We start from the raw sequence: 57,671 nt of genomic DNA on the forward strand, positions 1-57,671 counted from the left end.
AAGCGAACAAGCCCCACAAGGTTTCCGATGTTGTCTAGGCCCACCGTCAAGCATCAGCTGAGACCAGAACGTCAAACATCACCTGAGACTCGACACGGCCCTGAGGGCTTCGGCCGGTCTCACGATTCACCCAACTCCGCTGAGCACGTTGCACGAAAGGGAAGCAATGCACGAAGCGCACGTCCACGGCATAGGCCGGGCAGGCGGCACTCAGCCCGAGTGCAGCCCCGGAGGGTCGGAGACAGGGGGAGCCTGGGTGCTGAACGAGTCGGAACACGCGCTTCTGGTGGAGATCGCTTCGATGACCCGGCGTCTCTGCGAAGAGGTGGAGTACGTGCGCGCGGAGATCGCAGACCTCAGCGAATCTTGTGCCCCCGCCCCCGCTCCTCCTTCATCTCTGCGACGTCCTGCTTAAGTGCCTGGACTTCGGCGTTCAGCGTTCGCAACTGGTCGCGAATGGCGATCAGTGTTTCGGCATAGGGGCCGGTGGCTTCGGAGGGGTCTGGAGCCGCTGGCCCTTCGGTTTCCTTGGCTGCTTCGGGCCGCTTGGGGCTCTTGGCTTCAATGACCGCCACCACTCCCCCGTCCTGGGTGACGACGGCGTCGGCTACGTAGCTGCCGCGCCCTTGAACGGTGTAGATCAGCCCCTCGTCGCGCAAGACACGCAGCGCACTGCGGGCGGTCATGTTGGCGACGCCGAATCGCTCCTGTAGCTCCCGGTGCGAGGGGAGCTGTTCCCCCGGCTTGAGCCTGCCCGACTTGATCTCTTTCCGGATCTCGTCGGCGGCCTGCTGGTACGGCGGGCGCGTGTCGTGGGGCGGCGGCGTCATGGCTCAAGGGTAGCCCGGGTTAGCCCACCTATCACAGACAACCAGCAACCTCCCTCACTCCAGATAGCTAGTTCGCTTGACATAGCTAGATGAGAGTGGGTGTTCCGCCGGGCGATCCACCCCGGTGAACCAGAAGGGAAGTTGAGACATGGCGCGCATTCGCGTGGGGCTGCTGCCGTCCACGATGTTCCTGGTCGGCACGCTGCCGGTGCCGAAGATCGCGGACCAGGAGACGGGCAAGATCGCTACTGACCGTGACACGGGTGAGGACCTGTTCACGATGACGGTCTTCCTCATGGAAGACGGCCGCGCGGAGCAGATGAAGATCACTGTTCCGAAGTCGGGCCTGCCCGACGGGCTGAACCTGGGCGTCCCGGTCCGGCCGGTGGACCTGTTCGCCATCCCGTGGGCCCGAATCTTCAACGGACAGCTTTCCGACGGGATCGCCTACCGGGCTAGCTCGCTTGAGCTGGCCGGGGCTCCGCAGTTCGGGGAGGCGGGCCAGTGAGGGCGGTTGATCTGGTCGGGGTGGTCCTGGCCCTGAGTGTCATATGGGCGTTGTGGTGGGTGGTGCGCTATGTGCGGGCCGACCGGATGATGCGGGCGAGTATCCGTCAGGCGGTCCGGGTCCGGTTCGGCTGGCGGCGGCTGGCTCCGATGGCGGGCCTGTCGGTGCAGGACAAGACACCCCCGGCTGTGGTGATCTCACAGGGCGGGAAGGTGCCCAAGCCTCGGGTGATCATCCCCAAGGTCAAGGTCCGGCCGGACCGGTACGGGGTCGTGGTCCGGGCGACGTGTGTGCCGAAGGTGAGTCTGGCGGAGTTCCAGAAAGCGGCCCCGTACCTGGCGGACGCCTGGCGGTGTACTCGCGTTTCGGTGCTGCCCGACAAGCCGGGACAGCTCGTCGTGCGTGGTGTGCGCGTGGACCCGCTCATCGTGCCCACTGAGCACGTCCCGACGGGGGAAGTGCCGGAAGAGCTGGCCCGGTGGCACCTGGGGCTTGATGAGTATGCGCAGCCGATGAGCGTGGACCTGTCGGACGTTCCCGGCGTCACCGTCGCTGGTCTGCCCGGCTATGGGAAGACCTCGCTGGTCAACCGGTTCATCTGCGATACGGCGCCCTCGGCGGCGGTGCAGTTCGCCTTCGCCGACGGCAAGGTGACCTCGTCCCACGAGGGTGACTACGCGGATCTGGCTCAGCGGACGTTCGCCTTCGTCGGTGACGACCTGGCCGACGCCAACGCCCTGTTCAAGCGGCTGGTGGAGCTGCGGCGGGCTCGCTCGGCGTCCATCCGGGCTGTGCTCGGCGTCAAGAACATGTGGCACGTCGGGCCCTCGGACGCCTGGCCTCTGGTGGTGCTGGTGGTGGACGAAGCACACACGTACTTCCGCGATTACAAGGGCTCCGACCCGCAGACGAAGAAGCTCGCCGCGCTGGCTGCCGAGAACGCCCGGCTGGTTGAGGACCTGGTGAAGAAGGGCCGCAGCGTCGGCATGCTGGTGCTCATCGCCACGCAGAAGGCGACCGGGGACGCCATCCCCACCTTCATCCGGGATGTGTGTCCGGTGGGTCTGTCCTTCGCGCAGAAGACCGCTGAGGCTGCGGTGGTGGCCCTGGGTGAGGACATCCGCAACTGGCCGGACGCCAACCCGACCGCCCTCCAGGACCCGGCCTACGTCGGCGTGGCCTCCATGGCACACCAGGGCCGTCCGGGCTTCGCCCGCATCCGCACTCCGTACGTCGCCGATCGGGATACGGCGCGCATCGCCGCCGACACCGCGCACCTGACCCGTGACCCGGCCGAACTCCTCGAAGCGCTGACCGGTCCGAACGTCCTGCTGCGGGACCGACTCAGCAAGGACGACGGCGCGGAAGCGGCCTGACCCCTCGTCCTCGACCCGACGACCCGTCGAAAGGAGGTGACTTCCCTATGGCAGAGGATCGGATCACGCAGCGCACGGTGATCGTGGTCATGGGCGTCATCGCCTGCCTGGCGTTCGTGTTCTCGTTCGGCAACGTCTGGGCGCTGGCGCTGCGTCTCGGCGTCCCCGGGCCCATCGCTCCGTTGATCGCCCCGATGGTCGACCTGTCGGTGACCGGTCTCCTGGTGGCTCTCTGGTACCTGTCCCTGCGCGGTGTTCCCGCCGCTCAGCTCAAGGGCGCCACGCGCCTGATGCACCTGTCCGGGCTGCTGACGCTGGCCCTCAACATCGCCGAACCCCTCGCCGCCGGGCACTACGGGCGCGCTGCCGTGGACACCGTGGCGCCCGTGCTCCTCCTCGGCTGGGGAGCGGTCGGCCCGCAACTCCTGCGCCACCTCCACGCCGCAACTCGGCCGGCGCCGGTCGTCGAACCGGCTGCGGAGCCCACATCGACCGCGGCCCCGGCTCCTGCTCCTGCTCCTGCTCCTGCTCCGCCAGAAGCACCCACCCAGCCGAAGGAAACCGGCGTCGCGGTGCCCGAGCCGCTGATGGACGCGGCCCGCTCCATCGCCGCCGCCTACCTGTCCGAACACGGCCGACCGATCACGGCCGGACAGTTGCGCACCCGGCTCGGCGTCGCGCTGCCGCTGGCCACTGCCGCACACGCACAACTCACCGCCTGACAAACCTTCCGGCGCTCCCTCTCCTCCCCTGCCCCGACCGGGCGCGGTCCGTCATGCCCCGGGCCGCGCCCCGGTCCTCCCCTGGGCCGCCCAGGGCCCGTGAAAGGACACACCTTCTCCGTGAACGACCGTCCGTCCCTGCGCCACCTGGCGAGCCTGGCCCTTCGAGATCTGATCGACCTTGCCCAGCGGCCGGACTTCGACCGCGTGGAAGAACAGATTCGCCGAGTCCGCGGCTGCACCCACCCGGTCAACCTCGTCGGCCAAACAGCCACCCTCGACGCCGACACCCACACCATCCTGCGCTCGTACTCGACGGCCGACGAACCGACCGGACGCCTGCTGACCGCCTGCGGTAACCGCCGTGCCTCGCGCTGCCCGTCCTGCTCACGCCTCTACGCGGCCGACACCTACCACCTGGTCAAGGCCGGACTGTCCGGCGGCAAGACCGTGCCCGAGACCGTCCGCGAACACCCCCGCGTCTTCGCCACCCTCACCGCCCCCTCGTTCGGACCGGTGCACAACCGCTGCACCACCGACGCGGGCAAGGCCCTGCCCTGCCGCTGCGGTACCGTCCACACCACCGACGCCCCAGAGCTGGGCACACCGCTGATCCCGGCCACCTACGACTACTCCGGCGCCGTGCTGTGGAACGCCCATGCCGGAGCCCTGTGGGCTCGCTTCACCACCTACCTGCGCCGCGAGCTGGCCGCCCACCTGGGCATGACGCAAAAGGCGCTGAACGCAGCGCTCAAGGTTTCCTTCGCCAAGGTCGCCGAGTACCAGAAGCGCGGCCTGGTCCACTTCCACGCCGTGATCCGCCTCGACGGTCCCGACGGCCACACCGACGCACCACCGACCTGGGCCACCACCGACGCACTCACCCACGCGATCGCCAACGCAGCCCAACGCTGCGTACTCACGATCTCCTCCGACGCCATCGGAGAACGCGAACTGCGCTGGGGTACCCAGCTCGACATCCGGGAGATCGCCGCCCTCGGCGACGGCGAACTCACCGATCAGAAAGTCGCCGCCTACGTCGCCAAGTACGCCACCAAGAGCGCTGAAGCCTCCGGCACCGTCGACCGGCCGTTGCGCTGCCGCCACTGCACCGGACACGGCTACGTCACCGGCCCGGACGGCTTCCACGACCTGTGCGACACCTGCGACGGCACCGGCCAGTCCGAACCCATCGCCCTGCTGCCCGTGCACCGCCACGCACGCCAGATGATCCGCACCGCCTGGGCCCTCGGCCACCTGCCGGAATTCGCAGACCTCAAGCTCTGGCGCTGGGCCCACATGCTCGGCTTCCGAGGCCACTTCTCCAGCAAATCCCGCCGCTACTCCACCACCCTCGGCGCCCTCCGCGACACCCGCCGCACCTGGCGGGCGGCACAGGCACAACCGGCCGGCGCACCCCCGGAAACCGAGGACGACGAAACCACCCTCGTCATCTCCCACTGGAAGTACCTGGCCTCCGGCTACAGCCCCGGCGAAGAACTCATCGCCGCCCAAGCCCGCCACGACATCGCCCAAGCCCGCGACGAAGACCAACGCCGCAAAACGGAAGGAGACCCGTGGCTGTGACTACCGGACTGCTCAACGTCGACCAAGTCGCCGCCCGACTCCAAGTGAGCCGCTGGACGGTCTACAACCTGATCCGCTCCCGCGAACTGGCCTCCTTCACCATCGGCCGCTGCCGCCGCATCGCCGAGTCAGCACTGCACGACTACATCGCACGACAGACCGAACGAGAGGCTGCCTGATGGCCAAGGCCAAGAGGAACGTCAACGGGGAAGGCACCATCGTCCAGCGCAGAGACGGCCGTTGGCAGGGAGCCGCCTACGTCCTGACCGCCGACGGCACGTACAAGCGGCGCTTCGTCTACGGGAAGACCTGGGACGACGCGCACGACAAGCTGACCAGGCTCAAGGCCGACTCGCACAGCGGGATGCCCGTAGCGACCTCCACACTCAGCGTCGGCGAGTACATGACCTACTGGCTCACCCAGGTCGCCCGCCTCAAGGTCCGGGCGACTACGTACGTCACGTACGAACTGCTTGTGCGCAACTACATCCTTCCGGGGCTGGGGAAGAAGAAACTGATCCGTCTCACCGCGCGCGACATTCGTTCGTTCCTTGCCTCGACAGCGCGTACCTGCCAGTGCTGTGCCCAGGGCAAGGACAAGGCCCGGCCGGAGCACAAGCGCCGTTGCTGCGCTCTGCGGAAGTGCTGCAAGAAGCTCCCGTCAGACAGAACGGTGCGTTTCCTCCTGGTGCTCCTCCGGAGCGCTCTTCAGCACGCCGTGCGCGAGGACGAGATCCCCCGGAACGTCGCCAAGAATGTGGAGCTGGGCATGGGAACGAAGCGCGAAATTGAGCCGCTGACAGTGCAGGAAGGGCGACAGCTCTTGGCAGCGGCCCGGGGCTCCCGGCTGTGGGCGGTATACGAACTCGCAGTGCGCGTCGGCCTGCGGCGCGGGGAAATACTCGGGCTGCGCTGGCGGGATGTGGACCTGCACGAGGGTGTGATCACGGTCCGGCAGACACTTCAGCGTGTCAGCGGAGAACTGCTCTTCAGCGCCCCGAAGACTCAGCGCTCGGCGCGGCGGGTGGCGTTGCCTGCCGAGTGCGTTGCGGCTCTCCGCGCACGCCGTGCCGAACAGCAGGGCGACCGGCGCGCGGCCGGTGAGCAGTGGCTGGGAGCTGGAAGTGACCTCGTCTTCACGACGAAGAAGGGGACCCCGATCGAGCCACGCAACCTGAACCGGTCCTTCACCGCGCTGTGCGACCGGGCCAAGGTGCGTCACGTCCGCTTCCACGATCTCCGGCACACCTGCGCGTCACTCCTCCACGAGCAGGGCGCAGACGCGCGGATGATCATGGAAGTTCTGGGGCACAGCTCGATCCGCGTGACGATGGACGTCTACACGTTCGTGCGGCTCGACTCCCAGCGGTCCGCCTTCGACCGTGTGGGCGACGCCCTGCGCGACATCAACGAGGGTGACGACGACGACGGAACCAGCAGCGTTCCCGTCGTGATCTGATCGCCCGCTCGGCGGTTGATGTCAACGTTGATGTCAACGCCAACGCCAGAGGCCCCTTCCAATGCTTGGAAGGGGCCTCTCACCTGCTGCGCGCTCGGCAGGATTCGAACCTGCAACCTTCTGATCCGTAGTCAGATGCTCTATCCGTTAAGCTACGAGCGCTTGCTGTCCGGCGGTTTTTCTTGCCGGTCGGCGTTGCGGGAACAACATTACATGACCTGCGGTCCCAGGCGAAATCCATTGTCCGAACCCGCACTGACCTGCGGAAACGTATCCACGAGGGGTTTTGGGACGGAGTGGGTCCACGGTGGTCCCGATCGGACGCCACAGAGGCTCGGGGCCGCGAAGGCGCCGGGAGACTGCCCCGGAACGAGTGAAGCCCCGGACGGGCCGGGGCTTCGGTGATCTTGAGATCCGTATGCAAGGACGGATCCGTAGACCTCAAGCGGAGGCTGAGGGATTTGAACCCTCGATCAGGGGGTTACCCCGAAACCGCATTAGCAGTGCGGCGCCATAGACCAGACTAGGCGAAGCCTCCAGACACACTCCGAGCGCCCGCAGGCGCGACAAAGTGTGTGCTGATGATGGCACAACCCTGGGGGCTGTCTCCAATCGGCTCCCACCGTACTCGGTCCGCGGACCCCTGGGCAAAGCACTTCGGCGGCCGCCGGGACTGAGGGCGCGGACGGCCCTGCCGCGCGCCCCGTGCCCGCGGTGCGCCCATCCGGGCCGGGTGGTGCGCCCATCCGGGGTGCGGCCGGGGTCCGGACGGGTCCGTCCGCGCAACGGCGCGCCGGAAGCGACGTTGAACACGGCGGGGGCGTACTCGCGGCGCCCCCGTCCCCTCGCCCTCGCGGAGCCGCCCCGTCCGGCCGGGCGGGAGCGCTCCCGACCTCTGGAGCCAACCATGCCGCGCCGCACCGCCCCCGTACTCCTGCGCATCCGCCCCCTTCTCACCCTCACCGCGGTCACCTCGGCGACAGCCGGACTGCTCGCCCTGCTCGGGGCGCCCGAGGCGTCCGCTGCGGGTCGGGCAGCCGTCCCCGCGGCCGCTCCCGGCGAAGCCGCGGCAACTGTGTCTCCCGCGGAACAGCGGCCGGCCGACAAACTGACCTTCACCGTGACCCGCAGCGGGCGGGCCGCGCGGGACGGGTCGTACACCCTGCGCTGCCGTCCCGCGGGCGGCGGGCACCCCACGCCGGGCCGGGCCTGCGCCGCGCTGGACCGGGTGGCTTCGGGGGGCAGCGACCCGTTCGCTCCCGTGCCGGGGGACGCGGTCTGCACGATGATCTACGGCGGTCCCGCGCAGGCCCGTGTGACGGGCACCTGGCACGGGCGGAAGGTCGACGCCCGGTTCCGTCGGACCAACGGCTGCGAGGTGGCCCGGTGGAACCGCCTCGTTCCGGCACTGCCCCGGACCTCCTTCTGACCCTCTCCTGATCTTCTTCGGATCTCCTCCTGTCCTTCTCTCTTCCTTCCTCTCCTTCCTCTCCTTCCTCTCGCACCCCCGGTCTTCGTCTGCCGATCCGGCCTCGGCCCTGTCCATCCCGCCGCCCGCCCCCGCACCTTCGAGCGCAAAGGGTCCAGGTACGGACAAACACCCCTCCACCCGGATGCCGAGCGGAACATGTAATTCCGCACCACCGAAGGGGGCTCGGACACGCCCCGCCCGAAGCCACGGGCAGCAGCCGCGAAGCAGCCACGGGCAGCGGCCGGAAGGCGCCCCGGGCTGCGGCCGGAAGCGGCCTTGACGGAGGCCCGACAGGAGCCCTCGACGGAAGTCCGGAAGCGCGTTCCGGTGGTGTTCGGCGTACTCACCTCCGTGCCCCGCCTGTTGGGCACGGACCGCCCGGAGGGCGGCCGCCCAGGCCCCCGTACCAGGTGGCCTCTCCCCCATCCGGCGCCGCGCCCGAAAGGGTGGCCCGTAGACTCCCCCTAGTGACACGCCCGGGGTGAACGGCAGACTGGCAGCCGTGACCTGATCGGACCAACTGGGAAGAAACGGGCGGAAGGTCACGCGCACCTGAGGTCAGCAGGAGGGAATTGTCGCCGTGAGCAGCAGGCCATCCCGAGGCGCTGCTCGCCTCGCCGCCATACTCGACGCACTGCCCGACGCGCTGCTCCTGGTGAACTGCAACGGCACGGTGGTGAACGCCAACGCCATCGCACTGGAGACCCTGGAGACGCCCGGCACGGCGCTCGTGGGGCGCGGGCTGCTGGATCTGCTGCCCGAGTTCGACTCGAAGCGCATCCCGGGTTCGATGCGGCGCCCGGACGAGGCCGAACAGGGCCAGGGGCCGCAGAAGCCGACCCGGATGGTGGCGCGGCGTACCGACGGCAGCGAGTTCCCCGTCGAGGTGACCAGCGCGAACCTGGAGGACGGCCGGACGCCCTACGCCTCCGCGATCGAAGCCGCCTTCGCCGACAATCCGGGCGGCGGGTACACCGGCGACGAACTGCTGATGCTCGTCGTACGCGACCTCACCGGCACCCTCGACACCGAGGCCGAACTGGCGCGCCAGCAGCGTCAGACGGAGATGATCCTGCGTGCCGCCTCGGAGGGCGTCGTGGGGGTGGACTCCGAGGGCCGGGTGGTGCTCGTCAACCCGTCGGCGGCGCAGATCCTCGGCTACCGCGCCAGCGACCTGGGCGGCCAGGAACTGCACCCCCTCGTGCACCACTCGCGCCCCGACGGCAGCCCGCTGCCGTTCGAGGAGACCCCGTTGGCGGACAGCCTGCGCTCGGGGCGCAAGCACCGGGTGCGGGCCGGGCAGGTGCTGTGGGCGAAGGACGGTCGCGCGGTGCCGGTCGACATGACGACGGCGCCGGTGCGGGACGGCGAGCAGTTGGTCGGCGCGGTGCTGACGTTCACCGACCGCCGCCCCTACGACGCGGTCGCGGGGCGGCAGGCGCAGTTGCGGGCCGTGCTGGAGGAGTCGCTGCGCGGACCGCTGGAACAGCTCCGCCAGGAGCTGTCGGGGCTGTCGTCCGACCCGGCGGCGCAGCTGTGGCCGGAGGCGAACCAGATCCTCCACCATCTGTCGGCGGGCTATGCCCGGATGACGACGCTGGTCGACAACGTGCTCGGCTACCAGCGGCTGGATTCCGGCCAGGAGCAGCTGCGGACCGAGCCGGTGCCGATGGACGCAGTGGTCTCGGCCGGCGTCGAGGGCGCCACGGAACTCATCGGTCCGGGGCGCGCGCAGTTCGCCGTGCACGCCCCGCCGATCGAGGCCGAGGTCGACCCCGAACGGCTCGCGGTGGCACTGGCGCACCTGATCGCGGACGTGGCGGGCGTGGACGCGACAGGTCGTGCGCAGGTCGCGCCGCCGCCCGGCGCCGACCCGACGATCGTGGTCGCGGCGGCGCAGCGGGGCGAGGTGGTCCGCATCGAGGTGCGCGGCCCGTACAGCGGTGGCAGTCCGGTGCACGAACCGCTGGTGCGCGGCATCGTCACCCGGCACGGCGGCGTCCTGCAGACCCACGAGGTACCAGGTGCGGCGGGCGGCAGCGCGTACGTGCTGGAGGTCCCGGTCAAGGCGGTCGGCAACACGGCCAGGCAGTCCGGCAGCCGCGCCCGCAGGGGCGGCCTGACCGACACGGACGGGACCGGCACAGGCGACAGCCAGAGCGGCACATCCGGTGCGGGCCGCGCGGCAGGCGGCGGTTACACGGGGGTCGACGACTCGACCGGCGGCGGTGACCGCAGCCATGCACGTACGGGCAGCCACGCGCGGGGCGGCGGCCGTGCCCACGGGGGCGCCTCGCAGAGCGGCGAGGCCGGCGCCTTCGGAGTGCCCAGTGTGCTGCCCGGTGCGGAGCACGGCGAGACGACGGTCATGCCGGTACCGGCGGCCCCGGCGCGGGGTGTCGTGGAGCAGGCGCCGGGGGGCACAGCCCGAAGCAGCCCCCCGACCGCCCTCCCGGCACCGGTCGAGCGCCCCGAGGCGGAGGGCCAGGGCCAGGGCCAGGGCCAGGGCCAGGGCCAGGGCGACGGTACGTCGGCGGCGGCGCTGGAGCCGGTGTCCGATCCGCGGCAGGCGCGAATCGGGCTCGCCCAGGTGCCGGACCCGCGACAGAGCACGGAACTCACCGTCGGCCCGGGTCCGTCCGCGCCCGGCGGGGACCCGGGCGACCCTTCCGGGGCCGTGCCGCCCGCGCTGGGCCCCGCACCCTCCCCCGGGGGCGCCCGGCCGGACGGCGGGAGCGCACCACCGGGCGCCGGGGGCGCGCTGTCCGATGCCGGGGGCACTTCCGGAGCCGGGCCCGTGGAGGGCCCGTCGGCGGTGCCCGGCCGTCCGGTCGCGCCGGTGCCCGCGCAGCGCCCGCACCAGGAGGACCCCCACGACGACGGCTCCGGCACGACCCCTGACATGCCCCGGCCCACCGGGCGGCGGCGGGGACGCCCGAGTCCGGCGGAGGAACAGCTCGCACAGGCGCCCTACGAGGGCGAGGCGGGCCCCGGCGGCGGATCCGGAGCGCTCGAACTGCCCGCGGGCGCCCCGAGCGGCAGCGCGCCCGTGCCGGTGGCAGCGCAGGGGACCGGTCGGCGCGCCCGGCGTGCGCTGGGTGAGCGCCCGGAGACCGCTCACGGCCCGCAAGGTGTTGCAGGGGCGCAGGTCGCGGCAGAGGCTGGTGCCGCGGTGCCCGAACTGCCGGGACAGCCCGGCCCGCAGGACACGGGCGGCGCCGGAGCCGAAGAGACGGCGGGCGGTCCGGGGCTCGCACCGGCCGACGGCGGGCGCAGGGCACGGCGCATCGCGGCGGCCCGCGCGCGGGCGGAGGCGGCGGAGGCCGAGGCCCAGCAGGCTCCGCGCCACGCGCCGTTCGCACTCCCTCCGGCCGCCTCGGAGGAGGGCCCCGCGTCCCCGGTCCAGGGTCCAGGTGCCGAACCCGGAGCCGGTTCCGAACCCGGAGCCGGTTCCGGCGCCGACGCGGGCGCTGGCGACGGTTCCGGCGCCGGTCAGTCGCCCTCGGGAGCCCCGGCGGAAGCCGCGGGCGGCGGCGCCACTCCCCCTCCCGGCTCGCTCCCGGGTCTCTCCGGCACGGCCCCGGGGCCGCCGGTCCCGGGGCCGCTCCCGGTGCCCGGTGCAGAGCAGGAGGCTGCGGCGGACGATCCGGCGTACGCCCCGTATCCGGCGCCCCCCACGCCCAACGGCGCCGGTCCGGGCGCGCCGCCCCCGGCGGCCGCACCCGGCATGTGGACGGCTCCGGGAACCGGCGCCCCGCAAGCCGCGGGCCCGAATACCGCAGGCCCGCAAGCCGCGGGTCTGGAAGCCGCAGGCCGCGACGGAAGCGTGCCCCCTTCCGGAGACATGCCCGCGGACGGAAACGTGCCCTCCGGCGGAACGCCGGACAGGGGTGAAGCAGCACACACCCCGGACCCGCGCGAGGAGAGCGGTGAACCGCGGCGCGGGGACTCCTCGGTGGTCGCCGCCAGCCCGATCCTGGGCGGCGGGGCGCTCCCGGACCAGCAGCAGACGCGGGCGCAGCAGGCGCACGCGCCCTTTGCCCCGCCGGAGCAGGGACAGCCGGGCGAGACGGGCTCCTACGAGACCGGCCCGGGCCCCCGCGTGCGGACGCTGGGGCAGGGGGTCCCGTTCGCCGAGCGGATGGCGGAGCAGTCCGCGGCCCAGGCCCAGCAGTGGCCATCGGCGCAGCATTCGACGCCGTCGGCCATGTCGGCCATACCGTCCACCCCGTCGACCCCCGCACCGCCGGCCGGGTCCGGCCGCCGCCGGAAGCTGGCCACTCCGGAGGAACGCACCCAGGGCAACACCTCGCCCGGTCCCCAGGGGGGCGCTCCGACGGGCGCGCCCCAGACCGGCGGCCCGACCGGCGCACCGCAGGGCGGTGCCGGCCCGTCGACGGAGGCCCCGCACGGGCTGCCCCGTCCGGATGCGGCTCCCGGTCAGGGCCGGTCCTTGCCGGGGCTGCCGGGACAGGCGCCGGGACAGGGACAGCCGCAGGCCCAGGCACCGGGACAGGCGCACGCGCAGCCGCACGGGCAAGCACCGCAGGGACAGCCCGGCGCGATGCCGGGGCCGATGCCGCTGCCGCAGCCCGAGGAAGGTCCTCCGGGAGCCGCCGGTGCCCCGGCGTCCGCTCGGCCCGGCCCGGGCCGGATCCATGGGCAGAGCCAGGGCGGACAGGCGCAGGGCAGGCACGGCGGTCCCCAGGAGTTCGCGGTCGGCGGCCCCGACGGCGGGTCCGGCGCGGAACTGGCGGAGGGGCCGGAACCGCTGGACGGCCCGGACAGCCCTGTCGAGGTGACGGACGGGCGGGGCTTCGGCGTACCGCCGCACGCCCTGGACGACGAACTGCCGCCCGAGCCGCTCGACAACCCGCGGCGGCTGCTGGTCTGGCCGGAGCCGGACGTCTCCACCCAGCAGGCGCTCTCGGACCGCGGCTACCGTCCCGTCCTGGTGCACTCGCGCGAGGAGGTGGACGCGCAGATCGCCGCCTATCCGGCCGCACTGTTCGTCGACCCGCTGACCGGACCGATCACCAGGACTGCGCTGCAGTCGCTGCGTACGGCGGCAGTGGCTGCCGAGGTGCCGGTACTGGTGACGGCCGGGCTGGGCCAGGCCACCCGGGAGGCAGCCTACGGCGCCGACCCCGCGGTGCTGTTGAAGGCGCTCGCGCCGCGCGACAGCGAGCAGCATCCGCCCCGGGTGCTGCTGGTGGAGGAGGAGCAGGCGATCGCGGCGGCCTTCGCGGCGACCCTGGAGCGGCGCGGCATGCAGGTCGCGCACGCGCCGACGGACGCGGAAGCGGTGCAGGTCGCCGCCCAGGTCCGGCCGAACCTCGTGGTGATGGATCTGATGCAGGTGCGGCGTCGGCGGGCCGGCATCATCGACTGGCTCCGGGTGAACGGGATACTCAACCGGACTCCGTTCGTCGTCTACACCTCGGCCGGTCTGGACCCCGACGAACTGCCGCGGCTGGCCTCGGGCGAGACGGTGCTGTTCCTGGCCGAGCGCTCGACCAGCGCGGAGGTGCAGGCGCGGATCGTCGACCTGCTGACGAAGATCGGCGCGAACTGACCCACGGGGTCGGCCCGAACCGACCCACCGGGGGCGCCCGGAGGCCGGCCCCGGGGACCTCGGCACCGCCCCGGACGCCATACGTCGGCGCGCCCTCGGCGGGCGCGCCGACGGGGCTCGGCGCGGATGGCTGCTCCGCGCTCAGCGCAGTCTGGTCACCTTCAGCTCGCCCGCCGCGTACTGGCGGCGCAGCACCTTCTTGTCGAACTTGCCCACGCTCGTCTTGGGTACGGCGTCGAGCGTGACCCAGCGTTCGGGAAGCTGCCAGCGGGCGATGGTCGTGCCGAGGAAGGTGCACAGCTCCTCGTAGGGCAGCGGTTCGCAGCCCTCTCTGAAGACGACGCCGGCCAGCGGGCGTTCGCCCCACTTCTCGTCGGTGACGGCGACGACGGCGGCCTCGGCGACCGCCTCGTGCGCCATCAGCGCGTTCTCCAGCTCGACGGAGGAGATCCACTCGCCGCCGGACTTGATCACGTCCTTGGCGCGGTCGGTGAGCGTCAGATAGCCGTCCGGGCTGATGACGCCGACGTCGCCGGTGCGCAGCCAGCCGTCCGGGCTGAACTTCTCCTCGGGGCGCAGCGGCGGCTCTCCCACGCCGCCGAAGTAGGCGTCGGCGATCCAGGGGCCGCGTACCTCCAGCTCGCCGGGCGAGGAGCCGTCCCAGGGGGCGAAGCCGCCGCCCGGAGCGGCCAGGCGGGCCTCCACTCCGGCGGGGAAGCGGCCCTGGGTGACCCGGTAGGGCCACTCCTCCTCGGGGGTGAGGCCGCCCGGCGGGTGGGCGAGGCTGCCCAGCGGGGAGGTCTCGGTCATCCCCCAGGCGTGGCAGACCCGGACGCCGTGCAGGTCCTCGAAGGCCCGCATCATGCTCCGCGGGCAGGCGGAGCCGCCGATGGTGACGGTCTTCAGGCTGGAGATGTCGCGCGGGGTGGCGGCGAGCTCGTCCAGCAGTCCCTGCCAGATGACGGGGACGGCTGCGGCGTGGGTGGGCCGCTCCGCGGCGATCATCTCGGCGATCGGTCCGGGCTGCAGGAAACGGTCGGGCATGAGCATGCTGACGCCGGTCATGAAGACCGCGTGCGGCAGCCCCCAGGCGTTGACGTGGAACATCGGCACTACCGGGAGCGTGGTGTCGGCAGTGGTGAGTCCCATCGACTCGGCCATGTTGACCTGCATGGAGTGCAGGTAGACGGAGCGGTGCGAGTAGACGACGCCTTTGGGGTCGCCGGTGGTGCCGGAGGTGTAGCACATGGCCGCCGCCGTGCGCTCGTCCAGCTCGGGCCAGTCGTAGACGGTCGGACGCCCGGCGAGCAGTTCCTCGTAGTCGTGCACCTGGGCGGCGCAGTCGGCCAGCACCGAGGTGTCGCCCGGACCCACGACCACTATGTGCTCGACGGTCTCCAGCCGGGGCAGCAGCGGCGCCAGCAGCGGAAGCAGGGTTCCGTTGACCAGGATGACGCGGTCGGCCGCGTGGTTGACGATGAAGACGAGCTGCTCGGCGGGCAGCCGCAGGTTGAGCGTGTGGAGCACGCCTCCCATGGAGGGAATCGCGAAGTACGCCTCCACATGGTGCGAATTGTTCCACATGAGAGTTGCGACCCGGTCCTCCGGTCGCACCCCCAGTGCGTCCCGCAGGGCGTGGGCGAGCTGCGCGGCGCGCTCCCCGGTGGCCCGGAAGGTCGTGCGGTGCGGCTCGGCCTCGCCGGTCCACGTGGTGATCCGCGCGTCCCCGTGGACGGTCATTCCGTGGCGCAGGATGCGCGAGATGGTCAGCGGTACGTCGTCCTGCATCGTGCTCAGCACCGGGGCCTCCCCATGGGCGGTGGATACGCGGAGCGGACACATGCCGTGCGGTGCACGCCCAAGTGCGCTCACGCAGGGAAGCGGTTACGCACGGGTGTGGACTTACGCACGGGTAATGCGTCGGTTTCGCGGAAGCCTGCCACCGACCGCTCGGTATGTCACGGGGTCCTGTGCGGATCCGTCGCCGATTCCCGGATCGCGGACCCGCCGCCGGCTCCGGTTGCGGGCCCGTCTCCCGGGCCCGTGGCGCCGCCCCCGGGCCCGTGGCGCCGCCCCCGGGCCCGTGGCGCCGCCCCCGGGCCCGTGGCGCCGCCTCCGGGCCCGTCCGGTGCCGTCTCCCAGCCCGTCGGTGCCCGTTCAGCCCGTCGGTGCCCATTCAACCCGTCTTCGCCCGTTCCGGGTCCGACTCCCGGCTCGTCCCCCGGATCCGTCCCCGTCGTCCCCCTGTCCCCCCGTCCCCCTCCCCCGAACACCGTCCAGGAGCTTCCTTCCGGCTGCCCGGCGAGCGCCCCCGGCCGGCTGCCGGCTCACCCCCGGTTCAGGCCGCGACAGCCTCCTGAGCCGGGGACTCGGCCGCGGATCCGGCCACGGGAGCGTCCGCGCGGACATCGGCCGCGAGCTGCGGATCCTCCCGCAGCTTGGCCAGGGCACGGGAGACGGCGCTCTTGACCGTGCCGACGGAGACGCCGAGAACTTCGGCCGTCTGTATCTCGCTCAGGTCCTCGTAGTAGCGCAGCACCACCATGGCGCGCTGCCGGGCGGGCAGCTTGAGCACCGCGCGCCACATGGCGTCGCGTACGGCCTGCTGCTCGGCCGGGTCGGGCGCGGGCAGCGGGTCGGGCTCGGGCAGCTCCTCGCAGGAGAACTCGTCCACCTTGCGGCGGCGCCACTGCGACGTGCGGGTGTTGACCAGCGCCCGGCGGACGTAACCGTCCAGCGCGCGGTGGTCCTCTATCCGCTCCCAGGCCAGATAGGTCTTCGTCAGTGCCGTCTGGAGCAGGTCCTCGGCGTCACTGGGATTGGCGGTCAGGGAGCGGGCGGTGCGCAGCAGCACCGGGCCGCGCGCTTGGACGTAGGAGGTGAACGTCAGTGGCTGTCCCCCGGAGCCTGGCTGCACCGCAAGGGACCGCGCGTGCTTCGCATTGAAGGTCCGGGGAGTCCGAACTGTCCCAGGCGTGGTCATGGCACCCACGCTATGAGTCGACCGGCCTCCCCGGATCGCCCGAAGGTCCCGATGCCGCGTCCGCCTCAGGGTGTAGTGGTGGTGCTTCCTACACCTCCTGAAGGTGGAGAGAATCCACCAGGCGGATCAGGGTGTGCCGGGGCCGGTCATCCGACGACCGCCACCGGGGCGTCCACGAGGTTCTGGTCGATGTGCACCGTGTGGCCGCCGTAGGTGCGCTTGACGTTGCCCGTGTGCTGGTGGATGCGTCGGTGCGGCTGCCACGCCTCCCGATTGAGGTTGCGCTCCCCGTCGAGCGACGGCTCGGTGCGCCAACGGGCGAACCACATCGCCGACGGCAGCCCCCGGGCGCCCGCGGCCCGGGCCTTCTCCAGGTGTGCGACGCCGGAGTCCGCGCTGCTGTAGAAGCCGGCGACGTACCCCTCGGCGCGTACCGCGCTGTTCCATCCCTGGATGAAGCGCAGCGTGGTGTCGGCACACTTCTGCTGCTTGTACCGGTACGCCTCCATGTCGAGGTAGACGGCGCTGCTCCTGCCCATCCCGAGCTTCTCCGCCTGGCGTACCGCGTCCAGTCCCTCGCGCTTCCCCTGCCCGTAGGGGTCCTTGTCGGACATCCGGAACCTGCGCTTGTTCTTGGCGATGACGCAGGGCGCCTGCGAGCCCACGTAGACCGGCATCAGCTTCCAGCCCTGCTGGTCGACCGTCCGCACCCAGTCCGGGCTCAGATGCTTCTGCTTCGGGCACGCTCTGCCGCGGCCGCCGATGTAGACGCCGACGGCACCGAACGGCGAGGTGCCGTGCCAGGCCCGCATGGTGTCCGCCGAGGGAGCCTGGCAGGTGTCGAAGGCGTTGCCGCGGAAGATCTGCGCCCCGAACTCGCGGGGGTCGCCCCGCACCAGCGAGGGCTGGTCGCCCGCGTCGGTGCCGGGTGCCCCCGGGTCGGCGGGCGCGTCCGGCGCGGCCGGGTCGGTCAGCCTCCGGGAGTCGCCGGGTTCACCCCCTGGTCCTTCCGGTTCGCGCGGTTCCTCCGGCGCGCCCGGCTCCCCGGAGGTCGGCGCACCGCCACCGGGTGCGGGGTCGGAGGGGGCGTCGTCCGGGGCGGGAGCGGCGGCGCGGTAGGCGGCGGAGTCGGGGGGCGCGGGTTCGGCACCGGAGGCGGGGACAGCACCTCCGGTGAGCACAGTGGCGAGCGCGGCCGACAGCAGGGCGGCCCGTCGCATCATCTGATTTTTGGTCGCCATGGGCCGAGTGAACGAGCCGGAACCCGCGGAACCGGTCAGGCACGCCCGCCGCGGGCCACGATTCAGCCATCTGCCGCGCGGCCCCGGGGCTTCCCGCCCCCGCGGAACACCAGTGGAGCGCCAGGAGTCCGGAGAGGACCGGGAGCGTCCGAAGGAGCCGCCGTGAGCGTCCGGAGAAGCCGCCGTGAGCGTCCGGAGAAGCCGCCGTGAGCGTCCGGAGAGGACCGGGGCCGCCGGGCGGGAGTGCGCAGGGGTCACCTGGTCAGCACCAGTCCGGAGGTGGGCACCCCGGTACCCGCCGTGACGAGCACCCGCGCACATCCGTCTACCTGGTTGACGGATGTGCCGCGAAGCTGGCGCACCGCCTCCGCGATGCCGTTCATACCGTGCAGATACGCCTCCCCCAACTGGCCCCCGTGCGTGTTGAGCGGCAATGTCCCCTCGGCGACGAAGTCCGCTCCCGCACCCCGCTCGCAGAAGCCGAATTCCTCCAGCTGCATCAGCACGAACGGAGTGAAGTGGTCGTACAGCACGGCCACGTCGATGTCCGCGGGCCCCAGCCCGCTGGTGCGCCACAGTTGCCGTGCCACGACACCCGACTCGGGCAGTCCGGTGAGGCCGTCGCGGTAGAAGCTCGTCATCTGCTCCTGTCCGCGCCCCGCCCCCTGGGCAGCGGCCGTGATCAGCGCGGGCCGGTGCGACAGGTGGCGGGCCCGCTCGACCGAGGTGACGACCAGGGCCTGGCCGCCGTCCGTCTCCTGGCAGCAGTCGAACAGCCGCAGCGGCTCCACGATCCACCGGGAAGCCGCGTGCTCGGCCAGGGTGAGGGGCCGTCCGTAGAAGTGGGCGGCCGGATTGGTCGCCGCGTACTTCCTGTCGACCACCGCGACCTGCCCGAAGACCTCGGGAGACAGTCCGAAGGTGTGCAGATAGCGCTGCGCCGCCATGGCCACCCAGGACGCGGGGGTCAGCAGGCCGAAGGGCAGCGACCAGCCGAGCGCGGCACCCTCCGCCGACGGCTCGCGCTGCTGCACACCCGACCCGAAGCGCCGCCCCGAGCGCTCGTTGAACGCGCGGTAGCACACGACCGTCTCCGCGAGGCCGCAGGCGACCGCCAGCGCCGCCTGCTGCACCGTGGCACAGGCCGCACCGCCGCCGTAGTGCACCCGCGAGAAGAACGACAGCTCCCCGATCCCGGCCGCCTGCGCGACGGTGATCTCCGGGCTGGTGTCCATCGTGAAGGTGACCATGCCGTCCACGTCGCCCGGCACCAGCCCGGCGTCGTCCAGCGCCGCTGTGACGGCCTCCACCGCGAGCGCCAGTTCGCTGCGCCCGGAGTCCTTGGAGAACTCCGTCGCACCGATACCGACGACAGCGGCCCGGCCGCCCAGCACGTCCGCCCTCCGCAGGCTCATGCGGGGATGTCCTCTCCGCCCAGCGTGACGGTGACCGAGCCGGTGACGTGGTTGCCGAGCCGGTTCTCGCCCCGCACGGCGACCTCGACCGTGGCGCCTTCGGTCGCCGTCGCGCCGGGTGCGGGTGGTGTGACCGCGGTGACGCGTCCCGACAGCGCCAGGGTGTCCCCCGGGTGGTTGGGAGCGCCCAACCGGATGGCGACCTTGCGCAGTACCGCGTGCGGGCCCGCCCAGGCGGTGACGTAGCGGCCCACCAGACCGTTGGTCGTCAGGATATTCATGAACACATCAGGAGAACCCTTCTCCTTCGCCGCCTCGGCGTCGTGGTGGACGTCCTGGAAGTCGCGGGAGGCCAGGGCGCCCGAGACGATCAGGGTGCGGGTCACCGGGATGTCCAGCGGCGGCAACTCGTCCCCTCGGCGCAGTCGCAACGGGGCAGAGGTGTCGGGCCCGGCACCCGCCCCGGCACCGGCGCCCGCACCCGCCCCGGCACCGGCCCCGGCCCCGGCCCCGTCGGCGGCATCGGCGGCATCGGCAGTTCCGGCATCCACTGCGGCGGACTCGGCACCGGCTTCGGGGCGGGAATGCGGCTGCTGCGTCACAGGGCCTGCCTCCGTTCGGAATCGGGTGCCTGCGGACGGGGCTGCGCTCGGCGCGACCGCGCCCGGGGCCGGGTGCTCCCTGGGACCGACCGCTCCGGGGCCGGGTGCTCCCGCGGGCGGAGTGAGCGGAGTGGGCGGAGTGAGCGGCCCATCAGGCCGCTCCCCGGAAGACGGGAAGTTCCAGGTCGTCTTCGACACGCAGGAACTCCAACTCGACCGGCATCCCGATGCGCACCTCGTCGCAGCGCACGCCGGTGATGTTGCTGACGATCCGCACCCCCTCGTCGAGTTCGACCAGAACGACCGCATAGGGCGGATCGAAGGCGGGGAACGGCGGATGGTGCACGACAACGTGGGAGTGGACGGTGCCGCGCCCGGACGCCGCGACGGCCTGCCACGCGGCGGAGCCGCAGGCGTTGCAGCCGGGCAACCACGGGAACCGCGGGGTGGCGCACTCCGCGCAGCGCTGGAAGAGCAGTTCGTGCCGGGCGACGCCCGCCCAGAAGCCCTCGTTGTCCCGGTTGACGACGGGACGGGGACGCTGTGCGGCACGCGGACGGGGCGCGTGTTCGGCGGACGGTGTCCGGTCCGTCCGGCGCGCCGGACGGTATTTGAGGATGCGGAAGCGATGCGTTCCGACCAGTTCGTCACCGACACGCACATCCATGCGGGTCGTCACGAAGTACCCCGTCCCCAGCCTGGTCGTCTTGCGCGGGGAGACCGACTCGATCAGCGAGTCGAAGACGACCTCGTCCCCCGGGTGCAGCGGCCGCGGATACTCCTGCTCGCAGTCGGTCGCCACGACCGAGGTGCAGCCCGCGTCGTCCAGCACGCCCAGCAGTTCGCCGTACGGTCCCGCGCGGCGACCGGATCCCGCCGGCCCGGCCATCGTCCAGACCTGGAGCATCGTCGCGGGCGCCGAGCCGTCCGCCGGTACGGGATGCCCCAGCGCCTCGCACCAGTGCCGGATCATCGAGGCGGCGACCGGCTCCCGACCGCGTTCCGCTTCCGCAGCCGGACGTCCGACGTATGTCCGCAACCGCTCGTACAGGGGGTCCGATGCCGGCGCCGCACCGACTGCCTCCGGCGCGTCCGCCTCGCTTCGCGCCCTCGTGCTCTCCGCGTCCTGCGCCCCCTCCGCATCCACCGCCGCTCCTTCCGCATGCCGAGCCGTACAGCTCCGGCGGATCCCGCTCCCGCCTCCCGTTCATAACTGACTGTTCGTCAGATATGATGTGCTGTCAACTGCACGTGCAGGGTGCAGACCAACACGGCCCGGCGCAGCGACGCCGGCACCGGCGCACCGCCGCGGGGCAGGGAGAGGAATCGCGGAACGCAGCGAGAACGGCGACCGCGCGTCCGCGACAGCATCGCGAACGCGCGGCCTGAGCCCATCCCCACGAGCGACGGCCGCTCGGAGCGACCGGCCGTCAGCCCGTCACCACATGTTGCTGAAGACGACGGTGGCGGTCTCGTTGTGCGTCTCGTTGACCTGGTTCACGACGGCACCGTTGCCGTTGACGGTGGCGTTGTTGGCGTTGTTGGTGTTGTTCCCGTTGCCCACCGCGCCCTGCACCTGGGAGCTGGAGCTCGCGTTGGAGTTGGATCCGTCGTCCGCGAGGGAGCCGTTGTCCGCCTGGGCCACGCCGGACATGACGGCGAAAGCGAACGGAAGGGCGGCGGCCGCCGCGATGACGCGGGCGGTACGGATGCGTGCCATGTTCATTCCTCCAGGAACGGTCAGTGCGCCACGAGTGACGCTGCACCGGAAGTGCGTTGCTGCCGTGAACAGTTGGCCCACTGTCCGCGGCTTCGCTTGCGACGTCGCGGGTCCAGAGTTGCCCACGGCGCCGGGAGCGGATTCGCCTGGACGGCCTCATTCCCCCGCACGTATGACGAGCTGTCGATAAACCCCCTGTACGCCCCAAACCCGTGCTTTCCGCCCCCTGCTCCCCGCCCCGGTACAGCGGTTTCCGCACGTCGGAACGGAATCGGAGACAGCGGCCCGGCCGTCGGCGCAGACGGCTCCGCACGGTGTCACGTGCGCGTACCCGAACGACGTACTCGGGCATGAGGGGCAGGGCTGACCGATCCGAAGCTCGTTCGGCCGCACCTCACCACCCGCGGTGGGCGGGCGGAAATCCATGCGCCGACCCCGCCACCCGCCCACCGCGGCCCGGAGAGAACCCGCCGACCACCGCCCGCTGCCTCCACGGCTCGGACCCGGCGCTCGGACCCGGCGCTCGCCCCACCGCCGCGCGCCGCCGTCCGAACGCCGACCCCGGCCACCCCGGGCCACCCCGCCGGGACCTGCGCCGAAGGGCACCCACGTGCACCTCTCCGCACCCCACGGCGCCTCGCCGCACCCACCCGGAGAGCCGAGCCCGCACCGTCAGCGGGTCAGGTGCTTCGTCAGGCCTGCCGGCGCCAGCCCGGATCCCGCCCGGCGAGGCCCACGATCCTGTCGAGCAGCGGGGCGTCCGCAGCGACGTGCACGACCGGCCCGAAGATCCCCTGCCCCCCGTCCTCCGAGACCGCTCCGGCCAGGAAACTGTGGACGGCGCGCAGACTCTGCTCGTCCGGCTCGTACTCCTGCCCGGTGGCCCGTGCCAGGTCCCAGCCGTGCACCACGAGCTCGTCCAGCGTGACCAGTCCGCCCTCCGTCCCCGTCAGGGTGATGCCGCCCGCCTGCGTACTGCCCGTCCAGGCGTCGGGCGCCGACCACGCCACCGCCAGGTCCGCCAGCGCGTGCGGCAGGCTTTCGCGCCAGTCGCCGGGGAGCTGCTCTCCCGAGGATGCGCCCGGCGCCTCGGCCGGGCCCTCGCCCACCTCCTTGCGCGCCGTGCGCTGGAGGCCCACCGCCAGCCCGCCGATGTGCTGGAGCAGGTCCCGTACGGCGAACTCCGCGCAGGGCGTGGGGTCGCCGAGCTGGTCGTCCGCCACCCCGGTCACCACCGCCGCCGCGCGACGCGCCGTCGGACGCAGGTCGACAGGGACATCTTCACCGCCACCCGGCCCGACCCCCGCCCCGGACATCACGTCACCGACACCGTCCACCATGCCGCTCGCCTCCCGTTCCGCGGATACGTCGCTGCCGCCAGAGCGAGGTGCCCGCGCGACAGCCACCGCGCCCCGACGCCGCCACTGCGGAACGACGCCGGGGCCGTACAGCCGTGCGGACGTGAACACCCCGCGACAACAGCCTCCGCCCCTACAGACCATCCGGCACGGCGGATCTCATCGCTCCCGGCTCCGGCACCGCGCCGGTGCCGCCTGTTGCCCCGGCTCGCAGGCGCGTGCCGTACCGCTCCCGCGCGGGAAGAGCCCTTCGCGGGCGCTCCGCCGTACGGGTGGAACACCCGTCGGCACGCCCCGCTGAGCAGCGGAGCTGCGGCCCTGGGTTCGTCCGCACGCCCAGGTGGCCGCCCTTCGCGGCGCGCTCGCGCTCCGGAGCGGGGTCCCGTTTCGCGGCGGTCTGCTGGGGAATGATCGATCCCAAGGGGAATCTCGGAGCGTCGGGGGGCAGCTCATGAGGGATACGTCGCGGTCGCGTCACACCAGCACGGAGGCGGAGGACACAGGCGCCGCAGCGGACGCCGGAGCCGCGACGGAGCGCCGCATGGCGGAACGGGCCGCGAGCCGCCCCGGCGGGCGGGGACCGCTGCCCCGGCGCGACCCCGACCGGTTCGCCGACGGACCTCCCGACCCGCTCGCCTCGCTGCTGGCCAAGGTCACCAAGGGGGAGACGGTTCCGACTCCCGGGAGCAGACCCTCCGAAGACCGCCCGGACGGTGAGGAACGCGACCCCCGCGAGGAGGAGTGGCGGGAACACGACCGTCACGGCCCCTACGGGCAGGGCCGTCGCCGCAGAAACTGACGGGCGCTCCGTCCTTCCGCCCGTTCCCCGACGCACCCGGCCGCTGCCGGGGGGGCCGATGCGGCACGTCCGCCGGGCGGCGCAGAACGGCGCACTCTCCCGAGGCCGCCGCGGTGCCGCCGCGAGGCGCGGACGATGTGGAGCGCACCTGTCGCATGCCGAGCGCCAGGAGCGCGACGCCTTTCACGAACACACCCGTGGAGCACCTGCTACCGCGAAGGGCACGAGCACGACGAACACGACGAAGGGGCACCACCTCGGCAGCGGTGCCCCTTCGTGAGCCGGACCCGGCGGGGTCTTCATCCGGGCTGCGGAGGCGGTGGGATTTGAACCCACGGAGGTGTTGCCACCTCTACGGTTTTCAAGACCGCTCCCTTCGGCCGCTCGGGCACGCCTCCAGGTGTCGTCGGGCGTACGACACGGGAACAGCCTAGCGTGTGATCAGTCGTCGCCCTTCCGGGATCCGAGGGTCAGCTCGACGGTCTTCTCCTTGCCGTTCCGCTCGTAGGTGAGCTTGACCTGCTCGCCCGGCTGGTGGGTCCAGATGGTGCCGATGAGGGTGGGCCCGCTGTCGATCAACGTGTCGTCCAGCTTGGTGATGACATCGCCGGGCTCGAGGCCCGCCTTGTCCGCCGGTCCGCCCGGGGTGACCGGGTCGGCGCCGCCCTCGCCGGTGTCGGAGATGGTGGCGCCCTTGCCGTTGCCGCCCAGCTGGACGGTAGCGCCGATCACCGGGTAGACGGGCCGGCCGGTCTTGATGAGCTGCTTCGCCACTCGCTTGGCCTGGTTGGAGGGGATCGCGAAGCCGAGACCGACGCTGCCGGACTGACCACCCTCCATGCCGCCTCCGCCACCGCCCGGCTGGATGGCCGAGTTGACGCCGATGACCGCGCCCTGGGCGTTCAGCAGCGGGCCGCCGGAGTTCCCGGGGTTGATCGAGGCGTCGGTCTGGAGCGCGCTCATGTACGACGCCTTGCTCCCCTGGCCGTCGCTGGAGGCCACCGGACGGTTCTTCGCGCTGACGATGCCGGTGGTGACCGTGCCGGAGAGGCCGAACGGGGCGCCGATGGCGATGGTGGCGTCACCGACCGCCACGTTGTTGGAGTCGGCGATCGGCAGCGGGTCCAGCTTGCGGCCGCCGAGCCCGCTGAGCTTCAGCACGGCGATGTCGTAGCCCTGTGCCTTGCCGACCACCTGGGCGTCGTACTTCTTGCCGTCGGAGAACGTCGCGGTCAGCTTGCCGCCCCGCGCGCCGTTGGCCACCACGTGGTTGTTGGTGAGGAGGTGGCCTTCCTTGTCGAAGACGAACCCGGTTCCGGTGCCCTCTTCGCCGCCCCCGGAGGAGCGGATGGTCACGACGCTCGGCAGTGCCTTGGACGCTATGCCGGCGACGGACTTGGGCGAGCGGTTCAGCTTCTCGGGGTCGCCGGAGGAGTTGATCGTGGTGGCGCCGCCGTCGCTGCGGTCGGCGGCCCAGAAGCCGATTCCGCCGCCGATCCCGCCTGCCACGAGGGCGGCGACGAGGACACCGGCGAGCAGGCCGCCGCGGCGCTTTCTGCCACCCGGTTCCGGGCCGGGCGGGCCGGACGGCATCGCCCAGGGGTCGTGCGGGGGCATTCCGCCGGCGCCCGGACCGCCGGCGCCGGGACCACCCGGACCTGCCGGGCCGCCGGGTCCACCGGGGCCGCCGTAGGGCGGCGGTGGAGGCGGCATCGGGGTTCCCGTTCCGCCCTGACCCCAGCCGCCGGACTGGCCCGCATCGGACTGACCCGCGCCGGGCGGGCCGGAGCCGGGACCCGAGTCCGGTCCGGAACCGGCGCCCGGGGCGTCACCGGGCTGCTGCGGGCCGCCGGCCTCGGTGGCCACCGGGCCGGGCGCGGGGGAAGCGGGCGGCGTCCCGGGAGCGGCGGGGGCCGGGGCGGGGGCAACCGGTGCGTCGGCGGGCTGCTGCGGGGTGGGGACCCCCGGATCGTCCCCCGCGGACTGCTGGGCCGGAGGCGGCGCGTCGGTGTGCCCCTGCGGTGGCTGCACGAGCGTGTCGTCCATGGACTCCCTCTTCGATACGACCGTGTCCTGGACGTCCGGACCCTTCTGCGTACGGTCCGCGTCGGTGGCGGCGTCGGCGGAAGCGGGGGCGGAAGAGTCGGGGGAGGGCAGCGAGAAGTCGCCGTCCTCGCGGCTCGTCGGGGCGCCGGTCGACGGGGCCTGGGCCGGCGCCGGGGGCGTGGGACCCGGCCCCGCCGCAGGCGTCACGGCAGCGCCCTCGTTCTCGGTGCTCACAGCTCACTCCTCATCAGGTACACGACATCGCAGAGATGGGTGTGTTCACGTACGCGGGTATCCAGAGACAGCTTTTCCCATCACACATCAGGCGGGCGTAAACCGACGCTGAGCGTCCGTACCCCCTTCTTTACATCGGGCCAATACGGGGCAGAGCACCCTATTTTCTCCGCAGCTCTCGGATTTCCAGCCGCTGTGGGACGCGCGGGTCGACTCCGACGCGACATCACCCACACGCGTGATCACGGCACCCAGCCTAGGCGCGCCCGCGCCGAACCGCCCCTCGGCGGACCCGCACAGGGCCCCACTCGACCGGGCACCGGCCCGAAACCCCGCGAGCACAGCGAAGTGCTCCGCAGAACCCTGCACAGTGTGTTCATTCGGCCCGGTGGCACGATATCCCGGTGAGCAACGAGATCCGTGCCGGGTCACGCCAACGCCTCGACCACCTGCCGGCCGTCATCGCCCATCGCGGTGCCTCCAAGGCGGCACCCGAGCACACCCTGGCCGCCTATCGTCGGGCCATCGAAGAGGGCGCCGACGGGCTGGAATGCGACGTACGGCTCACCGCGGACGGCCATCTGGTCTGCGTCCACGACCGCAGAGTGAACCGCACCTCCAACGGGCGCGGCGCCGTCTCGGCCCTGGAGCTCGCGGACCTGGCCGCACTCGACTTCGGCTCCTGGATGGACCGGCACGCCGACCCGTACGAGGCGCCGGACAGCGCACTGGACACGGACGCCGCCGACACGCCCGGCGGGACGGCGGACCCGGTCGGCACCCCCGAGTCCCCCGAGTCCACCGAGGACCATGACCGCCGCTGCGCCAGGGCCCCGGTACGCCGCAGCACGGCCGGACGGTCCGGCCCTGCGGAACACCCCGGCACGGCGGAACCACTCGGCACCTCGGAACACCTCGGCGCGGCGGGACGGCTCGGCGCGGCGGGACGGCTCGGCGCGGCGGGACGGCTCGGGGTGGCGGCGGACCCGGAGAGCACCTCCGTCCTCACCCTCGACCGCCTGCTCACCCTGGTCGCCGAGGCGCCGCGCCCGGTCGAACTGGCCATCGAGACCAAGCACCCCACCCGCTGGGCGGGCCAGGTGGAGGAGCGACTGCTGGAGCTCCTGGACCGGCACCGGCTCCGCACACCGGTCCGCATCATGAGCTTCTCCGCGCGCTCCCTGCAGCGGGTCCGCGTTGCGGCGCCGGACATACCGACGGTGCTCCTGACCCAATTCCTGCTTCCCCGCCACCGGGACGGCAGGCTGCCGTACGGCGTGCGCACCGTCGGCCCGAGCATCCGCATACTGCGCACCCATCCGGAGTACGTGGCCCGGGCGCACCGCGCGGGCCACGAGGTGCACGTGTGGACGGTCGACGAACCCGAGGACGTCGAGCTGTGCATGCGGCTCGGTGTCGACGCCATCATCACCAACCGTCCCCGCCAGGTACGCGCCCAACTCCGGCGCGGGCTCGCCGGTTGAGGCCGCGGGCGCCGGTCGGACGGGGTGCACCGGCGCACTCGGCGCTTATTGGAGCCGCGCGGGTGCGTCAAGAGAAGGGGCGTGGCCGGTTTCCGCCGCACTCTGCTGGGGCATTCATCCCGATGGCGTGGGGCAAAGGAGGTCTCGGGGGTGGCGTTGGTGGTGGCACAGGAGGTGCCTACTTCGTCGACCATGGCCGTGCCCCATGGTCCGTCGGGAGTACGCGTCGCACGGCGCAGGATGCGCGAGGAACTCCTCGCGTGCGGAGCACCCGACTCGGTGGTCGATGATGCGATCTTGATTCTTTCCGAACTTCTCAGCAACGCCTGCCGTCACGCGCGGCCGCTGCACGAGGAGACGACCGGAGCAAGCAGCGCGAGCAGCGCGGTGGAGACCGTCAGGGCGTCGTGGCGCAGGGACGTACGAGGTGAGGTGACCATCGCGGTCACGGACGGGGGCGGTCCGACCCGTCCACTTCCGGCCAAGCCTTCCGTCACCGCCCGCGGCGGCCGAGGACTCGCCATCATCACGGCTCTCGCCCGCGACTGGGGGGTGCGCTCGGAACCCAGCACCCCTGCGGACGAGCCACCCGGGGTGACGGTCTGGGCTGTGCTGCGGCCCGACAGCTCGTTCAGCGGCCGAGTCGCCGCCAGCCTCGGAGGCGGGCTGAGCGGCGAGTTCGATCTGGCCTCCGTGGAGGAGCTCCATTAGCCGGGGCGGTCCTCGACCGCCCCGCCCGGCAGGGGCCGACCCTGTCGATCCGAGTCGGCCCGTGTCGGCCCCCTGTCCACTCGGCGCCAGGTGTCCACATTGCGCCACAGCTCGGCCCTGGTGCGCGCCGGGCCGCAGCGGACATCCCGAACGAGCCTGTCATCCACCGGACATCCCGAACAGATGTCCCCGCCGGACGCCCCCGCCGGACGTATCGGCAGGACGTATCGGCGGAACACGCGACCGGCCCGAGCGGGTGCCGACCGGCCTCGGCGGCACCCGCCCCGAGCGGCCCGGGTCCCAGCGGCGGACCCCCGAGCGGCAGAGCCCGTGCGGCGGACCCCGGACCGAGCGGCCCCGGCGCCACGCACGCACCCGGAGCCCCGTCCTCCCGCCCCGGAACCCGCGCACAGCCGCCCGGAGCCGCGCTCCACGCCCGCACGCTCCGCCCCCGCGCGGTCCGGCCGCGCCGAGTGCGGACGGCGGCGGGTGCCGTCGAGCTACTAGGATCGCGGACTCCACAATCGCCGCACACCTGGAGAACCGCTCGCATGGCAAAGAAGCGCCGACCCCAGACAGCCGCCGCGGCGCCCGCCGGAACGTCCGCGGGCGCGGCAGCAGCCGGAGACTACCCGGTGGTGGGAGCCCGGCAGCCCTGCCCGTGCGGTTCGGGCCGCCGCTACAAGGCGTGCCACGGCCGGGCGGCAGCGCAGGCGGCCACCGAGCTGGTGCGTCGCCCGTTCGAGGGACTTCCGCACGAGAGCGACTGGGTCGCGATGCGCGAGCTGGTCCCGGCTGCCACGGCACGCCTCACGCTCAGGGACGGCCTGCCGGAGGGGGTTCCCGCAGTGACCCTGGCGACGGTGCTGCCGATGGCGTGGCCCGCGCTGCGCCGCGACAGCGGCGAGGTCCTGCTGGGCCTGCAGAACGACACGGCCTCCGGTGACATCAGCCGGGACCTGGCGGACACCTTGACCCGGGCGCTGGCCGCCGAGCCGGGCACCCCGGTGGACGCGGGCCGGCCGGCGCCGGACGGGCCGCGGCTGCAGGACCTGCTGGACCTGGAGGCGCCGTTCGTACCGGAGGTGCACTCGGGGTTCGAGTTCTGGCTGGAGGGCGGGGACCAGGCGGCCGGTCAGGTGGCGGCCTCTCTGGAGAGTGCCAACGAGGCCGTCATCCCGACCGCCAGGCTCGCGTCCGTGGCGGGCGCGTACTGGTGCGAGGCGCCGGAGAAGAACCATCTGCGCTGGGTGATGACCCACCCCGAGGAGCAGCTCCTGGACGCGCTGGCGCGGCTGCACGCGGCCGGTGCCTCGTCGCTGGGCGAGCCGGGCGACGGCTCCGGGGAGTCGCGGCTGGTGGGTTCCTTCCGCGCCCACGGGCTGACGGTGCCGGTGTGGGACCTGCCACGCGGCATGAGGTCCGAGGACTGCGAGAAGCCCGCGGCGGCGTTCGCCGAACGGCTGGCGGAGGCACTGGCGGTGACGGCACCGCTGACGTCCGAGGAGCGGCGGGCGCGGAGCGGCCTCACCAACCGTCAGGTGACGCTGAGCTAAGGGGTTTCGGCGGATTCCTGTGTGGATTCGGCGAAGGTTTCGTGAGCGTGACTCCCGTCACACTGACACCTCAACTCGCCCTACCCACAGGTAAATCGGCGTCCGGATCTGGGCGATCGAATTTGCTAACCGCCGATCTCTTGTTACCGTTCTAAGAGCCCGGTCGCTGGTGCATCCCCCGTCGCCAGCGACCGGGTTCTTTTGCGTCCGATGCCGGACGGCTGCGCCGATGCCAACGAACTCCTCGTGCAGCACGGCGAGTTGACACCCCGTCGAGGGCTAGCGATGGCTTCCGGCACGCAGCAGCCGGTCCCCGTTCACCGAGCTGACCTCGGCCACCGCGGAGTACGCGTGCGCCGCCAGCGGCGCACGGTCATCCGAGGTCTCCCGGGCCCCGCCGCGCGGCGTCTCGCAGACGCCGCCCTCGTGTCCGCCACGCAGCACGCAGCGCACCCGCGCCGTCCGTCCGTCCGGCCCGTGCAGGGTGAGGAGAGCGGGGAGCCGGCTGCCGGTCGGGTTGCGGTAGTACGTACGGGCCCAGGTGTCACCGCCTTCGGTCAACACACACACGCGGGCCGCCACGCCGTGGGGCGAGACGATTTCCAGCCCGCACGAGGTGGCCGGATCCCCCTGTTCGGGCGAGGGAGGAGCGGATGGGTGCGCTCCGGGCGTTCCGCTCCCGGTCTGCCGCGGCTGGGCGGCCTGGAAAACCTCCGCGGCAAGGCGCGCGTCCTGCCCCGCCACCGCCGCCGCGAGAGGCACCGCGGCGACGAGCGCCACCGCGCTGGCGAGTGTGACCACACGGAGCCGGGAGGCTCTCTGTTGCGGCTGGTGCATGAGGGAACCCACCTGGGACACGGAGAGGGCCGGACCGACTGATGAGGTGAACATATCGGGGCCGAGGGGGCACAGAGGCGCTACAGCAGACCGTTTCCCCCGCAACTCCGGTCGGCTCCTACCCGTACGGGTGAATTCGCGCATTGCCGTACCGCCGCCGGCGAACCGGCCATGCGGTACGAGGGACGACACGAGCCGGGAAAGGGCGACGCCGGGCGGCACCGAGCCGCCCCGGGCCCGGGACACCGGCTCGAACACTCCCGGCCCGGACACTCCCGGCCCGGACACGACCGCGACACGACCGGCCCGGACACGACCGCCCCGGGCGCAGTCGGCTCCGGCGCGGTCGTCCTCGGCGCGGCCGACTCCGGCACAGTCATGCTCGGCGCAGTCGGCGCACGGCACCCGCGCCGCGCACGTCGCTCAGTAGGCCAGCCGGCTTCCGCTGTCGGGGGACGCGGCGCTCTCCTCGACCAGTACGTCGAGCAGCGTCTCCATCCGTGGCAGCCACGGACGGCCCGCGTCCGTGCGGTCCGGCTCCCGCTCCCAGCGCACCTTGCCCGCGCCGGTGAGCGAGCCGGGGAGCGCCACGTAGCCCCCGTCGCCGTGGAACCGCAGCGAGCTGGGTACCCGGTCCTGGGCGTACAGCAGTTCGCCCAGCTCTTCGAGTCCGTACGGCTCGACCAGCACCGAGAAGCGAGTGGGCGTCGCGATCACCGGGCCGACGCGGACACCGGTGCGGTCGAACGTCGCGAGCGCCCGCGCCCCGGCGACGGCCGGGAGGCTCAGCGCGCAGGGCGCGGTGCCGCCGGTCGCGAGGATGACGGGGGCGTCCGGCCGGTTCCGCCACCACCAGCGGACCATCGTCGGGTCGGTGGTGGCCGCCAGCAGCACGGGGTCGAAGGGGTGTGCCCCCGGAACCACGCACTCAGGGTCCGGGCACGCGCACACAGCCGACGCGCCGCGGGTCCCCGGCGCGGTCAGAGCGGCGCCCGGCACCACCGGCCACTGCCACTGGGCGGCCGCCGTCAGCGCCGTGCTCCGCGTCGGTGACCTGTGGTTGTACCGTCCGGACCGCGCCCCGAGCCGTCGGCCCTGGAGCTGCGCCCAGGCCCGGAGGGAGCGTCGCCTTCCGAGGATCTCGCGCATGAGCGCTCGTTCCTTTCCGTGAACGCCGAACAACGCCTATTTCATGAACACCGCAAACACCGCCAACTGGCCGTGCCGACCGATCTCTAGCTCAATTCACCACGCGGAACTCTGGTGACCGTGCGTGCCGAACAGCGCATCATGTTGCGGGTCGAGCGTGGAACGTGGCGGGGGGTGGCGCGCACATGGCGTTCGCTCCGTGGACTGCCACCTGCGCCGGTGCTGCTCGTACTTGCTCGTCTTCTACCGGGAACCGCTCGTGGTCCGCCGTACCGCGCATGTGCTGACTGGTGCAATCCTGCGGCTGGTGCCCTCCCGCAAGAAGCGGGCGGGTCAGCGCCCGCTGCTCCCTAGGACGCCGTGACTCTCCACAGGGTTCCGTACCCGCAACAGCGGTGCCAACGCGCCGCCGAATGGCCTCAGTCGACAGCAGTATGCACGCCACGTGGGCGATTTTCCGCCAATCTTCTCACCCCTCGGCCTGCCCTCGTGAGACAGGTCCGCTCGCCGGACATTCTCGGCACTGCAGCGCACGTGCTGGACATGCCCCAACGGCATGTGTAGATGTAGTGGCATTGATAGCGGAGCAGCATGACATGGGGGTTTGCGATGCTATTGGGACAGTTCACCCGCAGCCCGAGCTGCCGCCCATGACCTCCCCGCACCTGCCGAAAGTGGCTGGAATCCAGTCGGCGGTTTCCTCGAACCCGTCGCCGACCGCAGCGGCCTCCGCCGCCGCGGCCTCCACGGCGGCTCCGGGGCCCGCTGTCGCCCCTTCTTCTGCCTCCTGCGCTGCGGATTCGTCCGCTCGGGCCGCCGCGCTCGACCCCGGAGGTTCGCCGGCCGACCGGGACCGGATCGGTGACCTCTCCTCCCTTCACGACCTCACCATTCGTCTCGTGCGCACCACGAGCCTCGACTCGGCGCTCCGCGAGACGCTGCGCGCCGGTGCCACGCTGCTGGGCGCCCCCCGCGGCATGGTCGCGCTCGCGCCCGGCACCGACCCTGGAAGCGACCCCTCCGATTCCCCGGACCGGGCCACCGAACGCACCATCGGCCTCGGTCTCGGCCGCGCCGACCTGGGACAGATCGAGACCGTTCCGCGCTTTTCCGCCACCTACGCGCGCGTCCTCGACGCGGAATCCGGCCGCAGCCGTACGAGCGGACCGGATGCCGGACGCGGTCATACGGACGGACCGGACACCGGCCCGGCTGACGAGCCGGACGGGACCCATGCGGCGGACGGAGCGAGCCGACCGCGCAAACCCGGCCACGGGCCTGGCCGCGAACCCGGCCACGGGCCCGCGCAGGACGAGGCCGGGCCGGGCGTCGCCGAGGCGGAGCCCGTACCCGACCCGCGTGCCGGGCTCGCCCACCCCGCCCTCGTCTGCCCCGACATCGCGGCCGACCAGGAGCTCTCGCCCCGCCACCGGGAGGTCGCGGCCCGCCTCGGCTACGCGGCCACCTACGGCGTGCCCCTCACCACCGGGTCCGGCACCCGGCTCGGTGCCGCCGTCTGGTTCTTCGACGAGCCGGGTGAGCCCGCTGCCCGTCGCCGGGAACTCCTCGACAGCTATCTGCGGCACGCCACCGAGCACTGCGCGCGTCTGGGGGAGGGCGCACGCACCCGCGCGGACATGACCACCCTCCGTGAGGAACTGCTGCCCAGCGCGCTGCCCCGCGTCCCCGGGGTCTCCCTCGCGGTACGGCACCGCACGGGTCCGCGCGGCGGTGGCGACTGGTACGACGCGCTGCCGCTGCCGGACCGGGCGGTAGGACTCGCGGTCGGCGGTGTCACCGGTGGCGGGCCGGCTGCGGTGGCTGCCATGGGCCGACTGCGGGCCTCTCTGCGGGCGTACGCGGTGATGGAGGGGGAGGACCCGGTCGCTGTCCTGTCCGACCTGGAACTGCTGCTGCGGCTGACCGAACCCTCCTGCTCGGCCACCGCGCTGTTCGCCTACGCGGAGCCGGCCAGCCGCAAGGTCCTGCTGGCCGGAGCCGGGCACTGCGCCCCGCTGATCGTCGGCCCCCGGCGCATCGAACCGGTGGAGACCGCGGTCTCGGCACCGCTGGGAATGCTGGCGTGCTGGGAGGCACCGAGCGCGGAGATCGTCCTGCGCGAAGGCGAAACGCTTCTGTGCTACACGGACGGGCTGCTGCACCGCACCGGCCACTCCATGGACCGCGCCTTCGCCCGGCTGCGCTCGGCCGCCGCCTCCGCACCGCGCACGGCCCGGGAGGATCCGGACGCCCTCGTCGACCACGTGCTGCGCACTGTGCTGCCCGGGCCGCTGGCGGATCTGCCCGACCACCCCGAGGACGTCGTCCTGCTGGCAGCCCGCTTCTGAGCGGCGCCCCGCCCGGCCTCCGGCCCGCCGGGCGCGGTCCGCCCCTGGTCCGGGCAGCGCGGGCGCGCAGTCGGCCGCGCTGCAGTGGGCGCGCAATACCCGGCGGGCGCACGGAACGGGCGCAGCCGGGCGGTGCCGGCGCGGCAGCGCTCGACGGCGCCGTTCAACGTCACATGCGCACGGCTGTGGACCAACCAGGCCCCACCCATACGATGGAAGGTGGTTTTATCCGTCAAAGAGGAGGCAGACGTGGCAGACGCCGCTGACGAGCAGCCGATCAAGCAGCGGAAGAACGGCCTGTACACGGGCGTCTCCGACGAGCTCGCCGCGAACATGAAGTCCGGCTGGAGCGACACCGAGCTGCACGATCTGGAGCCCGTCGCACAGGCGGCGGAGCTCGCCGAGCGGCGCGAGCGGCTGTCGGCGCGCTTCCCCGGCGAGCGTCTGGTGGTCCCCGCGGGCAACCTCAAGACCCGGTCCAACGACACCGAGTACCCCTTCAGGGCCTCCGTCGAGTACGCGTACCTGTCCGGGAACCAGACCGAGGACGGCGTACTCGTCCTGGAGCCCACCGGTGCGCGCGGCCACCGCGCCACGCTGTATCTGCTGCCCCGCTCCGACCGGGAGAACGGCGAGTTCTGGCTGCACGGCCAGGGCGAGCTGTGGGTGGGCCGGCGGCACAGCCTCACCGAGAGCGCGACGCTCTACGGGATGCCCTGCGCCGACGTCCGGACGGTCACCGACACGCTCCGCGCGGGCACCGGCCCGGTGCGGGTGGTCCGCGGCCACGACGCCGGTGTCGAGGCGGCGCTGGCCGACAAGGTCACCGCCGAGCGGGACGAGGAGCTGCGGGGCTTCCTGTCCGAGATGCGGCTGGTCAAGGACGCGTTCGAGATCGGCGAGATGCAGAAGGCCGTCGACTCCACCGTGCGCGGCTTCGAGGACGTCGTCCGCTCCCTCGACAAGGCGGAGGCCACCTCCGAGCGCTACATCGAGGGCACGTTCTTCCTGCGCGCCCGCGTGGAGGGCAACGACATCGGCTACGGCTCCATCTGCGCGGCCGGGCCGCACGCCACCACACTGCACTGGATGCGCAACGACGGTCCGGTGCGCTCGGGCGAGCTGCTGCTGCTCGACGCCGGTGTGGAGACCCACAGCCTCTACACGGCCGACGTGACGCGCACCCTGCCGGTCAACGGCCGCTTCACCGAGCTGCAGCGCACGATCTACGACGCGGTGTACGAGGCGCAGGAGGCGGGCATCGCCGCGGTCAAGCCGGGCGGCAAGTACCTCGACTTCCACCGTGCGGCGCAGCGGGTGCTCGCCACCAAGCTGGTCGAATGGGGTCTGGTGGAGGGCCCGGTCGAGCGCGTGCTGGAGCTGGGTCTGCAGCGCCGCTGGACGCTGCACGGCACCGGCCACATGCTCGGCATGGATGTGCACGACTGCGCGGTCGCCCGCCGCGAGACCTACGCCGACGGCACGTTGGAGCCGGGCATGTGCCTGACAGTGGAGCCGGGGCTCTACTTCCAGGCCGACGACGAGACCGTGCCCGAGGAGTACCGCGGCATCGGTGTGCGCATCGAGGACGACATCCTGGTGACCGAGGACGGCAACCGGAACATGTCCGCCGCGCTGCCGCGCAGCAGCTCCGAGGTGGAGAGCTGGATGGCGAAGCTGCGGGCGTGAGCCCGCGCGCGCACCGGGCGACAGCACGCCCGGTGCCTCCGCGCTGACGGGCGCCGCCCGGTACCGGACGCCGCGGGGCGCACCCCGGCACCGGCCGGACGGCTGCCCCCGGCACCCCCGGCGGCAGCCCCGGCACCGGCCGGGATCCGGACCGGACACCGAGCACAGCGGCGATGACGGGAGACGACGTCACGGCACGAGCCTGCTGCGCCTGTCATCGACAAGGAAGAGAGCACGCTTTGGTCTCCCGGTTGCGGACCGGACTGCTGTCCGCGTTTCCCTTCCTCGCCATGGGTGCCGTCGGTGCCGCCGACCTGACCGGCGGGCCCGGCATCGGCCTGCAGCCGATGATGGCCCTCGGCCCGGCCTTCGCCGGGCTGAGCGGGGGCAAGCGGCGCACCGCGCTGGTCGGTGCACTGGCGATGGCGCTGTCGATCGCGCTGGGCCTCTACAACGGCCAGTTCGGCGAGCGGCGCGGCAACGCGACGCTGATCTCCGTGGCCGGGGTCTCCGTGGCGGCGCTGTTGGCGACCGCGATGCGGCAGAAACGGGAGGCGGAGCTGGCCAACGTGCGCTCCATCGCGGAGGCCGCGCAGCGGGTGCTGCTGCGCCCGGTGCCGCGCAGTGCCGGGCGGCTCCAGGTGGCCGTCTCCTACACCTCGGCCGTCGCCGAGGCCCGGATCGGCGGCGACCTGTACGAGGTGGTCACCTCCCCGCACGGGGTACGGGTGATCATCGGCGACGTCCAGGGCAAGGGGCTGGAGGCGGTGGAGACCGCCGCGGTGGTGCTCGGCGCGTTCCGCGAGGCCGCCTACGACGAGCCGGACCTGGCCACGGTCGGGGACCGGCTGGAGCGGGCCCTGGACCGGCACCTGCTGGGCGAGAAGTTCGTGACGGCGGTGCTCGCCGAGGTGCCGCACGGGGCCGGGACGCGCACCGCCACGCTGCTCAACTTCGGGCATCCGGCCCCGCTGGCGGTCCGGCAGGACGGCAGCGTGCACTTCGCCGAGCCGCCGCGGCGCTCCCTGCCGCTGGGGCTGGGCCTGCACGGCAGCGAGCCGCCGCGTCCGCACGAGGTGCCGTTCGCGCCGGGCGATCAACTGCTGCTGTACACCGACGGCGTCACCGAGGCCCGCGACAGCGACAACCTCTTCTATCCGCTCGACCACCGCGCCCATCTGCTCAAGGACCCGGACGCGGAGGGCGCGCTGGAGGCCGTGCGGCTGGACATCCAGGAGCATGTGCGCTCTCCGCTGCATGACGACGCCGCCATGCTGCTGCTGCGCTACCGGAACCCCGCCGTGCCCCGCGGGTCGCGGTCCGCCGCGGCCGAGGCGTGAGGCAGCCGCCGGTCCGGGCGGCCGGGCCGGTTCCCCGCGGCCGCCCCTGCCCCGGGCGGCCGGGGCGGGTGCGGCGTTCCGGCCGCCGTCTGTCGCGCCTGTGGCCCGGACCGGGCCCCTGCGGAATCCGCCCGGGTCAGGAGGCCGTCATCAGATGCCCGTCCCGGCGGGCGAGCACCTTGTCGAAGCTGACGACGGCACCGCCGCGCCCGGAGCGGTTGCGGAACCGCACATGGTCGGCGAGGGACTCGATCAGGTAGAGGCCGCGCCCGCTCTCGGCCTCGTTCCCGCAGCGGGGGTCGTATCCGGCGGGGAAGCCGGGGCCGGTGTCCGCCACCTCGATGCGGCAGCGGTTGCCCTCCAGATAGGCCGAGACGCGGTAGGCACCTCCCAGGTCACCGGCGGCGCTGCCGTGCTCGACCGCGTTGGCGCACGCCTCGGACAGCGCCAGGCACATGTCGTAGGCGACATCCGGGTCGACACCGGCCGAGGCCATCGAGCTCAGCAGGAGTTGGCGCGCGAGCGGCACACTGGCGGCTTCGCGCCGTAGCCGGAGAGACCACCACAGGCTGCTCATGCTCACCCTCCATGCGGCTCGACACACGGCTTACCTATTGCCTGCGCGTACCGGCACTACGCCGTGCCGCGGCGATGCCCCCCGTACGGCGGAAGAGCGCGGCGCCGGGTGGCCGGACGGTGGCCCTGCGTGCGGGTACGGCGGAAGCACGCACCGGGGATGCGCGCCCCCGGCGGAGGGCACCCGCGCACGCTGGCCCCGGGCACCGGTGGGTCGGTTGAGCACCGGTGGAGCGGGTGTGGCCCTGGTGTGTGCGGGCCGGGACGGCGGTGAGATGATGGCGCGGCCATGACTGCCGGTGCGGACCTGAGACTGCTGCGGGCCGCGGTGTTCGCCGCGGTCTGCGTCACCGTGTCCGCCGCGGGGCATGTGCTCGCCGCGGGTACGGTCCTGCCGTTCGGCACGCTGGCGCTCGGCTTCGGCTGCGTCTTCGCGGTCGCCGTCGCGCTCGCCGGGCGGGAGCGCTCGCTGCCGGGCATCGCGGGGCTGCTCGCGCTGGGGCAGGTCGCCCTGCACCTGGTGTTCTCGATGGGTTCGCACAGACTGCACGGCGGAGCGGCGGCGACCGCTCCGGCCGGCCCGCAGCCGGGCGGCATCAGGGCTCTGGCGGGGAAGCTGCTGTGCCACAGCGGAGGCGCGCCGCTGAGCGACGCGGAGGCGCGGCGCGTGGTGGTGGACGCCGGGCTCGATCCGCAGACCGCCGCGGGCGCGAGCGGCGCCGGAAGCACCACCGCGGACGCGGCGCACGCCGCGCACGGGGCCGCCGTCGGCCCCTTCCCCGGCACCCCTCTCGAGTGCTTGCACGAGGCGGCGCGGGCCGCGACCGGACTGCTCGACGTACCGATGCTGCTCGGGCACCTGTGTGCCGCGCTGCTGCTCGGCTGGATGCTGCGGCGGGGCGAGGCCGCGCTGTGGCGGCTGGTGCGGTTGTCGTACGGAGCCGCAGCGGTCGCCGAGGAACTGGTGGCCACGCGTGCCCTGCGCACCGCCCTGACCTGCGTCCGTGCGCTGCACAACGGGCTGCTGCCGCGGGTTCCGGCACGTCCCGTCCCCGAGCGCCCGGAGGACGAGACGGCGCCCCCGTCCTCGCTGCTGCTGCAGCACTCCGTCCACCGGCGCGGTCCGCCCGCGCGGCAGGCGGACGCTTTCGCGCTCGCGGCCTGACGCACGCACGACGCCCACCGGGACCGAACTGCCCGCCCCCGCCACGGGGGTGCGGTCGGCGCGGCCGTGGCAGCGGCGCGCGGTGCGGGTCCTCGCGCGCCCGCGTGTCCGCCTCCGGTGCCATGCCATCCGTCCTGTGCCACTCAGGAGCTCATTTCATGAAGATCGCGAACCGTCGCGCCGCAACCGTCTGCGCGCTCGCCGCCGGAACCGTCCTGCTGGTCGCGGGGCCCGCGTCGGCGCACGTCGGCGTCGACCCGCAGGAGGCCGCCAAGGGCGGCTACAGCACCGTCAACTTCAAGGTGCCGAACGAGAAGGACGACGCGTCCACCGTCAAGCTGGAGGTCAACTTCCCGACGGACCATCCGCTGACGTCCGTGATGCCGCAGCCGGTACCCGGCTGGGACGTCAAGGTCGAGAAGAAGAAGCTGGACAAGCCGATCACGATGCACGGCGAGAAGGTCACCGAGGCCGTCTCGAAGGTCACCTGGAGCGGCGGAAAGGTCGAACCGGGCGAGTTCCAGCAGTTCCCCGTCTCCATGGGGCAGCTTCCGAAGGACACGGACCACCTGGTGTTCAAGGCGCTGCAGACCTATGACGACGACGATGTCGTGCGCTGGATCGAGGAGCCGAAGGAGGGCGCGGCGGAGCCCGAGCACCCGGCGCCGGTGCTGAAGCTGGCAGCGGCCGAGGAGTCCGGCGCGGACGCGGACGACTCGGCCGACGACTCGGCGGACGACGCCAAGGCCGCCGGAAAGGCCGCGGCAGCGCCCGAGAAGGATTCCGGTTCCGGCTCCGACACCACCGCGCGCGTCCTCGGCGGGGTGGGCATCGTCGTCGGCGTCGCGGGCATCGCCTTCGGCGTCCTGGCGGGGCGCCGCCGCACCGCCTGACCTCGGCCCGTACCTTCCCCCGCGGTGGTGCGGGCGGCGGTCTCCGCCCGCACCACCCCGGCCCTGCACGATCCCTACTGCACGATGCGGACAAGCACTATGCGCACCATGAGAACGACCGCGGCAGCCGCGGCACTGGTCGCGGCCGCCGGCCTCGCCCTGGCGGGCTGCGGCTCCGACGACGGCGACAGCGCCGCGGACAAACCGGCGACGGTCGAGAAGCAGCAGCACAAGGGCGGCACCGTCCTCGACCAGCCCTTCAGCAAGCCCGATCTGACGCTCACCGACACGCACGGCAAGAGCTACGACCTGATCGAGAAGACGAAAGGCCGCCCCACTCTGCTCTACTTCGGTTACACACACTGCCCGGACATCTGCCCGTTGACCATGAGCAACATCTCGGTGGCCAAGTCCAAGCTGCCCGAGGAGCAGCAGAAGAAGCTGCGGGTCGTCTTCGTCACCAGCGATCCGAAGCGGGACACCCCCGAGGAGCTCCGGAAGTGGCTGGACGGCCAGGACCCGTCCTTCATCGGGCTCACCGGCGACTTCGACACCATCCAGGCGGGCGCCCGCAGTGTGGGCGTCAGCATCGCGCCCTCGTACAAGAAGAAGAACGGCGACGTCGTCTCCACACACGGCGCCCAGGTGCTCGCCTTCTCGCCCAAGGACGACAAGGCGCACGTCCTCTACACGGAGGGCAATTCCGGGCCGGACATCCTCGAGAAGGACCTGCCCAAGCTGATCGAGGGGAAGAACCCGTGACCGCCGCACGCCGCCCGCTCCCCGCCCTGGCACTGGGCGCGGTGTTCGCGCTCGCCCTGACCGGCTGCTCCTCCGACGGCGGGGACGGCAAGGACGAGGGGAAGGGGGACGGCCGTCCGGAGCTGAAGGTCAGCGGCGCCTACGTGCCGCAGCCGCCGACCGAGGAGATGGCCGGGGGCTTCCTGACCGTACGCAACAGCGGCGACAGCGCCGACAAGCTGACGTCGGTCTCCAGCGACGTGGCGGGCAAGGTCGAACTGCACAAGACCGTCGAACAGCAGATGCAGCGCGTGAAGTCGCTGCCCGTGCCCGCACACGGCGAGCTCGAACTGGGGCGCGGCGGCAACCATCTGATGCTGATGGACCTGGAGCGCAAGCCGACGAAGGGCCAGACGGTCACCTTCGTGCTGCACTTCCAGCGGTCCGGCGCCGTCACGGTCAAGGCGCCCGTCGAGGCGACGAACTACACACACCGGAAGTGAGGTTCGCAGGCGTGTCGTCCCCCGTCCCAGGCTCCCTCCGCACCACCTCCCGCGCCGCTGTCCGCACTCTGTCGGTCCTCGCCGCGGCCGCTGCCGCGCTGCTGGGAGTGCTGGCGCTGGCGGGCCCGGCTGCGGCGCACGCCGCGCTGACGGGCAGCGATCCCGCGGAGGGCGCCGTGGTGGACGACGCGCCCCGGCAGGTCACGCTCGACTTCTCCGAGGGCGTGGCCATGTCGGACGGTGCCATCCGGGTCCTGGACCCGCGGGGTGCGCGGGTCGACACCGGGAAGGTCCGCGACACCGGCACGAGCGGCACGGTGCGGCGTACCGTCGCGCTCGATCCGGGGCTGGGCCAGGGCACCTACACCGTCGCCTGGCAGGCCGTCTCCGCGGACAGCCACCCGGTCTCGGGCGCGTTCACCTTCTCGGTCGGCAAGCCGTCCGAGACGAGCGCGAAGGTGCCGCAGCAGGACGAGAGCGCCGGCGGCGGGACCGTGGGTGTCTTCTACGGCGCCGGGCGGTACGCCGCCTATGCGGGCTACATCCTGCTGATCGGCGGCGCGGCCTTCGTGCTGCTGTGCTCGCCGCGGGCCGCCTCCTCGCGCGCGATACAGCGGCTGGTGACCACCGGCTGGAGCGTCCTGGCGGCGTCGACGCTGGCGCTGCTGCTGCTGCGCGGGCCCTACACCGGTTCGGGCCGGTTCGCGGACGTCCTCGACCTGGGCGGGCTCAAGGAGGTGGTCGCCACCAAGCCGGGAGCCGCGCTGGTCTCCCGGCTGCTGCTGCTCGCGGCCGGCGCGCTGTTCACCTCGGTGCTCTTCGGCGTGTACGCGCGGCAGCGGGCATCCGACGACGAACGGGAGGAACGGGAGGAAGCCCCGCAGGACGGTGCAGCCGTCCTGCCGCGGAAGGCCGGGGAATCCGAAGCCGCACCCCGGGACGGTGCAGCCGCGCCCGAGGACGGCGCAGCCGCGCGGCAGCGGCGGGACCTGCACTGGGGGCTGTCCGCCGGCGGCGCCCTGGTGGCCGCCGGTCTCGCGGCGACCTGGGCGCTGGCGGAACACGCCTCCACCGGTGTCCAGACGGGGCTGGCGATGCCCGTGGACGTGCTGCACCTGCTCGCCGTCGCTCTGTGGCTGGGCGGTCTGGCCGCACTGTTCTGCCTGCTGCGCTGGGGGCCCTCGCCCACGGGCACGACAGTGCGGCGGTTCTCGCGGCTGGCGTTCGGCTGCGTCGTGGTGCTGGCGGGGACGGGGCTGTACCAGTCGTGGCGACAGGTGGGCTCCTGGAGCGCGCTGACGGACACCTCCTACGGGCAACTGCTGGTGGTGAAAATCCTGCTGGTGGGCGCCGTGCTGTCGATCGCCTGGTTCTCCCGGCGGTGGACGACCCGGTTGACCGAACTCCCGGAGCAGGCCGCCGCGGCAAGCCGGAACGCCGCCTCCGGGAGCCAGGGGGCCACGGCCGGTGCGACGGCAGCCGTCCCGCACGGTCGCTCCCCGGAACGCGCCGCTGTCCGGACCTCGGCCCCCGGCGCGGACGGCGCACCGCAGACGCCCGGCGCCCCCTCCCCGGAGGGCGGCCGACCCGCACAGCCGCGGGAGAGCACCCCCGGCGACCCTGTCCGGGCCGCCCAGCTCGCCCGCCAGCGGGCGGCCGCCGACGCCGCCCGGCAGCGCCGGGAGCGGGAAGCCGATCCGGGGCGCAGCGCGCTGCGCCGCTCGGTGCTGGCCGAGGCGGCTCTCGCCGTGCTGCTGCTCGCCGTCACCACAGTCCTGACCGGCACCGAGCCGGGCCGCACCGAGGAGCAGGTACGTGCGGCCGAGGCGGCGCGGGACCCCGGTGGGCCGGTGGATGTGGAGGTGCCGTTCGACACCGGCGGCCCGGGCGGGAAGGGGCGAGCCGCGCTGGAGATCTCCCCGGGCACCCGCGGCGGGAACACCCTGGAGCTGCGCACCACCGCACCCAGCGGCAAGCCCGTCGAGGCAGCCGAGGTGAAGGTCGCCTTCACGCTGCCCGCGCGGGACCTCGGCCCGCTGTCCGTTCCGCTCGAACCGGTCGGGCGGGAGAAGGGGCACTGGAGAGCCAGTGGGCTCCAGTTGCCCATGGCTGGAAAATGGAGGGTCGCGGTCACCGTCCGCACCTCCGACATCGACCAGGTCACCAGGACCACGACCGCCACCATCGGCTGAGCCGGAACCGAGCGACGACATGAGCACTCAGAAGACCCGTAAAACTCCTCCCCCGCAGCGCTCGCAGCGCACGCCCGAAGCACCGGGCACGCCGGACGGCGGCGGCAACGGCGACGGCAACGGCGCGGCCGACGGGCAGGACCGCGAACCTCGGCAGAGCGGGCGGATCACCCGCCGGCGGCTGCTGGGCACCGCCTCCGCGGCGGGTGCCGCGGGGCTGGCAGCGGGCGCCGCGGGCGGCGCCTGGGCCCACTCGGCAGCCCAGGACGCGCCGCCCACGGCCCTGTCCGCGCTGGGCTCCACGGCCGTGTCCTTCCACGGCACGCACCAGGCCGGAATCGTGGCCCCGGCCCAGGCGCACGGCCATCTGCTGGCCTTCGACCTCGCACCCCGGGCCGGCCGCAAACAGGCAGCGGCGCTGCTGCGGCGCTGGTCGGAGGCGGCCCGGCGGATGATGGCCGGCGAACCGCCCGAGGACGGCGAGCGGGACACCGGGATCGCGCTGGACGCCGGCCCGGCCTCGCTGACGGTCACCTTCGGATTCGGCCGTTCGTTCTTCTCCCGCACCGGACTCACGGACCGGCTGCCGGCGCAGCTCGCGCCGCTGCCGGACTTCTCGGCGGACGCTCTGGACAAGAAGCGCTCGGACGGGGACCTGTGGGTGCAGATCGGTGCGGACGACGCGCTGGTCGCCTTCCACGCGCTGCGGGCCCTCCAGCGCGAGGCGGCGGACACGGCGCGGGTGCGCTGGCAGATGTCCGGTTTCAACCGCTCCCCGGGCGCCACCGAGCAGCCCCACACCATGCGCAACCTGATGGGGCAGGTCGACGGGACCAACAATCCCCGCCCCGAGGAGAAGGACTTCGCCGAGCGGATCTTCGTACCGACCTCGGGCGACCCCTCCTGGATGGCCGGGGGTTCGTACGTGGTGCAGCGGCGGATCCGGATGCTGCTGGACGCGTGGGACTCCCACTCGCTCGGCGAGCAGGAGCAGGTCATCGGGCGGCGCAAGTCCGACGGAGCACCGCTCTCCGGGGGGCATGAGCGGACCGAGCCGGATCTGGACAAGCGCGGGCCGGACGGGCAGCCGCTGATCGCCGCGGACGCGCACATCCGGGTGACGGCCCCGGAGAGCAACGGGGGAGCGGCGATGCTGCGCCGCTCCTTCTCCTTCCACGACGGGTTCCGCGACGACGGGGCGCCGGACGCGGGGCTGCTGTTCGTGGCCTGGCAGGCCGATCCGCTGCGCGGCTTCGTGCCGGTGCAGCGGAAGCTCGACCGGGGGGACGCGCTGTCGCGGTTCCTGCGGCACGAGGCGAGTGCGCTGTTCGCGGTGCCGGGAGGTCCGGGCAAGGGCGAGTACGTGGGCCAGCGGCTGCTCGAGGGCTGAGATCGGCAGCGGGTGCCCTGTGGACCGGACTACCGTGGCGGTATGTCATCTGCGAGCCGCTATACGTACCTCGGCCCCGAGGGCACCTTCACCGAGGCCGCGCTGCACACCCTGCCGGAAGCAGCCACCCGCCAGCTCACCCCCATGGTGTCGGTTCCGGCTGCCCTGGACCCCGTCCGGAACGGGGAGGCCCAAGCGGCGTTCGTACCGATCGAGAACTCGGTGGAGGGCGGCGTCACGGCCACCCTGGACGAGCTGGCGGGCGGCAGCCGGCTGATGATCTACCGCGAGGTGCTGCTGCCGATCGCCTTCGCGCTGCTGGTGCGGCCCGGCACCCCCCTGGCGGAGGTCAAGACCGTCACCGGCCATCCGGTCGCCCAGCCGCAGGTGCGCAACTGGCTCGCAGCGCATCTGCCGGACGCCGTGTGGGAGTCGGCGGCCTCCAACGCGGACGGCGCCCGGCTGGTGCAGGAGGGCCGGTACGACGCCGCGTTCGCGGGCGAGTTCGCCGCCTCGACCTACGGTCTGGAGCCGCTGGTCACCGACATCCACGACGCGGAGAACGCGACGACCCGGTTCGTGCTGCTGGGGCCGCCCGGGCGCCCGGCGGCGCCGACGGGCGCCGACAAGACCTCGGTGGTCTTCTGGCTGCGCGGGGATCAGCCCGGCGCGCTGCTGGAGGTGCTGCACGAGTACGCCTCGCGCGGCGTCAACATGATGCGGATCGAGTCGCGGCCCACGGGCGAGGGCATCGGGCAGTACTGCTTCCAGATCGACTCCGAGGGTCATGTGCAGGACCGCCGGGTGGGCGACGTGCTGATGGGACTGCGGCGCTCGTGCCGCGCGGTGCGCTTCCTGGGTTCGTACCCGCGTGCCGACCGGCAGCCGCCGACGGTGCGCTCGGGTACCGCGGACGAGGACTTCGTGGCGGCGGCCGACTGGCTGTCGCGGTGCCTGGACGGCCGGGACTGACCGGACGACGCTGAACGGCACAGGACGGCACAGGACGGCCCTGCCCGGACGGACCGGACGGGGTGGGGGCTGCATCGGCGGAACCCGGTCCCGGCCGGGTCGCGGCTGGGTCGCGGCCGGGACGGGCGCGTCGGCTCCGGGATCCGCCGGCCCGGGAGTGCACCACGGGCCCGGGCCGAACGGTTCCGGGCCTCCGGGGTGGGCTGTGAGGCGCCGTGCACAGACCCCGTGAAGTTATCCACAGGGGTGGAGGGCGACCTGTGCACAAGTCGACAGAGAAAACGGACGCAGTCGACAAAACGGCATACAGACCGCATCCCCCTCCACAGGGCACACCCCGCACCGCGTCACTACAATTCCCTTGATCAACTCTTTGGAGTGAGCTATTCCCCCTCGATTGAGTGGGCATTTCGGGTTTACCCCGGGAATTCCGCGTCGATCGCCCTGGCGCCGGAACGGAAGACCCGCATTTCCACAGCACCCCTTCCATCCCTGTGGAAAACTCGACCGCCACCCTCCCCAGCTGTGGATAAGTGCGCCCGAAGGGCCCGCTCAACTCCCCCGCGAGTGCCCTCAGTCCACGGGATCTCCCCGCGCGGCGCACCCCGCGGATCCGCTCCGACCGGAAGGCGGAAAGCCGGAGAACCGGAGAATCGGAAGAACGGAAATCCCCGGGGAGCGGCATTTCCCTGGAATACCAAAACTCTCAATTCGGACATAATGCGTCAAAGGGATGTCGCATCGAGCAGCCCTCAGGGCCACCGGTACCCTGACGGGGTGATTGACCTTCGCCTGCTCCGTGAGGACCCCGACCGTGCGCGCGCCTCCCAGCGCGCCCGTGGAGAGGACGTCGACCTCGTCGACGCGGTGCTCTCCGCCGACGAGCGGCGCAGGTCCTCCAGCGTCCGCTTCGACGAACTCCGCTCCGAGCAGAAGCAGCTCGGCAAGCTCATCCCGAAGGCCGCGGGCGAGGAGAAGGACGAACTGCTGCGCCGCGCCGGGGAACTGGCCGGTGCGGTGAAGGCCGCCGACGCGGAGAAGGACGAGGCCGCCGAGGAGACCCAGCGGCTGCTGCGCCGCCTCAGCAACCTGGTGCACCCCGACGTCCCGGTCGGCGGCGAGGAGGACTTCACCGTCCTGGAGACCCTCGGGACGCCCCGCGACTTCGCGGCCGAGGGCTTCGAGCCCAAGGACCACCTGGAACTGGGCCAGAAGCTCGGCGCCATCGACGTCGAGCGCGGCGCCAAGGTGTCGGGCTCGCGTTTCTACTTCCTCACCGGCGTCGGGGCCCTGCTGGAGCTGGCCCTGGTCAACGCGGCGATCGCCCAGGCCACCGAGGCAGGCTTCACCCCGATGCTGACGCCGGCGCTGGTCAAGCAGCAGGCCATGGACGGCACCGGCTTCCTCGGGCAGGCCGCGCAGGACGTCTACCACCTGGACAAGGACGACCTGTACCTCGTCGGCACCTCCGAGGTGGCGTTGGCCGGCTACCACATGGACGAGATCATCGAGGCCGACCGGCTGCCGCTGCGCTACGCGGCCTTCTCGCCCTGCTTCCGCCGCGAGGCGGGCTCGTACGGCAAGGACACCCGCGGCATCTTCCGCGTCCACCAGTTCGACAAGGTGGAGATGTTCTCCTACGTCGCGCCTGAGGACTCCCAGGAGGAGCACCGCAGGCTGCTGCAGTGGGAGAAGCAGTGGCTCTCGTCCCTGGAGCTGCCGTTCCAGGTGATCGATGTGGCCACCGGTGACCTGGGCTCCTCGGCAGCCCGCAAGTTCGACTGCGAGGCGTGGATCCCCACCCAGGGCAAGTATCGCGAGCTGACCTCCACCTCGGACTGCACCGAGTTCCAGTCCCGTCGGCTCGCGGTCCGGATGCGCGACGGCAAGACCGTGCGGCCGCTGGCGACGCTGAACGGCACGCTGTGCGCGGTACCCCGCACCATCGTCGCGCTGCTGGAGAACCACCAGCAGGAAGACGGCTCGGTGTGGATCCCGCCGGTGCTGCGGCCGTATCTGGGCGGCCGTACCGCACTGGAGCCGGTCGCCAGGTGAGCACGCCGCCCGCAGCGCCCTCCGGCCCGCCCGCCTTCCCCTACCGCCTGATCGCCACCGATCTCGACGGCACCCTGCTGCGCTCCGACGACACCGTCTCGGAGCGCACCCGGGCCGCCCTCGATGCCGCCACCGCGCGGGGTGCCGCGCACATCGTCGTCACCGGCCGGGCCGTGCCGTGGACGAAGCAGATCCTGGCGGACCTCGGCCACCGCGGACTGGCGGTGTGCGCACAGGGGTCGCAGGTGTACGACGCGGGCTCGGGCCGGCTGCTGACCTCCGTCACCCTCGACAGGCGAGTCGCCGAGCAGGCCCTCACCCTGCTGGAGAAGGAGGTGGGCACCGTCGCGGTGGCCGCCTCCCGGGACGGCCTGGACGGCGAGGTACTGGCCGGGCCCGGGTACCGCGTCCACGACGGGCCGCTGCCCTACGTCCCCTTCGAGGACCGCGAGACCATCTGGCGGAAGCCGCTCAACAAGCTCTACATCCAGCATCCGCAGCTCGGCGACGACGAGTTGGTGAAGGCGGCACGGGCCGCCGTCGGCGACCTGGTGGGCGTGGTCATGGCCGGCGAGGGCATCGTGGAGCTGCTCCCGCTGGGCCTCAGCAAGGCCAAGGGGCTCGCGCTGGCGGCCCGCCGGCTCAAGGTCCGCGCGGCCGAGACCCTCGCCTTCGGCGACATGCCCAACGACATCCCCATGTTCGCCTGGGCCGGGCGGGGCGTCGCCATGGAGAACGGCCACGAGGAACTGCTGGCCGTCGCCGACGAGGTGACCACCTCCAACGACCAGGACGGCATCGCCCGGGTGCTGGAGCGGCTGGCCGCGTAGCGGGAGTCGGCCTCGCCGCGGGAGTCGGCCTCACCGCCCGGCGTCGGTCTCGGGGGCCGGGCCGGTGGGCAGTCGGGCCGGTGGGCAGTCGGACAGTCGGGCCGCCCCTCCGCCGGGCCGGTGAGGCCGTCGACGGCGTGCCTCAGGGCGCCCTGTTCGGATCCTGCCGGGCCCGTGGGCCACGGGCCCGGCTCTGCAGGTAGGGACCCGGCCCCTTCAGACTGCGCACCACCGGGTAGGTCTCGACGTTCTGCACCCCCGAGAGCCGGGCGACCGGACCTGTCAGGTACGCGTAGAGCTCGGTCGTGTCCCGGCAGACGACCGTCAGGAACAGGTTCGCCGCACCCGTGGTGGCGCACGCGAACGCCACCTCCTCGTGCGCGGCCAGTGCCTCCCCCGTGGCGTGCAGCCGGGCGGGCGGTACGGAGAGCCACACCGCTGCCCGCAGCCCCTGGCCGAAGACGCGCGGCCCGTACTCGACGTCGAAGTAGAGCGCTCCGCAGCCGCGCAGTTCCGCCATCCGCCGTCGCACCGCGGACGACGACCAGCCGGTGGCCGAGGCCAGTTCGGCCACCGGGGTGCGGCCGTCGTGGGCCAGCCGGGTGAGCAGCGTGCGGTCGTCCGCGGTGAGCCGGACCGGCTCCTCGGGCGGGGTGGGTGGCGGCGGGGCGAGCTGTGCCACCTGATCGGGAGAGAGCATCCCGGACTTGAGGATGAGCCCCTCGGCGCCGCCGAAGAACTGGTGGAGCTGACAGTAGGCGTGCACGGCCAGCACGCGCGGGGTGCGCGGCAGTTCGCGCAGCAGCAGCGCCTCGCCGCCACCCTCGTATGTCCAGTCCGAGCCGGCTCGCGCGACAGCGCTGACCTCGGTACCGCCCGCCATCATCGCCACCCAGGTGGTGTCCGTGCGGCGGGCCAGCGCCTCCGCCAGCGGGACGGCAGCGTCCGGGGTCGTGGAGACGCGGACCAGCCAGACGGTCTCGCCCAGGACGGCGGGCTCCGTGAGCCCCAGGACGCGCATGCTCCGGTCGGCGCGCAACCGCGCCCAGCGGCGGGCGATCGTCTGGTCGGAGACTCCGAGCGCCTCGGCGATCCGGGAGAAGGCGAGCCGCCCGTCGAGCTGCAGGGCGTGGGCGATCCGCCGGTCGAGATCGTCCAGCGGCGCGGCGTCCCTGTCCGTTCCGCCGCTTGCGCCTTTTCTCCATTTCCCGGCTTCTCTGCCCTTTCCGGCGGTGGGACGAGGACCGGCTGAGGGCCTGCTGCCGCGGCGGCTGATGTCGGATCGCACCGTCAGAACGCTAGTCGATGTCGGATCCCGCCACCTCCGCAGCTGTGAAGGGGCCCTGGGAGGAGGGCAGGCCGAGCCTGGCGGCATGGAGAACGAGAACAAAACAGGCCGCTCATGGTGGCCGCTGGCCGCCCTGTGCCTGGGCGGCTTCATGCTGCTGATCGATGTGACGATCGTGAACACCGCACTGCCCCGAATGGCGACCTCGCTGGACGCCTCGTTCACCTCCCTGCAGTGGGTGGTGGACGTCTACGCCGTCGCCCTGGCCGCGCTGCTCCTGGTGGCGGGCTCCCTGGCCGACCTGCACGGCAGGCGCCGGGTCTTCGTCGCCGGTCTGGTGCTCTTCGCCCTCGCCTCGCTGGCGTGCGGGCTCGCGCCGGACGCCGGGACGCTGATCGCAGCGCGCGCCGTGCAAGGGGTGGGCGCCGCGGCGGTGTTCGCGGCGAACGCCCCGCTGATCACCGCGACCTACCAGGGGCGCGACAGGGGCATCGCCTTCGGAGTATGGGGCGCGGTCAACGGCGCCGCTGCGGGATGCGGGCTGGCCCTGGGCGGAGTGCTGACCGAATACGTCAACTGGCGCGCCGTGTTCTTCGTCAACTTGCCATTGACGCTGATCGCCCTGTGGATCACTCTCCGCACCGTGCCGGAGTCCCGCGCGCCGCGACGGCCAGGGGCGCGCGTTGACCGGGCGGGCGCCGTGCTGTTCACGCTGTGCGCGGGCACGCTGACGTACGGACTGGTGCGGGGCGGCGACGCCGGATGGAGCGATCCACGCGCTGTCGGCTCACTGATGGTGTCGGTGCTGACCGGCGCCGCCTTCGTCCTGGTGGAGCGGGCCCGTTCCGCTGCGCGGCCCCGCGGATCCGCGTACGAGGGAGACACACCAGCGGGACCGGAACCGCTGCTGGACCTGGCGCTGCTGCGGAACCGGTCGTTCGCCGTCCTGATGGCCACCGCGCTGCTGACGCAGGCCGCCGCGTTCGCACACTTCATCTACAGCGCACTGTGGGCACAGTCGGTACTGGGAATGAGCCCGCTGGAAGCAGGGCTGGCCATCCTTCCGATGGCCGGGGTCTCCTTCGTGGTGGCGAGCGTCTTCGGCGGCCGGCTGCAGCGGCTGCGGCCGCAGTACCCGCTGGGTCTCGGCGTGCTGGTGATCGGCGCGGGAGTGCTGGCCCAGCTCGCGGTGGAGCCGGAGTCCTCCTGGACGGTGCTGCTGCCCGGATGTGTGCTGATCGGCGTCGGGGTGGGCATGGCCGTCCCGGTGCTGATATCCGCCGCACTGAGCGCCCTTCCGCCGGAGCGGGCGGGGATCGCCAGCGGCGCCGTGAACACCTTCCGGCAGTTGGGCTACGCGCTCGGGGTCGCCGTGCTCGGTACCGTCTTCGCCGGCCGGGTGCGCGAAGTGCTGACCGACCACGGCGTGCCGCGGGCGGCGGCCGAGGCCGCGGGAGGCGGGCGCGCCCGGGAAGCCGGGGTGCCGATGGAGCTGGTCCGCGAGGCGTTCGCCGCCGGGCTCGACCGGATCTTCCTGCTCTGCGGCGCGGCGGCGCTGGCGTCCGGTGCCGCGGTGCTGCTGTGCGTACGCGGACGTGCGGCGACCGAGCACGGGTCCGGTGGCGGCGGCAGCGGCGCCGGGCAGCCGGAGGCGCCAGAACGGGATCACCGGTCGGACGGCGCGGCCGGGCCGGACGCGCGGCGGCCGGCTCACTCCGCGACGCCGTAGGGAGCCTCGGCGCCGGACCTCCTGAGGCCCCCCGTCGGACGGTGCGCGGATCGGGCCTCAGGGGCGGCCCCGGGGACGCCCCTGAGGCTGCCTACGGAGGCGGGCCGTCCGAGGGGGCGTCCCCGGGCTGCGAGTCGTACAGCGCGGCCGTCTCGCGGACTCGGAGCAGCAGTTCGTCGATGGCCTCGGGGGGATCGACCACCCGCACCCAGGGGCCGAACTGGAGGAGCACCGACACGGCGGGGAGGGCGGAGAACGCGAGACGGACGGTGACCCAATCTCCCTCGTCCCCCTCGTCTCCCTCGCCCCCCTCATCTCCCTCGTCCCCGCCGTCCCCCGCGCCGGGTCCTGCGGTGTCGCCGTCCGCCTCGGTACCCAGAGGCGCGGCCAGGACGGGCGCGACGATCCGGGCGAACATGTCCAGCCGGGACCTGTGCACCCGCGCGGTCACCCGCACGTCGCGGTTCCGCTCCTCCACCCGGCGCCGCAGCGTCTGCCAGACCTCCGCGAGTTCGACACCCGCGCGCCGCCGCACGGGGTCCTCCAGCGCGGTCGCGGCGGCGATCCGGTCCGCGCGGAAGAGGGCGGGGGAGCCACGCCGGTCGGCGACCAGGTACCAGACACCGGCCTTGTTGACGAGACCGTACGGGTCGACGGTGTAGGTGCGCGGCCGGCTGTCGCCGCTGTGCCGGTAGCGGATGCGCAGCCTGCGGTCGGTGAAGACCGCGGTGTGCAGCACGTCCAGTTCGACCTCGGTACGGGGACCGGGCAGCCAGCGGTCCGGGTCGACCAGGATGCGGCGGCTGGTGAGGTCGGCGGCCGGGCGGTGCGGGGCGGGCAGCGCCGCCATCACCTTGCGGAGCGCGGACGCCAGCGCGCTGTCGAGACCGAGTGCCGAGTGCGGGCCCGGCGCGGCCAGCACGAACAGCGCGCGGGCCTCGTCCGCCGTCAGCCCGGTCACATCGGTGCGGTACCCGGGCAGGAGCGCGATGCCGCCGTGCCGGCCGCGCTCCGCGTACACCGGGACCCCGGCCGCCGACAGCGCCTCGATGTCCCGGTAGATGGTGCGTGCGGAGACCTCGAGCTCCGCCGCCAGCTCCTCGGCGGGCACGCGGCCGCGGGTCTGGAGGAGCAGCAGGATGGCCAGCAGCCGGTCGGACTTCACCCCACCAGAGTGCCGGAAAAATGTTGACGGGTCGTGTCAGGTTTTCCCGGCAGACTCTCCTCCGCCGAAGCCGCGGCTCCGCACTGCGGAGCCTGACGTACCAGGAGAGAACTGTGAGCAGCACACCGACGATCCCCGACCCCCGCCCGCTGTACGCCCGCGCCACCGCGCAGTTGGCGACGCTCGTCGCCGCCGTCCGGCCCGAGCAGCTCGACGCGCCGACGCCGTGCACCGAGTACGACGTGCGCTCCCTGCTGGGCCATCTCGTCGGCGCCACGCGGCGCATCTCCGCCGTTCCCGGTGGCGGCGACGGCAAGGGTGCCGACGTACCCGAGTGGACGGCCGACGTACCGGCCGGACAGTGGCCGGAACTCTTCGAGGACGGCCGCACGCGCATGCTCGAAGCCTGGGCGGACGACGCGCTCATGGAGACCGTCGTGACTGTGCCCTGGGGCCGGGTGCCGGGCCGGTTGGCGCTCTCCGGGTCGGTGATGGAGACCGCGGCCCACACCTGGGACCTGGCCCGTGCGATCGGCTGGAGCGGAACGCTGGACGAGGAGGTGGGACGGTTCGCGCTGGGCGTCGCCCAGCAGGCGGTGCCGGCGGCGGGCCGGGAGCAGCTGCCCTTCGGCGACGTGCGGGAAGCCCTGAAGGGGGCCGACGGCTACGGGCAGCTGGCCGCATGGCTGGGCCGGGACCCGGAGTGGCGGGCGCCGGCCGCGGCGGACCGGTAGGCCGGCAGGCCAGGCGGAAGCAGCAGCGTCAGACGGAACCGGACGACCGGTCGGCCCGGTCGGCCGGCAGGACCCAGGAGCGGACAGGATGCGGACGAAGGCGCTGGAGACGCTGCGGGACGCGGTGCGCGGCAGCGTGCTCCTCCCCGGCGACGCGGGGTACGACCAGGAGCGCACCGGCTTCCAGAGCGGGGACCGGCACGGTCCGGACGTGCTCGTCGCGGCACGCACCCCGGAGGATGTGCGGGCGGCGGTGGACCACGCGCGGCGCCAAGGGATGCCGCTCGCCGTGCAGGCGACCGGGCACGGACTGCGCGCGGCGGCCCGCGAGGGCGTGCTGGTCGGTACTCGCCGTATGACGGGGATCCGGATCGACGCCGCGGCCCGTACCGCCTGGATCGAGCCGGGGGTCCGGGCGGGCGACCTGGTGGCGGAGGCGGCGCGGCACGGCCTGGCGCCCGTCAACGGTTCGGCTCCCGGCGTCGGTGTCGTGGGCTATGCGCTGGGCGGCGGGGTCGGGCTGCTGGGGCGGGAGTTCGGCTACGCCGCTGACCTGGTGCGGCGGCTCGACGTGGTGACCGCCGACGCCCGGCTGCGCCGCGTGACCGCGGAGCGCTGCCCGGACCTCTTCTGGGGGCTGCGCGGCGGCGGTGGTGGCCTGGGAGCGGTGACCGGGCTGGAGCTCGGCCTGGTACCCGTGGAGCGGATCTTCGGCGGCCGCCTGGTGTTCGACGGCGGGCAGGTCGCGGAAGAAGTGTTGCGGACATGGCAGGAGTGGACCCGGTCGGTGCCCGACACACTCACCTCTGCCGTGACACTGCTGCCGATGCCGGACCTGCCCGCGGTTCCCGCGGCGCTGCGGGGGCGGTACCTCGCCCAGGTGCATCTCGCCTTCACCGGACCGCGGGAGGAGGGCGAGCGGTTGGTCCGGCCGCTGCGGGAGATCGGTGCGCTCCTGGTGGACGAGGTGCGGGAGATGCCGTACACCGAGTGCGCCACGGTCTTCAGCGAGCCGGAGACGCCGCACGCGTACCGCAGCTCCAACGTCCTGTTGGGCGGGGCGGGACTGGACGAAGGGGCGCGGCGTGCCGTGCTGGCCGAGGCGGGTCCGTCCGCCGCGGCGATGTGCGTGCTGAGCGTGCGGCACCTGGGCGGCGCGTTCTCCCGCCCGCCCGAGGTACCGAACGCGGTGGACCACCGGGACGCGCGGTATCTGGTGTACGTGCTCTCCCCGGTGTCGGAGCCGGACCAGGACGGCACGGTACGGAGTCTGCACGCGCGCGTGCTGGCCCCGGTGACCGGTTCGACACCGGCCCGGAACGGCAACTTCCTCTACGGACCGCAGGAGCCCGCCACCCTCCGGTCGGTGCACCGGGACGAGACGGCCGCGCGGCTGGAGCGGCTGCGGGCCGAGTACGACCCGCAGGGGCTGTTCCGCGGCCGGTGATCGGGTGGCCCTCTCAGTGCCTCGGCTGCTCCTGTACGTCGACGACGCCGGTGAGGGCTCGCAGACCCGCGACGATTTCAGAGGCGTCGGGAGCCTGCTCGGGGTCGGTGAGCCACTGCGTCATCAGGCCGGTGAACAGGGCCATCTGCGCGGCGCCCAGGGTGCGGGCGGCGGCGTCGGTGACCTCGCCCTCGGGTGTGCCGAGCAGCAGCGCGGCCAGGCCCCGGCGGCCCTGGGCCTGACTGCCGGCCAGGTAGCGGCGCAGATCGGATGAGTGTTCCGCCTGGAGCAGGGCTTCGAGCGTGGCCAGCCACAGCGTCCGGTCGTCCTGGAAGGACTTGATGATCGTCGCCCACATCGCCTCGTAGCGAGCGGCCGGGCTGCTTTCGGCTTCGCCGAACGAGCCCAGTGTGCGGCCGATCCGTGTGCCCCACTCGTCGATCGCCTCGATCAGCGCTGCGTTCAAGAGCGCCTCGCGGGAGCCGAAGTGGTAGCCGATGGCCGCCATGCTCACGCCGCCTGCCGCCGTCACGATGTCGCGCACCGTGGTCCGGGCCCAGCCCTTCTCCTCCAGGCATCGCCTGGCCCCTGCCAGTAGATCCTCGCGATTTCCCATGCCGGGAACGCTACCCCATGAATTGTGCGATCGCATGAGGCGCCTGAATGAGGCGCGTGAATGAGGCGAGCGTCTTGTGCAAGCGTCTAAGTCCTGAGTACTGTCCTGCCGTACCCACCAGTCGAGGGAGATGTCATGAGCCACGCCCGTCCCATCAGCCGCCGCATGCTCGGCCTGGCCGGCGCCGCCCTCCTCACTGCGAGGGCCCTCGACACCGACACCGCCACAGCCGCCGGGACCTCCTCGACCACCGAGCCGCTCCATGCCCTGAACCGCAGCGCACGGCCACTGGCGGACCTGCACGGGCTGGGCTGCATGGTCGGCGACGCCCGCGTCGTGGGCCTGGGCGAGGCCAGCCACAGCGCCCACGAGTTCTTCACGCTCAAGCAGCGGGTCTTCCGCCACCTTGTCGCCACCAAGGGCTTCACCACCTTCGCCCTGGAGGCGAGCTGGAGCACCGGACTGCGACTGGACGCCTACGTCACGCGCGGCATCGGCGATCCCGCACGGATCATGCGGGACGAGTTCCAGGGCCAGTACGTCTTCTGGAACACCCAGGAGTACCTCGCCCTGATCCGATGGATGCGTCGCTACAACATCACCCACCCCGACCGGCCGCGGCTGCGGTTCGTCGGAAACGACCTCGGCTATGCCGGACCCGAAGCATTCGACTGCGTCACCGACTACCTCGCCGCGCACCGCCCCGACCTGGCCGAGCGCATCGGCGACCGCTACGCGGGACTGAAGCCGGCGGCCGGGACGCAGGCGGGACCTTGGATGGTCGGCCGGCTGGCCAAGGACCTGCCGACGCGCCGCGCCGAGGCCGACCGGGCCGACGCCGCCGTGGCACTGCTCCGCGACCATGGCCGCCCCCGCGCCACCGGCCGCAGCGACGCCGCAGCGGCGTACGCCTGGGCCCTGCAGAACGCCACCGCCATCGCCCAGAGCTTCACCGGCTACGCCTTCCCCGATGAGGAGTTCCCCGAGCGCATGCGCTACCGCGACCGCGCCATGGCCGCCAACACCGCCTGGTGGCTGCGCCACGAGGGCGGCCGCATCCTGCTCGCCTCCAACAACGGCCATATCGCCTACACCAGCGACAATCCGGACGAGTTCCCGGAGCCCGTCGGCGCCTTCCTGCGCGCACAACTCGGCCCGGACTACGTCAACATCGGCCTGACCTTCCATCAGGGCACTGTCAACGCCCTGCCCGACTTCACCGCCCAGCAGCCCGAGGAATACACCGTCGCCCCCGCCCCGAAGGGACACAACGAGCACACCCTCGACAAGCTCCGCTACCGCGACTTCAGCATCGACCTGCGCACCGCGCCCCGGGCGGCCCGCACCTGGCTCGCCGAAGCCCGCCCCACCCGCTCCTACGGCCTGTACTGGTCGACGGACGACCCGGCGACCGCCCTCGGCCGCTCCTACGACATCCTCATCCACCTCCACCAGGTCGAAGCCGCCCACTTCCTCCAGTGACGCAACAGGCGAGGGGCGGGGTCGGAGTTCCGGAAGAAGCCGGCAACGTTCGACCACCGACCCGCCCCCACCAGGCGAAAGAGGCGCAGCGGCAGCACGGAGACCGAGAGACCGGGCGGGAGAACCTCAGCGCGTCCACGCCTCCTGCCGCCCTCACCGCCCCCACCGGCAGCGAAATTCCGCAACCCCGCTTCGAAGCCAAGACCCTGACGACACGCTGAGTTACTCACCGCTTGGCAGCTCCGGGAGAACAGGGCATTCGCGTAACCGTACGACTGTCGAATCGTTGTACCTCTTGCGCGGAGGCGATGCGCGAGCGACGGCGGCGAGAGTTGTGAAGTGGTGGTAGCCGGTGGGGGTGCGGCCCGACGCGGGGCCTCCCACCGGTCGTGCGGTACGTGGGAAGACATGAGCTGACCTCCGCTCCTGGCTCCTGGATACGGACACCTGACGACCCCCAGGCGAACGGGGTTTCCCAGACGTGTCCGAGACCAGGACCCAGGAGGGTCTGCCATGTACACCGATTCCGTCCTTCTGGAGTCGCGAAGCGCGCGCTCCGGTATGACACACAGGGTCGAAATCCTCGACAAAGTGAAGGCGTTGGCGATTTCCACAGGTGGTGCACAGGCCACCACGCCGGATGTGGCCGACTACTTCGATGTACCCCTCAAGACTGTGGAAAAGCTGACCGAGCGGCACCACGACGAGCTCATCAGCAACGGAATGGCTGTCCTCCGGGGCGTTGAGCTGCGGGAATATCAGACCGACAAGGTGTCGGTCCCATCCGAGCAGGCGCAAGGTTATCCACAGCGGCGCAGTGGCCTCACCGTCTTCAGCCGTCGCGCCGTCCTCA

At 72.6% G+C, this 57,671-nt stretch carries 45 protein-coding genes and 3 tRNA genes (1 of these 48 running past the window's edge); 29 read left to right on the plus strand and 19 right to left on the minus strand.

The genetic code is table 11. The features are described 5' to 3' along the window. Window positions 1-356: 356 nt before the first annotated feature. On the minus strand, window positions 357-830 hold the full coding sequence (locus ACFYNS_RS15710; RefSeq protein ID WP_360293280.1) for a GntR family transcriptional regulator: 474 nt from the start codon (window positions 828-830) through the stop codon (window positions 357-359). A 148-nt stretch (window positions 831-978) separates the two neighbouring features. On the opposite strand from ACFYNS_RS15710, the gene ACFYNS_RS15715 reads away from it, so the two are divergent. The 6 genes from ACFYNS_RS15715 (at window position 979) to xerC (ending at window position 6,482) form a co-directional block, all read left to right on the plus strand. Beyond that, window positions 979-1,338, plus strand: a complete 360-nt coding sequence (locus ACFYNS_RS15715) for a hypothetical protein (protein WP_360293283.1) — start codon at window positions 979-981, stop codon at window positions 1,336-1,338. Continuing rightward, entirely contained in the window at window positions 1,335-2,714 is a 1,380-nt protein-coding gene (locus ACFYNS_RS15720) for an FtsK/SpoIIIE domain-containing protein (RefSeq protein WP_388603287.1), read from the plus strand. The genes ACFYNS_RS15715 and ACFYNS_RS15720 overlap by 4 nt, the downstream gene beginning before the upstream one ends. 47 nt (window positions 2,715-2,761) lie before the next feature. After that, window positions 2,762-3,436, plus strand: a complete 675-nt coding sequence (locus tag ACFYNS_RS15725) for a DUF2637 domain-containing protein (RefSeq protein WP_360293289.1) — start codon at window positions 2,762-2,764, stop codon at window positions 3,434-3,436. 120 nt (window positions 3,437-3,556) lie between these two features. Then, entirely contained in the window at window positions 3,557-5,023 is a 1,467-nt protein-coding gene (locus ACFYNS_RS15730; RefSeq protein WP_360293291.1) for a replication initiator, read from the plus strand. Continuing rightward, a complete protein-coding gene (locus ACFYNS_RS15735) occupies window positions 5,014-5,202 on the plus strand; it encodes a helix-turn-helix domain-containing protein (protein WP_106428718.1) in 189 nt (62 codons plus the stop codon). Before ACFYNS_RS15730 ends, ACFYNS_RS15735 begins: the two co-directional genes overlap by 10 nt. Further along, the gene (gene xerC / locus ACFYNS_RS15740; protein ID WP_388603290.1) at window positions 5,202-6,482 is read left to right on the plus strand and encodes a tyrosine recombinase XerC; all 1,281 of its coding nucleotides are present in this window, start codon (window positions 5,202-5,204) and stop codon (window positions 6,480-6,482) included. The genes ACFYNS_RS15735 and xerC overlap by 1 nt, the downstream gene beginning before the upstream one ends. A gap of 89 nt (window positions 6,483-6,571) precedes the next feature. Here the strand turns inward: xerC and ACFYNS_RS15745 are convergent. Both ACFYNS_RS15745 and ACFYNS_RS15750 read right to left on the minus strand, forming a co-directional pair. Then, window positions 6,572-6,644 (minus strand) — tRNA-Arg (locus ACFYNS_RS15745). Between the two features lie 284 nt (window positions 6,645-6,928). Further along, window positions 6,929-7,020 (minus strand) — tRNA-Ser (locus tag ACFYNS_RS15750). A gap of 369 nt (window positions 7,021-7,389) precedes the next feature. On the opposite strand from ACFYNS_RS15750, the gene ACFYNS_RS15755 reads away from it, so the two are divergent. Both ACFYNS_RS15755 and ACFYNS_RS15760 read left to right on the plus strand, forming a co-directional pair. Then, window positions 7,390-7,911 (plus strand): SSI family serine proteinase inhibitor, encoded by a 522-nt coding sequence (locus tag ACFYNS_RS15755; RefSeq protein WP_388603292.1) that lies wholly within the window; start codon window positions 7,390-7,392, stop codon window positions 7,909-7,911. 622 nt (window positions 7,912-8,533) lie between these two features. Further along, window positions 8,534-13,528, plus strand: a complete 4,995-nt coding sequence (locus tag ACFYNS_RS15760) for a PAS domain-containing protein (protein ID WP_388603294.1) — start codon at window positions 8,534-8,536, stop codon at window positions 13,526-13,528. Window positions 13,529-13,669: 141 nt separating this feature from the next. On the opposite strand, the gene ACFYNS_RS15765 is transcribed toward ACFYNS_RS15760, so the two are convergent. From ACFYNS_RS15765 to ACFYNS_RS15800, 8 genes are all read right to left on the minus strand, one after another. Continuing rightward, window positions 13,670-15,328 (minus strand): long-chain fatty acid--CoA ligase, encoded by a 1,659-nt coding sequence (locus ACFYNS_RS15765; protein ID WP_388603297.1) that lies wholly within the window; start codon window positions 15,326-15,328, stop codon window positions 13,670-13,672. A gap of 538 nt (window positions 15,329-15,866) precedes the next feature. Further along, the gene (locus tag ACFYNS_RS15770) at window positions 15,867-16,511 is read right to left on the minus strand and encodes a SigE family RNA polymerase sigma factor (RefSeq protein WP_360293306.1); all 645 of its coding nucleotides are present in this window, start codon (window positions 16,509-16,511) and stop codon (window positions 15,867-15,869) included. A 146-nt stretch (window positions 16,512-16,657) separates the two neighbouring features. After that, window positions 16,658-17,752: a glycoside hydrolase domain-containing protein gene (locus ACFYNS_RS15775; RefSeq protein ID WP_388603299.1), complete on the minus strand. Its 1,095-nt coding sequence runs from the start codon at window positions 17,750-17,752 to the stop codon at window positions 16,658-16,660. Window positions 17,753-18,006: 254 nt separating this feature from the next. Beyond that, on the minus strand, window positions 18,007-19,167 hold the full coding sequence (locus ACFYNS_RS15780) for a lipid-transfer protein (RefSeq protein ID WP_360293312.1): 1,161 nt from the start codon (window positions 19,165-19,167) through the stop codon (window positions 18,007-18,009). Further along, a complete protein-coding gene (locus ACFYNS_RS15785) occupies window positions 19,164-19,592 on the minus strand; it encodes a MaoC family dehydratase (RefSeq protein ID WP_360293324.1) in 429 nt (142 codons plus the stop codon). The genes ACFYNS_RS15780 and ACFYNS_RS15785 overlap by 4 nt, the downstream gene beginning before the upstream one ends. Before the next feature lie 328 nt (window positions 19,593-19,920). Next, window positions 19,921-20,916 carry a bifunctional MaoC family dehydratase N-terminal/OB-fold nucleic acid binding domain-containing protein gene (locus ACFYNS_RS15790; RefSeq protein WP_388603303.1) on the minus strand — a complete coding sequence of 332 codons (996 nt, stop codon included), beginning with the start codon at window positions 20,914-20,916 and terminating at the stop codon, window positions 19,921-19,923. Window positions 20,917-21,207: 291 nt separating this feature from the next. Further along, on the minus strand, window positions 21,208-21,489 hold the full coding sequence (locus ACFYNS_RS15795) for a hypothetical protein (protein ID WP_019354473.1): 282 nt from the start codon (window positions 21,487-21,489) through the stop codon (window positions 21,208-21,210). A gap of 692 nt (window positions 21,490-22,181) precedes the next feature. Next, complete coding sequence (locus ACFYNS_RS15800) at window positions 22,182-22,829, minus strand: TIGR03086 family metal-binding protein (protein ID WP_360293315.1); 648 nt, start codon at window positions 22,827-22,829, stop codon at window positions 22,182-22,184. A gap of 559 nt (window positions 22,830-23,388) precedes the next feature. Here ACFYNS_RS15800 and ACFYNS_RS15805 point away from each other — a divergent pair. Continuing rightward, window positions 23,389-23,646: a hypothetical protein gene (locus tag ACFYNS_RS15805; protein ID WP_360293317.1), complete on the plus strand. Its 258-nt coding sequence runs from the start codon at window positions 23,389-23,391 to the stop codon at window positions 23,644-23,646. A 311-nt stretch (window positions 23,647-23,957) separates the two neighbouring features. Here the strand turns inward: ACFYNS_RS15805 and ACFYNS_RS15810 are convergent. Then, window positions 23,958-24,044 (minus strand) — tRNA-Ser (locus ACFYNS_RS15810). A 43-nt stretch (window positions 24,045-24,087) separates the two neighbouring features. Next, window positions 24,088-25,926 carry a S1C family serine protease gene (locus tag ACFYNS_RS15815; RefSeq protein ID WP_388603306.1) on the minus strand — a complete coding sequence of 613 codons (1,839 nt, stop codon included), beginning with the start codon at window positions 25,924-25,926 and terminating at the stop codon, window positions 24,088-24,090. Between the two features lie 449 nt (window positions 25,927-26,375). Here ACFYNS_RS15815 and ACFYNS_RS15820 point away from each other — a divergent pair, with 449 nt between their 5' ends. The 3 genes from ACFYNS_RS15820 to ACFYNS_RS15830 all read left to right on the plus strand — a co-directional run bounded on the left by ACFYNS_RS15820 (window position 26,376) and on the right by ACFYNS_RS15830 (window position 29,677). Next, a complete protein-coding gene (locus ACFYNS_RS15820; protein WP_388603484.1) occupies window positions 26,376-27,410 on the plus strand; it encodes a glycerophosphodiester phosphodiesterase in 1,035 nt (344 codons plus the stop codon). 192 nt (window positions 27,411-27,602) lie between these two features. Further along, window positions 27,603-28,121: an ATP-binding protein gene (locus ACFYNS_RS15825; RefSeq protein WP_360300578.1), complete on the plus strand. Its 519-nt coding sequence runs from the start codon at window positions 27,603-27,605 to the stop codon at window positions 28,119-28,121. A gap of 551 nt (window positions 28,122-28,672) precedes the next feature. Further along, on the plus strand, window positions 28,673-29,677 hold the full coding sequence (locus ACFYNS_RS15830) for a DUF5926 family protein (protein WP_360300576.1): 1,005 nt from the start codon (window positions 28,673-28,675) through the stop codon (window positions 29,675-29,677). Between the two features lie 279 nt (window positions 29,678-29,956). Here ACFYNS_RS15830 and ACFYNS_RS15835 read toward each other — a convergent pair whose 3' ends face one another. Together ACFYNS_RS15835 and ACFYNS_RS15840 are read right to left on the minus strand one after the other, a co-directional pair. Next, window positions 29,957-30,514, minus strand: a complete 558-nt coding sequence (locus ACFYNS_RS15835) for a hypothetical protein (RefSeq protein WP_388603309.1) — start codon at window positions 30,512-30,514, stop codon at window positions 29,957-29,959. 423 nt (window positions 30,515-30,937) lie between these two features. Further along, complete coding sequence (locus ACFYNS_RS15840; RefSeq protein WP_360300571.1) at window positions 30,938-31,663, minus strand: bifunctional DNA primase/polymerase; 726 nt, start codon at window positions 31,661-31,663, stop codon at window positions 30,938-30,940. 650 nt (window positions 31,664-32,313) lie between these two features. On the opposite strand from ACFYNS_RS15840, the gene ACFYNS_RS15845 reads away from it, so the two are divergent. The 3 genes from ACFYNS_RS15845 (at window position 32,314) to ACFYNS_RS15855 (ending at window position 37,040) form a co-directional block, all read left to right on the plus strand. After that, the gene (locus tag ACFYNS_RS15845; protein ID WP_360300568.1) at window positions 32,314-34,011 is read left to right on the plus strand and encodes a PP2C family protein-serine/threonine phosphatase; all 1,698 of its coding nucleotides are present in this window, start codon (window positions 32,314-32,316) and stop codon (window positions 34,009-34,011) included. A gap of 249 nt (window positions 34,012-34,260) precedes the next feature. Beyond that, a complete protein-coding gene (locus tag ACFYNS_RS15850) occupies window positions 34,261-35,700 on the plus strand; it encodes an aminopeptidase P family protein (RefSeq protein WP_360300565.1) in 1,440 nt (479 codons plus the stop codon). Window positions 35,701-35,990: 290 nt separating this feature from the next. Further along, window positions 35,991-37,040 (plus strand): PP2C family protein-serine/threonine phosphatase, encoded by a 1,050-nt coding sequence (locus ACFYNS_RS15855; RefSeq protein ID WP_388603487.1) that lies wholly within the window; start codon window positions 35,991-35,993, stop codon window positions 37,038-37,040. A gap of 136 nt (window positions 37,041-37,176) precedes the next feature. Here ACFYNS_RS15855 and ACFYNS_RS15860 read toward each other — a convergent pair whose 3' ends face one another. Then, window positions 37,177-37,617 (minus strand): ATP-binding protein, encoded by a 441-nt coding sequence (locus tag ACFYNS_RS15860; protein ID WP_019359983.1) that lies wholly within the window; start codon window positions 37,615-37,617, stop codon window positions 37,177-37,179. 288 nt (window positions 37,618-37,905) lie between these two features. Here ACFYNS_RS15860 and ACFYNS_RS15865 point away from each other — a divergent pair, with 288 nt between their 5' ends. The 9 genes from ACFYNS_RS15865 (at window position 37,906) to ACFYNS_RS15905 (ending at window position 48,357) form a co-directional block, all read left to right on the plus strand. Next, entirely contained in the window at window positions 37,906-38,781 is an 876-nt protein-coding gene (locus tag ACFYNS_RS15865; RefSeq protein WP_388603312.1) for a hypothetical protein, read from the plus strand. A gap of 158 nt (window positions 38,782-38,939) precedes the next feature. Then, window positions 38,940-39,674, plus strand: coding sequence for a YcnI family protein (locus ACFYNS_RS15870; RefSeq protein WP_360291300.1), 735 nt, complete (start codon window positions 38,940-38,942; stop codon window positions 39,672-39,674). 99 nt (window positions 39,675-39,773) lie between these two features. After that, window positions 39,774-40,436, plus strand: a complete 663-nt coding sequence (locus tag ACFYNS_RS15875; RefSeq protein ID WP_360291297.1) for an SCO family protein — start codon at window positions 39,774-39,776, stop codon at window positions 40,434-40,436. Then, on the plus strand, window positions 40,433-40,918 hold the full coding sequence (locus ACFYNS_RS15880) for a copper chaperone PCu(A)C (protein WP_360291294.1): 486 nt from the start codon (window positions 40,433-40,435) through the stop codon (window positions 40,916-40,918). Before ACFYNS_RS15875 ends, ACFYNS_RS15880 begins: the two co-directional genes overlap by 4 nt. 11 nt (window positions 40,919-40,929) lie before the next feature. Continuing rightward, window positions 40,930-43,110: a copper resistance protein CopC gene (locus ACFYNS_RS15885; protein WP_388603315.1), complete on the plus strand. Its 2,181-nt coding sequence runs from the start codon at window positions 40,930-40,932 to the stop codon at window positions 43,108-43,110. Window positions 43,111-43,129: 19 nt separating this feature from the next. Continuing rightward, complete coding sequence (gene efeB, locus ACFYNS_RS15890; RefSeq protein WP_388603317.1) at window positions 43,130-44,500, plus strand: iron uptake transporter deferrochelatase/peroxidase subunit; 1,371 nt, start codon at window positions 43,130-43,132, stop codon at window positions 44,498-44,500. A gap of 42 nt (window positions 44,501-44,542) precedes the next feature. Beyond that, window positions 44,543-45,472: a prephenate dehydratase gene (gene pheA, locus ACFYNS_RS15895; RefSeq protein WP_360291287.1), complete on the plus strand. Its 930-nt coding sequence runs from the start codon at window positions 44,543-44,545 to the stop codon at window positions 45,470-45,472. Between the two features lie 777 nt (window positions 45,473-46,249). After that, complete coding sequence (gene serS / locus ACFYNS_RS15900) at window positions 46,250-47,527, plus strand: serine--tRNA ligase (RefSeq protein ID WP_360291284.1); 1,278 nt, start codon at window positions 46,250-46,252, stop codon at window positions 47,525-47,527. Then, entirely contained in the window at window positions 47,524-48,357 is an 834-nt protein-coding gene (locus tag ACFYNS_RS15905; protein ID WP_388603320.1) for an HAD family hydrolase, read from the plus strand. Before serS ends, ACFYNS_RS15905 begins: the two co-directional genes overlap by 4 nt. A 142-nt stretch (window positions 48,358-48,499) precedes the next feature. On the opposite strand, the gene ACFYNS_RS15910 is transcribed toward ACFYNS_RS15905, so the two are convergent. Continuing rightward, window positions 48,500-49,645 (minus strand): Lrp/AsnC family transcriptional regulator, encoded by a 1,146-nt coding sequence (locus ACFYNS_RS15910; protein WP_388603323.1) that lies wholly within the window; start codon window positions 49,643-49,645, stop codon window positions 48,500-48,502. A gap of 85 nt (window positions 49,646-49,730) precedes the next feature. Here ACFYNS_RS15910 and ACFYNS_RS15915 point away from each other — a divergent pair, with 85 nt between their 5' ends. Then, window positions 49,731-51,374: an MFS transporter gene (locus ACFYNS_RS15915; RefSeq protein ID WP_388603325.1), complete on the plus strand. Its 1,644-nt coding sequence runs from the start codon at window positions 49,731-49,733 to the stop codon at window positions 51,372-51,374. A gap of 91 nt (window positions 51,375-51,465) precedes the next feature. Here the strand turns inward: ACFYNS_RS15915 and ACFYNS_RS15920 are convergent, their stop codons facing one another. Continuing rightward, entirely contained in the window at window positions 51,466-52,539 is a 1,074-nt protein-coding gene (locus tag ACFYNS_RS15920; RefSeq protein ID WP_388603329.1) for a helix-turn-helix transcriptional regulator, read from the minus strand. A 113-nt stretch (window positions 52,540-52,652) separates the two neighbouring features. Between ACFYNS_RS15920 and ACFYNS_RS15925 the strand changes: the two genes are divergently transcribed. Together ACFYNS_RS15925 and ACFYNS_RS15930 are read left to right on the plus strand one after the other, a co-directional pair. After that, a complete protein-coding gene (locus ACFYNS_RS15925) occupies window positions 52,653-53,273 on the plus strand; it encodes a TIGR03086 family metal-binding protein (RefSeq protein WP_388603331.1) in 621 nt (206 codons plus the stop codon). Between the two features lie 88 nt (window positions 53,274-53,361). Next, window positions 53,362-54,720 (plus strand): FAD-binding oxidoreductase, encoded by a 1,359-nt coding sequence (locus ACFYNS_RS15930; RefSeq protein ID WP_388603333.1) that lies wholly within the window; start codon window positions 53,362-53,364, stop codon window positions 54,718-54,720. Between the two features lie 13 nt (window positions 54,721-54,733). Here the strand turns inward: ACFYNS_RS15930 and ACFYNS_RS15935 are convergent, their stop codons facing one another. Then, the gene (locus tag ACFYNS_RS15935; protein WP_360291268.1) at window positions 54,734-55,336 is read right to left on the minus strand and encodes a TetR/AcrR family transcriptional regulator; all 603 of its coding nucleotides are present in this window, start codon (window positions 55,334-55,336) and stop codon (window positions 54,734-54,736) included. Between the two features lie 135 nt (window positions 55,337-55,471). Between ACFYNS_RS15935 and ACFYNS_RS15940 the strand changes: the two genes are divergently transcribed. Both ACFYNS_RS15940 and ACFYNS_RS15945 read left to right on the plus strand, forming a co-directional pair. After that, on the plus strand, window positions 55,472-56,818 hold the full coding sequence (locus tag ACFYNS_RS15940; RefSeq protein ID WP_360291266.1) for an erythromycin esterase family protein: 1,347 nt from the start codon (window positions 55,472-55,474) through the stop codon (window positions 56,816-56,818). Between the two features lie 513 nt (window positions 56,819-57,331). Beyond that, on the plus strand, window positions 57,332-57,671 hold the start of the coding sequence (locus ACFYNS_RS15945; protein WP_360291264.1) for a hypothetical protein. 452 nt of this gene lie beyond the right edge of the window; only the first 340 of its 792 coding nucleotides appear in the window; the start codon lies at window positions 57,332-57,334; its stop codon lies off the right edge, out of view.

Origin of the sequence: Streptomyces sp. NPDC006925, assembly GCF_042869575.1 — a bacterium.
GTDB lineage: Bacteria > Actinomycetota > Actinomycetes > Streptomycetales > Streptomycetaceae > Streptomyces.

Coding starts and splice junctions, on each gene's coding strand:
- ACFYNS_RS15755 (WP_388603292.1), top strand. CDS start 7,390: ATGCCGCGCCGCACCGCCCCCGTACTCCTGCGCATCCGCCCCCTTCTC.
- ACFYNS_RS15940 (WP_360291266.1), top strand. CDS start 55,472: ATGAGCCACGCCCGTCCCATCAGCCGCCGCATGCTCGGCCTGGCCGGC.
- ACFYNS_RS15840 (WP_360300571.1), bottom strand. CDS start 31,663: ATGCGCGAGATCCTCGGAAGGCGACGCTCCCTCCGGGCCTGGGCGCAG.
- ACFYNS_RS15715 (WP_360293283.1), top strand. CDS start 979: ATGGCGCGCATTCGCGTGGGGCTGCTGCCGTCCACGATGTTCCTGGTC.
- ACFYNS_RS15935 (WP_360291268.1), bottom strand. CDS start 55,336: ATGGGAAATCGCGAGGATCTACTGGCAGGGGCCAGGCGATGCCTGGAG.
- efeB (WP_388603317.1), top strand. CDS start 43,130: ATGAGCACTCAGAAGACCCGTAAAACTCCTCCCCCGCAGCGCTCGCAG.
- ACFYNS_RS15805 (WP_360293317.1), top strand. CDS start 23,389: ATGGCGGAACGGGCCGCGAGCCGCCCCGGCGGGCGGGGACCGCTGCCC.
- ACFYNS_RS15775 (WP_388603299.1), bottom strand. CDS start 17,752: ATGGCGACCAAAAATCAGATGATGCGACGGGCCGCCCTGCTGTCGGCC.
- ACFYNS_RS15860 (WP_019359983.1), bottom strand. CDS start 37,617: ATGAGCAGCCTGTGGTGGTCTCTCCGGCTACGGCGCGAAGCCGCCAGT.
- xerC (WP_388603290.1), top strand. CDS start 5,202: ATGGCCAAGGCCAAGAGGAACGTCAACGGGGAAGGCACCATCGTCCAG.
- ACFYNS_RS15845 (WP_360300568.1), top strand. CDS start 32,314: ATGACCTCCCCGCACCTGCCGAAAGTGGCTGGAATCCAGTCGGCGGTT.
- ACFYNS_RS15930 (WP_388603333.1), top strand. CDS start 53,362: ATGCGGACGAAGGCGCTGGAGACGCTGCGGGACGCGGTGCGCGGCAGC.
- ACFYNS_RS15835 (WP_388603309.1), bottom strand. CDS start 30,514: ATGCACCAGCCGCAACAGAGAGCCTCCCGGCTCCGTGTGGTCACACTC.
- ACFYNS_RS15915 (WP_388603325.1), top strand. CDS start 49,731: ATGGAGAACGAGAACAAAACAGGCCGCTCATGGTGGCCGCTGGCCGCC.
- ACFYNS_RS15865 (WP_388603312.1), top strand. CDS start 37,906: ATGACTGCCGGTGCGGACCTGAGACTGCTGCGGGCCGCGGTGTTCGCC.
- ACFYNS_RS15770 (WP_360293306.1), bottom strand. CDS start 16,511: ATGACCACGCCTGGGACAGTTCGGACTCCCCGGACCTTCAATGCGAAG.
- ACFYNS_RS15710 (WP_360293280.1), bottom strand. CDS start 830: ATGACGCCGCCGCCCCACGACACGCGCCCGCCGTACCAGCAGGCCGCC.
- pheA (WP_360291287.1), top strand. CDS start 44,543: ATGTCATCTGCGAGCCGCTATACGTACCTCGGCCCCGAGGGCACCTTC.
- ACFYNS_RS15825 (WP_360300578.1), top strand. CDS start 27,603: ATGGCCGTGCCCCATGGTCCGTCGGGAGTACGCGTCGCACGGCGCAGG.
- ACFYNS_RS15870 (WP_360291300.1), top strand. CDS start 38,940: ATGAAGATCGCGAACCGTCGCGCCGCAACCGTCTGCGCGCTCGCCGCC.
- ACFYNS_RS15875 (WP_360291297.1), top strand. CDS start 39,774: ATGCGCACCATGAGAACGACCGCGGCAGCCGCGGCACTGGTCGCGGCC.
- ACFYNS_RS15830 (WP_360300576.1), top strand. CDS start 28,673: ATGGCAAAGAAGCGCCGACCCCAGACAGCCGCCGCGGCGCCCGCCGGA.
- ACFYNS_RS15780 (WP_360293312.1), bottom strand. CDS start 19,167: ATGAGCCTGCGGAGGGCGGACGTGCTGGGCGGCCGGGCCGCTGTCGTC.
- ACFYNS_RS15795 (WP_019354473.1), bottom strand. CDS start 21,489: ATGGCACGCATCCGTACCGCCCGCGTCATCGCGGCGGCCGCCGCCCTT.
- ACFYNS_RS15855 (WP_388603487.1), top strand. CDS start 35,991: ATGGGTGCCGTCGGTGCCGCCGACCTGACCGGCGGGCCCGGCATCGGC.
- ACFYNS_RS15725 (WP_360293289.1), top strand. CDS start 2,762: ATGGCAGAGGATCGGATCACGCAGCGCACGGTGATCGTGGTCATGGGC.
- ACFYNS_RS15800 (WP_360293315.1), bottom strand. CDS start 22,829: ATGGTGGACGGTGTCGGTGACGTGATGTCCGGGGCGGGGGTCGGGCCG.